Source organism: Campylobacterota bacterium (assembly GCA_040752835.1).
In the GTDB taxonomy this organism is placed as follows: Bacteria; Campylobacterota; Campylobacteria; order Campylobacterales; family Sulfurimonadaceae; genus Sulfuricurvum.
In genome coordinates this window covers 168,239-223,328 of record JBFMGG010000006.1, presented here as the reverse complement: position 1 = coordinate 223,328, position 55,090 = coordinate 168,239, and the positions used below count along the sequence as shown (strand labels likewise).

The 55,090-nt window shown below is 54.4% G+C and carries 62 protein-coding genes and 2 tRNA genes (2 of these 64 cut by a window edge); 28 read left to right on the top strand and 36 right to left on the bottom strand.

Features of this window, described 5'->3' with window-relative positions; all coding sequences use genetic code 11:
• The 6 genes from AB1763_05550 to AB1763_05525 all read right to left on the bottom strand — a co-directional run.
• Positions 1–739, bottom strand: partial view of an ABC transporter ATP-binding protein gene (locus AB1763_05550; protein MEW5832283.1) — the 5' portion only. The gene continues 62 nt to the left of window position 1, outside the view; the window shows 739 of its 801 coding nt (coding positions 1–739); its start codon is at positions 737–739; its stop codon lies off the left edge, out of view.
• On the bottom strand, positions 736–1,527 hold the full coding sequence (gene ntrB, locus AB1763_05545; protein ID MEW5832282.1) for a nitrate ABC transporter permease: 792 nt from the start codon (positions 1,525–1,527) through the stop codon (positions 736–738). The genes AB1763_05550 and ntrB overlap by 4 nt, the downstream gene beginning before the upstream one ends.
• A gap of 26 nt (positions 1,528–1,553) precedes the next feature.
• Positions 1,554–2,900 carry a CmpA/NrtA family ABC transporter substrate-binding protein gene (locus AB1763_05540; GenBank protein MEW5832281.1) on the bottom strand — a complete coding sequence of 449 codons (1,347 nt, stop codon included), beginning with the start codon at positions 2,898–2,900 and terminating at the stop codon, positions 1,554–1,556.
• A 168-nt stretch (positions 2,901–3,068) separates the two neighbouring features.
• Entirely contained in the window at positions 3,069–3,494 is a 426-nt protein-coding gene (locus AB1763_05535; GenBank protein ID MEW5832280.1) for an Rrf2 family transcriptional regulator, read from the bottom strand.
• Positions 3,495–3,504: 10 nt separating this feature from the next.
• The gene (locus AB1763_05530) at positions 3,505–5,142 is read right to left on the bottom strand and encodes a bifunctional protein-serine/threonine kinase/phosphatase (GenBank protein ID MEW5832279.1); all 1,638 of its coding nucleotides are present in this window, start codon (positions 5,140–5,142) and stop codon (positions 3,505–3,507) included.
• A 2-nt stretch (positions 5,143–5,144) separates the two neighbouring features.
• Positions 5,145–6,422 (bottom strand): nitrate/nitrite transporter, encoded by a 1,278-nt coding sequence (locus AB1763_05525; GenBank protein ID MEW5832278.1) that lies wholly within the window; start codon positions 6,420–6,422, stop codon positions 5,145–5,147.
• A 183-nt stretch (positions 6,423–6,605) separates the two neighbouring features.
• On the opposite strand from AB1763_05525, the gene AB1763_05520 reads away from it, so the two are divergent.
• The 5 genes from AB1763_05520 to AB1763_05500 all read left to right on the top strand — a co-directional run bounded on the left by AB1763_05520 (position 6,606) and on the right by AB1763_05500 (position 10,281).
• Positions 6,606–7,133: a YaeQ family protein gene (locus tag AB1763_05520; GenBank protein ID MEW5832277.1), complete on the top strand. Its 528-nt coding sequence runs from the start codon at positions 6,606–6,608 to the stop codon at positions 7,131–7,133.
• 86 nt (positions 7,134–7,219) lie between these two features.
• Positions 7,220–7,942, top strand: a complete 723-nt coding sequence (locus tag AB1763_05515) for an ATP-binding protein (protein MEW5832276.1) — start codon at positions 7,220–7,222, stop codon at positions 7,940–7,942.
• A 31-nt stretch (positions 7,943–7,973) separates the two neighbouring features.
• The gene (locus tag AB1763_05510; protein ID MEW5832275.1) at positions 7,974–8,849 is read left to right on the top strand and encodes a DMT family transporter; all 876 of its coding nucleotides are present in this window, start codon (positions 7,974–7,976) and stop codon (positions 8,847–8,849) included.
• 59 nt (positions 8,850–8,908) lie between these two features.
• Positions 8,909–9,616 (top strand): YebC/PmpR family DNA-binding transcriptional regulator, encoded by a 708-nt coding sequence (locus tag AB1763_05505; protein ID MEW5832274.1) that lies wholly within the window; start codon positions 8,909–8,911, stop codon positions 9,614–9,616.
• A 101-nt stretch (positions 9,617–9,717) separates the two neighbouring features.
• Positions 9,718–10,281 (top strand): hypothetical protein, encoded by a 564-nt coding sequence (locus AB1763_05500; GenBank protein MEW5832273.1) that lies wholly within the window; start codon positions 9,718–9,720, stop codon positions 10,279–10,281.
• 48 nt (positions 10,282–10,329) lie between these two features.
• Here AB1763_05500 and AB1763_05495 read toward each other — a convergent pair whose 3' ends face one another.
• The 3 genes from AB1763_05495 to AB1763_05485 are packed head-to-tail and all read right to left on the bottom strand — an operon-like array spanning position 10,330 to position 12,709.
• On the bottom strand, positions 10,330–10,977 hold the full coding sequence (locus tag AB1763_05495) for a lytic transglycosylase domain-containing protein (protein MEW5832272.1): 648 nt from the start codon (positions 10,975–10,977) through the stop codon (positions 10,330–10,332).
• A 33-nt stretch (positions 10,978–11,010) separates the two neighbouring features.
• Positions 11,011–11,949 (bottom strand): methyltransferase domain-containing protein, encoded by a 939-nt coding sequence (locus tag AB1763_05490; GenBank protein MEW5832271.1) that lies wholly within the window; start codon positions 11,947–11,949, stop codon positions 11,011–11,013.
• Between the two features lie 52 nt (positions 11,950–12,001).
• Positions 12,002–12,709: a pirin family protein gene (locus AB1763_05485; GenBank protein MEW5832270.1), complete on the bottom strand. Its 708-nt coding sequence runs from the start codon at positions 12,707–12,709 to the stop codon at positions 12,002–12,004.
• A gap of 123 nt (positions 12,710–12,832) precedes the next feature.
• Here AB1763_05485 and AB1763_05480 point away from each other — a divergent pair, with 123 nt between their 5' ends.
• Positions 12,833–13,714 (top strand): DMT family transporter, encoded by an 882-nt coding sequence (locus AB1763_05480; protein MEW5832269.1) that lies wholly within the window; start codon positions 12,833–12,835, stop codon positions 13,712–13,714.
• On the opposite strand, the gene AB1763_05475 is transcribed toward AB1763_05480, so the two are convergent.
• From AB1763_05475 to AB1763_05460, 4 genes are all read right to left on the bottom strand, one after another.
• Positions 13,715–14,473, bottom strand: a complete 759-nt coding sequence (locus AB1763_05475; GenBank protein MEW5832268.1) for a TerB family tellurite resistance protein — start codon at positions 14,471–14,473, stop codon at positions 13,715–13,717.
• Positions 14,474–14,590: 117 nt separating this feature from the next.
• Positions 14,591–15,127: a YbhB/YbcL family Raf kinase inhibitor-like protein gene (locus tag AB1763_05470; protein MEW5832267.1), complete on the bottom strand. Its 537-nt coding sequence runs from the start codon at positions 15,125–15,127 to the stop codon at positions 14,591–14,593.
• 28 nt (positions 15,128–15,155) lie between these two features.
• A complete protein-coding gene (locus tag AB1763_05465) occupies positions 15,156–15,623 on the bottom strand; it encodes a methylated-DNA--[protein]-cysteine S-methyltransferase (GenBank protein MEW5832266.1) in 468 nt (155 codons plus the stop codon).
• Positions 15,614–16,300 carry a TIGR01621 family pseudouridine synthase gene (locus tag AB1763_05460; protein ID MEW5832265.1) on the bottom strand — a complete coding sequence of 229 codons (687 nt, stop codon included), beginning with the start codon at positions 16,298–16,300 and terminating at the stop codon, positions 15,614–15,616. Before AB1763_05460 ends, AB1763_05465 begins: the two co-directional genes overlap by 10 nt.
• A gap of 141 nt (positions 16,301–16,441) precedes the next feature.
• Here AB1763_05460 and AB1763_05455 point away from each other — a divergent pair, with 141 nt between their 5' ends.
• A complete protein-coding gene (locus AB1763_05455) occupies positions 16,442–18,739 on the top strand; it encodes a heavy metal translocating P-type ATPase (GenBank protein ID MEW5832264.1) in 2,298 nt (765 codons plus the stop codon).
• Positions 18,740–18,775: 36 nt separating this feature from the next.
• Here AB1763_05455 and AB1763_05450 read toward each other — a convergent pair whose 3' ends face one another.
• A complete protein-coding gene (locus tag AB1763_05450) occupies positions 18,776–19,171 on the bottom strand; it encodes a HepT-like ribonuclease domain-containing protein (GenBank protein ID MEW5832263.1) in 396 nt (131 codons plus the stop codon).
• A complete protein-coding gene (locus tag AB1763_05445) occupies positions 19,164–19,460 on the bottom strand; it encodes a nucleotidyltransferase family protein (protein MEW5832262.1) in 297 nt (98 codons plus the stop codon). The genes AB1763_05450 and AB1763_05445 overlap by 8 nt, the downstream gene beginning before the upstream one ends.
• A gap of 170 nt (positions 19,461–19,630) precedes the next feature.
• Between AB1763_05445 and AB1763_05440 the strand changes: the two genes are divergently transcribed.
• The 3 genes from AB1763_05440 to AB1763_05430 are packed head-to-tail and all read left to right on the top strand — an operon-like array spanning position 19,631 to position 20,787.
• Positions 19,631–19,921, top strand: coding sequence for a type II toxin-antitoxin system RelE/ParE family toxin (locus tag AB1763_05440; protein ID MEW5832261.1), 291 nt, complete (start codon positions 19,631–19,633; stop codon positions 19,919–19,921).
• 2 nt (positions 19,922–19,923) lie between these two features.
• The gene (locus tag AB1763_05435; protein MEW5832260.1) at positions 19,924–20,217 is read left to right on the top strand and encodes an addiction module antidote protein; all 294 of its coding nucleotides are present in this window, start codon (positions 19,924–19,926) and stop codon (positions 20,215–20,217) included.
• Positions 20,218–20,265: 48 nt separating this feature from the next.
• Positions 20,266–20,787 (top strand): hypothetical protein, encoded by a 522-nt coding sequence (locus tag AB1763_05430; GenBank protein ID MEW5832259.1) that lies wholly within the window; start codon positions 20,266–20,268, stop codon positions 20,785–20,787.
• On the opposite strand, the gene AB1763_05425 is transcribed toward AB1763_05430, so the two are convergent.
• From AB1763_05425 to AB1763_05405, 5 genes are read right to left on the bottom strand one after another with little or no spacing between them, the layout of a single operon-like run.
• The gene (locus AB1763_05425) at positions 20,784–21,491 is read right to left on the bottom strand and encodes a 16S rRNA pseudouridine(516) synthase (protein MEW5832258.1); all 708 of its coding nucleotides are present in this window, start codon (positions 21,489–21,491) and stop codon (positions 20,784–20,786) included. The genes AB1763_05430 and AB1763_05425 overlap by 4 nt on opposite strands.
• Entirely contained in the window at positions 21,478–23,310 is a 1,833-nt protein-coding gene (locus AB1763_05420; GenBank protein MEW5832257.1) for an ABC-F family ATP-binding cassette domain-containing protein, read from the bottom strand. The genes AB1763_05425 and AB1763_05420 overlap by 14 nt, the downstream gene beginning before the upstream one ends.
• A complete protein-coding gene (locus AB1763_05415) occupies positions 23,310–24,386 on the bottom strand; it encodes a phosphoesterase (protein MEW5832256.1) in 1,077 nt (358 codons plus the stop codon). Before AB1763_05415 ends, AB1763_05420 begins: the two co-directional genes overlap by 1 nt.
• A gap of 37 nt (positions 24,387–24,423) precedes the next feature.
• Positions 24,424–26,586, bottom strand: a complete 2,163-nt coding sequence (flhA, locus tag AB1763_05410; protein MEW5832255.1) for a flagellar biosynthesis protein FlhA — start codon at positions 26,584–26,586, stop codon at positions 24,424–24,426.
• Between the two features lie 3 nt (positions 26,587–26,589).
• Entirely contained in the window at positions 26,590–26,994 is a 405-nt protein-coding gene (locus tag AB1763_05405; protein MEW5832254.1) for an Rrf2 family transcriptional regulator, read from the bottom strand.
• 157 nt (positions 26,995–27,151) lie between these two features.
• Between AB1763_05405 and rpsO the strand changes: the two genes are divergently transcribed.
• The gene (gene rpsO, locus AB1763_05400; protein MEW5832253.1) at positions 27,152–27,427 is read left to right on the top strand and encodes a 30S ribosomal protein S15; all 276 of its coding nucleotides are present in this window, start codon (positions 27,152–27,154) and stop codon (positions 27,425–27,427) included.
• A gap of 192 nt (positions 27,428–27,619) precedes the next feature.
• Positions 27,620–28,099 (top strand): DUF2059 domain-containing protein, encoded by a 480-nt coding sequence (locus tag AB1763_05395; protein MEW5832252.1) that lies wholly within the window; start codon positions 27,620–27,622, stop codon positions 28,097–28,099.
• 32 nt (positions 28,100–28,131) lie between these two features.
• Here the strand turns inward: AB1763_05395 and AB1763_05390 are convergent, their stop codons facing one another.
• Positions 28,132–28,473, bottom strand: coding sequence for a hypothetical protein (locus AB1763_05390; protein ID MEW5832251.1), 342 nt, complete (start codon positions 28,471–28,473; stop codon positions 28,132–28,134).
• Positions 28,474–28,552: 79 nt separating this feature from the next.
• Positions 28,553–29,272 (bottom strand): 3-deoxy-manno-octulosonate cytidylyltransferase, encoded by a 720-nt coding sequence (kdsB, locus tag AB1763_05385; protein MEW5832250.1) that lies wholly within the window; start codon positions 29,270–29,272, stop codon positions 28,553–28,555.
• Between the two features lie 59 nt (positions 29,273–29,331).
• On the opposite strand from kdsB, the gene AB1763_05380 reads away from it, so the two are divergent.
• The 5 genes from AB1763_05380 (at position 29,332) to AB1763_05360 (ending at position 34,559) form a co-directional block, all read left to right on the top strand.
• Positions 29,332–30,027 carry a methyltransferase gene (locus AB1763_05380; GenBank protein MEW5832249.1) on the top strand — a complete coding sequence of 232 codons (696 nt, stop codon included), beginning with the start codon at positions 29,332–29,334 and terminating at the stop codon, positions 30,025–30,027.
• A complete protein-coding gene (locus AB1763_05375) occupies positions 30,015–30,395 on the top strand; it encodes a YkgJ family cysteine cluster protein (protein MEW5832248.1) in 381 nt (126 codons plus the stop codon). Before AB1763_05380 ends, AB1763_05375 begins: the two co-directional genes overlap by 13 nt.
• A complete protein-coding gene (locus AB1763_05370) occupies positions 30,388–31,653 on the top strand; it encodes a hypothetical protein (GenBank protein MEW5832247.1) in 1,266 nt (421 codons plus the stop codon). Before AB1763_05375 ends, AB1763_05370 begins: the two co-directional genes overlap by 8 nt.
• Positions 31,650–32,435, top strand: coding sequence for an indole-3-glycerol phosphate synthase TrpC (gene trpC / locus AB1763_05365; protein ID MEW5832246.1), 786 nt, complete (start codon positions 31,650–31,652; stop codon positions 32,433–32,435). The genes AB1763_05370 and trpC overlap by 4 nt, the downstream gene beginning before the upstream one ends.
• Before the next feature lie 105 nt (positions 32,436–32,540).
• Positions 32,541–34,559 carry a diguanylate cyclase gene (locus AB1763_05360; protein MEW5832245.1) on the top strand — a complete coding sequence of 673 codons (2,019 nt, stop codon included), beginning with the start codon at positions 32,541–32,543 and terminating at the stop codon, positions 34,557–34,559.
• Between the two features lie 51 nt (positions 34,560–34,610).
• Here the strand turns inward: AB1763_05360 and AB1763_05355 are convergent, their stop codons facing one another.
• The gene (locus tag AB1763_05355) at positions 34,611–35,054 is read right to left on the bottom strand and encodes a GatB/YqeY domain-containing protein (protein ID MEW5832244.1); all 444 of its coding nucleotides are present in this window, start codon (positions 35,052–35,054) and stop codon (positions 34,611–34,613) included.
• Between the two features lie 57 nt (positions 35,055–35,111).
• On the opposite strand from AB1763_05355, the gene flgH reads away from it, so the two are divergent.
• Positions 35,112–35,828, top strand: coding sequence for a flagellar basal body L-ring protein FlgH (gene flgH, locus AB1763_05350; GenBank protein ID MEW5832243.1), 717 nt, complete (start codon positions 35,112–35,114; stop codon positions 35,826–35,828).
• 3 nt (positions 35,829–35,831) lie between these two features.
• On the opposite strand, the gene AB1763_05345 is transcribed toward flgH, so the two are convergent.
• From AB1763_05345 to AB1763_05320, 6 genes are read right to left on the bottom strand one after another with little or no spacing between them, the layout of a single operon-like run.
• On the bottom strand, positions 35,832–37,046 hold the full coding sequence (locus tag AB1763_05345; protein MEW5832242.1) for a peptidoglycan DD-metalloendopeptidase family protein: 1,215 nt from the start codon (positions 37,044–37,046) through the stop codon (positions 35,832–35,834).
• Positions 37,047–37,859: a cell division protein FtsX gene (locus AB1763_05340; GenBank protein MEW5832241.1), complete on the bottom strand. Its 813-nt coding sequence runs from the start codon at positions 37,857–37,859 to the stop codon at positions 37,047–37,049.
• Complete coding sequence (locus AB1763_05335; GenBank protein ID MEW5832240.1) at positions 37,846–38,517, bottom strand: ABC transporter ATP-binding protein; 672 nt, start codon at positions 38,515–38,517, stop codon at positions 37,846–37,848. The genes AB1763_05340 and AB1763_05335 overlap by 14 nt, the downstream gene beginning before the upstream one ends.
• Positions 38,510–39,685 (bottom strand): tRNA (guanosine(46)-N7)-methyltransferase TrmB, encoded by a 1,176-nt coding sequence (gene trmB, locus AB1763_05330; GenBank protein ID MEW5832239.1) that lies wholly within the window; start codon positions 39,683–39,685, stop codon positions 38,510–38,512. The genes AB1763_05335 and trmB overlap by 8 nt, the downstream gene beginning before the upstream one ends.
• Before the next feature lie 5 nt (positions 39,686–39,690).
• The gene (locus AB1763_05325; protein ID MEW5832238.1) at positions 39,691–40,944 is read right to left on the bottom strand and encodes a fibronectin type III domain-containing protein; all 1,254 of its coding nucleotides are present in this window, start codon (positions 40,942–40,944) and stop codon (positions 39,691–39,693) included.
• On the bottom strand, positions 40,889–41,866 hold the full coding sequence (locus AB1763_05320; protein ID MEW5832237.1) for an RluA family pseudouridine synthase: 978 nt from the start codon (positions 41,864–41,866) through the stop codon (positions 40,889–40,891). Before AB1763_05320 ends, AB1763_05325 begins: the two co-directional genes overlap by 56 nt.
• A 77-nt stretch (positions 41,867–41,943) precedes the next feature.
• Between AB1763_05320 and AB1763_05315 the strand changes: the two genes are divergently transcribed.
• The 5 genes from AB1763_05315 to AB1763_05295 all read left to right on the top strand — a co-directional run bounded on the left by AB1763_05315 (position 41,944) and on the right by AB1763_05295 (position 45,898).
• On the top strand, positions 41,944–43,053 hold the full coding sequence (locus AB1763_05315; GenBank protein ID MEW5832236.1) for an FtsW/RodA/SpoVE family cell cycle protein: 1,110 nt from the start codon (positions 41,944–41,946) through the stop codon (positions 43,051–43,053).
• 32 nt (positions 43,054–43,085) lie between these two features.
• Positions 43,086–43,161, top strand: a tRNA-Ile gene (locus AB1763_05310).
• Between the two features lie 244 nt (positions 43,162–43,405).
• A complete protein-coding gene (locus tag AB1763_05305; protein ID MEW5832235.1) occupies positions 43,406–44,035 on the top strand; it encodes a hypothetical protein in 630 nt (209 codons plus the stop codon).
• A gap of 246 nt (positions 44,036–44,281) precedes the next feature.
• The gene (locus tag AB1763_05300; protein MEW5832234.1) at positions 44,282–45,136 is read left to right on the top strand and encodes an aldo/keto reductase; all 855 of its coding nucleotides are present in this window, start codon (positions 44,282–44,284) and stop codon (positions 45,134–45,136) included.
• A 48-nt stretch (positions 45,137–45,184) separates the two neighbouring features.
• Positions 45,185–45,898, top strand: coding sequence for a DUF3108 domain-containing protein (locus tag AB1763_05295; GenBank protein ID MEW5832233.1), 714 nt, complete (start codon positions 45,185–45,187; stop codon positions 45,896–45,898).
• A gap of 2 nt (positions 45,899–45,900) precedes the next feature.
• Here the strand turns inward: AB1763_05295 and AB1763_05290 are convergent, their stop codons facing one another.
• A complete protein-coding gene (locus AB1763_05290; protein MEW5832232.1) occupies positions 45,901–46,473 on the bottom strand; it encodes an NUDIX hydrolase in 573 nt (190 codons plus the stop codon).
• 29 nt (positions 46,474–46,502) lie between these two features.
• Positions 46,503–47,003, bottom strand: a complete 501-nt coding sequence (locus AB1763_05285; protein MEW5832231.1) for a hypothetical protein — start codon at positions 47,001–47,003, stop codon at positions 46,503–46,505.
• A 94-nt stretch (positions 47,004–47,097) separates the two neighbouring features.
• Between AB1763_05285 and AB1763_05280 the strand changes: the two genes are divergently transcribed.
• Together AB1763_05280 and AB1763_05275 are read left to right on the top strand one after the other, a co-directional pair.
• Positions 47,098–47,556: a DsrE family protein gene (locus AB1763_05280; protein ID MEW5832230.1), complete on the top strand. Its 459-nt coding sequence runs from the start codon at positions 47,098–47,100 to the stop codon at positions 47,554–47,556.
• Between the two features lie 45 nt (positions 47,557–47,601).
• Positions 47,602–47,678 (top strand) — tRNA-Gly (locus tag AB1763_05275).
• A 37-nt stretch (positions 47,679–47,715) separates the two neighbouring features.
• Here AB1763_05275 and pcm read toward each other — a convergent pair.
• The gene (pcm, locus tag AB1763_05270) at positions 47,716–48,333 is read right to left on the bottom strand and encodes a protein-L-isoaspartate O-methyltransferase (GenBank protein MEW5832229.1); all 618 of its coding nucleotides are present in this window, start codon (positions 48,331–48,333) and stop codon (positions 47,716–47,718) included.
• A 199-nt stretch (positions 48,334–48,532) separates the two neighbouring features.
• Here pcm and AB1763_05265 point away from each other — a divergent pair, with 199 nt between their 5' ends.
• Positions 48,533–50,158: a methyl-accepting chemotaxis protein gene (locus AB1763_05265; GenBank protein MEW5832228.1), complete on the top strand. Its 1,626-nt coding sequence runs from the start codon at positions 48,533–48,535 to the stop codon at positions 50,156–50,158.
• 126 nt (positions 50,159–50,284) lie between these two features.
• Entirely contained in the window at positions 50,285–51,277 is a 993-nt protein-coding gene (locus AB1763_05260) for an HD domain-containing phosphohydrolase (GenBank protein ID MEW5832227.1), read from the top strand.
• Here AB1763_05260 and AB1763_05255 read toward each other — a convergent pair whose 3' ends face one another.
• From AB1763_05255 to AB1763_05240, 4 genes are read right to left on the bottom strand one after another with little or no spacing between them, the layout of a single operon-like run.
• Positions 51,278–51,712: a YcgN family cysteine cluster protein gene (locus AB1763_05255; protein MEW5832226.1), complete on the bottom strand. Its 435-nt coding sequence runs from the start codon at positions 51,710–51,712 to the stop codon at positions 51,278–51,280.
• A 15-nt stretch (positions 51,713–51,727) separates the two neighbouring features.
• The gene (locus tag AB1763_05250) at positions 51,728–51,982 is read right to left on the bottom strand and encodes an EscU/YscU/HrcU family type III secretion system export apparatus switch protein (protein MEW5832225.1); all 255 of its coding nucleotides are present in this window, start codon (positions 51,980–51,982) and stop codon (positions 51,728–51,730) included.
• The gene (locus AB1763_05245; protein MEW5832224.1) at positions 51,979–53,541 is read right to left on the bottom strand and encodes a flagellar hook-length control protein FliK; all 1,563 of its coding nucleotides are present in this window, start codon (positions 53,539–53,541) and stop codon (positions 51,979–51,981) included. Before AB1763_05245 ends, AB1763_05250 begins: the two co-directional genes overlap by 4 nt.
• 27 nt (positions 53,542–53,568) lie before the next feature.
• The gene (locus AB1763_05240) at positions 53,569–54,441 is read right to left on the bottom strand and encodes a hypothetical protein (protein MEW5832223.1); all 873 of its coding nucleotides are present in this window, start codon (positions 54,439–54,441) and stop codon (positions 53,569–53,571) included.
• A 186-nt stretch (positions 54,442–54,627) separates the two neighbouring features.
• Here AB1763_05240 and AB1763_05235 point away from each other — a divergent pair, with 186 nt between their 5' ends.
• Positions 54,628–55,090, top strand: partial view of a diguanylate cyclase gene (locus AB1763_05235; protein MEW5832222.1) — the 5' portion only. Its footprint extends 1,832 nt past the window's final position; only the first 463 of its 2,295 coding nucleotides appear in the window; the start codon lies at positions 54,628–54,630; the stop codon falls past the right edge of the window.

Below are 55,090 nucleotides of genomic sequence, written 5' to 3'. Positions count from 1 at the left end.
TATATTCCGCATTGTTCTGAAGCTCCAGACGTTTGCGGGGACGGGGAAGATTCACTTCCAGCACTTCTCCGATCGTCGCTTCGGGACCGTTGGTCATCATGATGACCCGATCGGATAGCAACACCGCTTCGTCGACATCGTGGGTGATGATGACGACGGTATTGCCCGTTTGCATCTGGATACGCATGAGATGGTCTTGAAGATTCGCCCGTGTGAGCGAATCCAGAGCCCCGAAAGGCTCATCCATCAGGAGTACTTTGGGTTCAATCGCCAGCGCGCGGGCGATCCCGACACGCTGTTTCATCCCGCCGCTGATCTCGCCGGGATATTTGTCTTTTGCATGGGTGAGGTTGACCATGTCGACGTATTTGGTGACATGTTCACGCAGTTCCTGCGGGCTCAGGTCATCGCCGAGTACTTTTTTGACCGCCATTTCGATGTTCTGATAGACGGTGAGCCATGGCAGAAGCGAATGGTTCTGAAACACCACGGCACGTTCCGGTCCGGGGGCTTTAATATGCTGACCCTCCAGAAGGATCGTTCCGTTGGTGATCGAATCAAGACCCGCGATGAGATTCAGAATCGTCGATTTGCCGCATCCGGAGTGCCCGATGATGCTGATGATCTCGTTTTCGCGGATATCGATTTGTACATTGCGCAGTGCGACATACTCTTTTCCTCCCCCCAGAGGGAAGATTTTATCGACGTTGTCGATTTTCAAAAATGGTTTTGCACTCATTGTATTCCCCGTTTGCGATAATCAAAGAAATTGGCGATCAGCCCCATGATCGAATCGAGTATCAGACCGACGATACCGACGATCGCGATCCCGATGATGATCGAGTGGTAGTTCAGATTGTTGTATTCATCCCAAATCCAGAAACCGATACCGATTCCCCCCGTGAGCATTTCCGCCGCGACGATGACCAGCCATGCGATGCCTAGTGAGAGGCGCATCCCCGTAAAGATAAACGGTACGGCGACGGGGAGAATGATCTGAAATACTTTCTCGAGCGGCGAAAACTGCAGGACACGCGCGACGTTTAGGTAATCCAGGCTGACGCTTCTGACCCCCAGAGCCGTATTGATGATGATCGGCCAGATCGAGGTGATAAAAATCGTACTGATCGCTGTGAGGTTAATGTCCTTAAAGACGAACAGCAGTAGCGGAAGCCAGGCCAGCGGGGAAACCGGTTTTAATATTTGAATATACGGGTTCAATGCAATAAAGGCGTTTTCGCTCATCCCGATCAAAAGACCCAGAGGGACTCCGATGAGAATCGCCAAGGCAAATCCGCCAAATACCCGCTCGAGCGAGTTGAGAACCTGCCATCCGATCCCTTTGTCATCTTCGTTGTTGACATAGAACGGGTCGGCGAATACCTCTTTGGCGACATCATAGGTATCGCTCGGGGTCGGGAACTGATCGACCTGGCTGGCCAATGCCGACCATCCGGCGATGATGACCGCCAGTAGAATGAGCGGAAGAACGATCCGCTTCATCAGCTCAATTGCTTTGGAATTCATGGTTTATCCCTTGTGAGTGCTATTTTTTATTTGACATATTTCGGGCTGGCACATCCCGCCGGCCCATAAGGGCAAACGTAGGTCGGCTGAGCCGTTTTGACTTTCCAGTTGTTTGCTTTCATCATTGCGGCTTTGGTCACTTTGGCATGGTTGACTTTGTTGTCATAGATATAATCCACCGCACGGTTGGGATCGAAGATTTTCCCGTCAACGAATTTGTTGAACGGATCTTTCCCATCGATTTTCCATGGGGATGGCGGGAGACTGTATCCGACTGATTTTGCCGCTTTGGCAAAGAGATCGGGACGATAGACCGCTTCGACCGTCTTTTTCATATCGATAGGCTTGGTGATCTGCCCCCATCGGACCATTTGAGTCAGGAACCACATGCCGTGGCTGTAGTACGGGTATGCCGCATAGTAGTTGGCGAAGACGTTGAACATCGGATTCGGTTCGGTCGGTTTGCCTTTAAGATACTGAAAGGTTCCGGTCATGGAGTTGTCGATGACATCTTTCGGAGCGTTGACATACTCTTTTTTTGAGAGGATTGCAGAGGCTTCTTTGCGGTTGTTCCATGAGGCATCGAGCCATTTTTGCGCTTCGATGATCGCTCTCATGACAGCTTGGGTCGTTTCTGGATTTTTATCCGCAAATGCTTTGGTCGACATCAGAACTTTTTCGGGATTATTGTTCCAGATATCGTAGTTGGTGACGAGGGATGAACCCAGGTTTGCCATAACGGCACGCTCGTTCCATGGTTCACCGACACAATAACCGTCAATGTTGCCGGCTTGGAGGTTGGCAACCATTTGCGGCGGCGGAACGACTTTCAGAGTTGTATCGGCATCGGGATCGATTCCGTTGGCTGACATCCAGTAACGGATCTCATAGTTGTGGGTAGAGACCGGAAATACCATACCGAACTCGAGCGGCTTGTATTTTGCCCCCTCGGCGGCCCGTTTCGCATCGATCAGTTTTTTGAGTGATGCCGAGCTGACCGGGCGTTTGACGGTATCCAGGCCGTATTTCTCCATTTCATCGATCACTTTGTTGCCAAACGTGATCGCATTGCCGTTATAGTCCAAAGAGAGGAGGGCATACATCGGCGTATTTCCGCTGATCCCGACGGATGCCGCCAGCGGCATGCCTGCAAGCGCATGAGAGTAATCGTACTCACCGCTGATCACTTTTTGCTGGATACCGGCCCATCCGCCGCCTTCTTTGACGACGTCTACATTAAGGCCCTGTTTGGCAAAAAAACCTTTTTCTTTGGCGATGACGATCGGTGCACAGTCAGTGAGAGCGATGAAGCCGATTTTAACCTCTTTTTTCTCCGGAGCAGCGATAGCCATCACCGCAGCCATTGACAACATTAATGCACTTTTCCCTAAAACATTCAAGGTATTCATGAGACACTCCATATTAAGACTATTTTGTCTGAAATAATTGTAGAGTAAAAAGTCCGAAATAGAAACAATAAAATGATTAAAAAATAATCAATTTATTGTATGTTTAAATGTTTTGGAAAAACAGTAGGAGAGTTATATCCGTTTGACTTTTCGCAGCAGTACGTCGTCGGTGATTTCCGAGAGGCGCATCGCACTGTACATTTCCAGCATCTCCTGGCGCCAAACGTCCCATTGGGCATGAAGCGCGCACGGCTTTTCGGCTTCGCACTCTCCGATCCCCAGTACACAGTTATCAAAAAAGACGGTACCGTCCACCGCTTCGATAATGGAGATGAGGGTGATATCGGAAGCTTCTTTGGCGAGGGTTACCCCCCCAGCGGCTCCGCGTTGTGAGATCAAAATCCCCGCATGAACCAGCTTTTGAAGTGATTTTGCCAAAAAATGAAACGGCAAATCCAATGCTTCACTGATCACTTGAATACGATGAAATTCCCCTTTTTCTTTCGTAGAGAGCCATACGGCGGCACGGATCGTATCTTGGCAGGCGGAAGAGAGCATTGAAAACCTTTTATTTGGTGACGTAGAGATAAAAGGTGATAATCTCTAACATTAACAGAATTATAAATCCGATTTTATAAAAAGTCACCGGAGAACGCTCGATAAGCGGTGTGGAGGAACTGAAATAGGGTTTGACTTTTTGGGGATCTTTCAGATCGTAGAACAGTTCGGAATAATGGCGATAGCGCTGATCGGGTGAGATAGCGATAGAGCGCATAATCACCGAATCGAGCCACAACGGGATATTGCTGTTGAGCTTGGAGGGGCGTTTTGGAGTTTTAAATGTAGGATTCTGGAAAGGTTCGATCTCTCCGTAAGGAAAATGTGCCGTAAGCGCCCAATAGAGGGTGACTCCGATCGAGAAAATTTCGCTTGATTCGTTGATAACACTGCCGCTGAAGCGTTCCGGCGCGATGTAGGTGGGGGTTCCCGCACGGGAGTTCTGCGAAAAAATCTCGACGACGGAACCGAAATCGACCATTTTATAGTGGACTCCCGCTTCGCCGTCTCGTTGATAGACGAGGATATTATCGGGCTTGATATCGCCGTGTACGAGACCCAAATGGAGGAGATGGGCTTCGGCGCGGTGGAGAAATTTTCCCAGTTCGATTGCGTTATCGACCGAAAGGGTACGATTTTTGAGATACTCTTTGAGATTTATCCCCTCCACCCGTTCCATCAGATAATAGCGCATACTTCGATGTTCCGGCACCCATGCATGAGGGAACGCTTTGTGGCTGATCTGTTTGGCGTACCACGCTTCGCGGACAAAGGCATCGAGGGAGTCTTCATCATCGTTGAGGGGGAATTTCATCACATACATTTCCGAGTCTTTGAGCACTTTCCAAATACGGCGATGTTCCATCATCGGTGATATGAGGGTATAACCGTCGATGATTTGCCCTTCATCAAGCGTTTTAGGGATCGGCAAAGGGGAGTTTTTCATAGCGTGGAGAGGATCGAGGCTCTCGATACGAAAAAGTTGCAACGCCATGTCATCCCGATTTTTCGGTTCGCTGGTTTGGGCGGCATTGTGGATGATGGTGCTGGCTCCCAGCCCCTTTTGGATCAGATCTCTAAAATCGGATTCTTCCAGAAGAGTGTAAACGCCGTCACTGCACAGCACCAGCGTATCCCCCGCCTCGATCGTTGTCGTTCGGATAGCCGGATCGATGTTTTCGCTCAGACCGCAGGCAGAGGTGAGGACATGGGAGAGGTATTCCTCATCCATGGTGTGATCATCGCTTAGCTGGATAAACTCACCGTTCTTTTTGAGGAGATAGATGCGCGAGTCACCCAGATTGAGGGTATAGAGATTTTCCCCCTCGATAATGGCGAGGCAGAGTGTCGTGAGGAGCTCGATTTTTCCGTATTGGGTCATCGATTCTTTGAACAGGAGGCTGTTGATGTGGCGGGTAAAAACCTCCATCGTTTTGGGGATATCCCACGCACGGGGACGGTTTTTGAACTGATCGAGGAAAAATTTGACGCATTGCCTCGCAGCGGTTCCCCCGCGTGCGGCACTTCCGACCCCGTCGCACAATACGCTCACCATCAGCGTATTATCGATGATGCCGTATCCGCAGGCATCATCGCCTGTGGTGGCGTCTTTGGGGAGGATGAATTCGGAAGCGTGAAGTTTCAACATGGTTAGATTCTTGCTCCTGACACCGCGCCCCATGTGGTGCGCCATCGTGTTTTCACCAGACTGATTCCGCTAATAGCCACCATGGTCATCACCGCAAAGATGATAAATCCGGCGGTATAGCCCTCATACGCTCCCTGTGACCATCCGAACGTTTTGATGAGCGCCGTTCCGCCCAAACCGCCTGCCATCCCGATCAGACCCGTCATGACACCGATGTCTTTGCCGAAACGCTGAGGGACGAGCTGGAACACGGAACCGTTCGCCATCCCCAGATTCGCCATGATGAGAAACATCACCACAATCGCTGCCCAAAACGGCAGGCTGACAAAAGCACTGACGAACGCCAATACGATGATACTACCGTAAAACACATAAAGCGATTTAACCCCCCCCATTTTATCGGCAACGGCACCGCCCACCGGACGAAGCAACGCACCGGCAAAGATACAGAGCGCTCCGAAATAGCCGGCGATCACTTTGACGTTCCCCTCGTCCATCACATTCAGACCGAATGCGCTCATCTCCGGTTCATAGGTATTCATCAGATAGACTTTCATGTAGTTGGCGAAGCCGATAAATCCTCCGAAACTGACGGCATAAAAGAGGTTGAACCACCACGTATCGCGATCGCGCATGAGTTTCAGATAGTCCCCCAATTTTTTCGGGTTGGCTTTATACACCGATGAGGGAGCGTCTTTGGCCATGAACACATAGGCGATGAGGACGATGAACGATAGTACTCCGCCGACGAGAAAGACTGACGGCCACCCCCAGATTTCGGCGATTTTCGGAGCGAACAAAAAGTCGATGACGACACCGATGTTGCCCGCACCCGCGATCCCCAGAACCGTTCCCTGCAGACGGGGAGGGTACCATTGTCCCGCTTGGGGGAGGGCAACGGCGAATGACGCACCTGCGAATCCCAGACCCAAAGCGACGAACAACAACTCATCATAACTGATTGTTTCGGCATTCAAATACCCATAAAAGAGGGTAGCGATAACGATCATCTGTGATACCAACGCGGTTTTTTTGGGTCCGAATTTATCGACGAAAATTCCTAGCACTAGTCGTAAAATCGCCCCCGCCAGTACCGGAACGGCGAGGAGTGTCGCCGTCTGGTCGTCGTTCATGGCAAAACCGCGAGAGGTGAGTGATTCGTTGATCTCGGTGGCCAATGGCCCCAACATCGTCCACATCATGAAACTAAAGTCGAAATAGAGAAAGGCGGCGAGCAGCGTCGGCCAGTGTCCTTCCTTTTTAAAATCAGCGAATTTCATCGAAAGCTCCTTTTCGGATTTTTAAGTCTTAAAAGTATAGAGATTGTTTTTGATAATAAAATCAGTTTTATGATTAATATTTAAACAGTTTGTCGCAATTATACGAATCGATCACATTTTTCCGTGAAGCGAGGTCTTCTAAGCCCCGTTATGCCATAGTTCCGTTTTATCCAAGGAGTACCTATGGCCGCCGGTTCGACCATCTGCAAAGTCCAGCTCAACATCGCCGATATGGACCGCAACTACTACGAAACGCACGATCTCACGATTGCGCAGCACCCTTCCGAGACCGACGAACGGCTGATGATGCGTCTCGTCGCTTTCGCCTTCAACGCAACCGAGCGTCTGGTAATCACCAAGGGGATCGGGGGGGAAGACGAACCCGATTTGTGGGAGAAGGATTACGGCGGGGACATACAACTGTGGATCGATCTGGGGCAGGTGGACGAGAAGCGGCTGCGCAAAGCGTGCGGACGGAGCGAGAAGGTCATCGTCTACACCTATAACGCCAAGGCCGCGAGTGCGTGGTGGCGTCAAAACGGGAGTACGTTCGCGCGGTTCAGGAATCTGCAAATCATCCATCTCGACGCCGGGGAGATCGAAAAACTCTACGGCCGCTCGATGCGTCTTTCCGCTACGGTCAGCGACGGCGAAATGAGTCTTCATTCGGATGCGGGGGATGTTACGATAACGCAAGAGCGGTGGCAATAGGCGCAGCCGTGCCTCCCCGATTCGGGCCATTTATCTTTATTTGGCTATACTCGCTTTTATAATTATTTCATCCACCGGATACGACCATGAAACGAAAAATCGGAAAATTTAAAAACTCGATTGCCAACCTTGAACTGCACGACCGCGTCTTGCGTGAAAACACGCTGATCCTGGCTGAACCGGGTTCGGGGAAAACCCATCTGGCCAACAAAATCCGCGAATTCGTCATCGACAACGGTATCCCGACCCTTTACCTCGACTTTTCCGATCCGGAAATCGACCAGATCGAAGAGCGTTTCAAACACGGCAGTGAATTCCACTACATGCGCTTTGACGAAAGCGATGCGTTTGATGCCGCCGTCGATGCCGCGATCGGTGAACGCAAAAACATCTACATGGCCGTCAACCCCTCGTATTTTGCCAGCAAGCGCGACATCAAGAGTAAGCTCTCACGGATGATGCAAAAACGCGAGCTTCTCGACAACTATTACTATTTCATGCAGGATATCGCCAACGTCGAAGGGTTCCACGCGAAATTCGAAGATTTTATTTTCTACATCTTCGATCTGGTAAACCTCAAAAAATTCGGCCTCACTTTCCTCGCGCAGCCCAGCGAGATTTTCGAAAATCCCCGTATCAAACTCCTCTTTTCGTTCCTCTTTATCGGACGCTGTTCGAACGCCTATTATTACAATACGACCGTCCTTCGGAACATGAAACCCCATACGTTCCTCTACCAGCACCGCGTCGACAACCGCTCGCTCCTGTTCAACAATATCCAAAGCGATATCGTCCACATCGACCTCTAACCCGCTTTTGCGCGGTTAGGACACCCTTTTTATGAACGCTCCCCTCCCTTTTTTGATGATCCTCGCGATGATGCTCTGGGGCGGCGGCTGGCCGGCGCTCAAAATCCTTTCGCAGAGCGTGTCGTGGGAAGTGGCCACTTTTTGGCGTTTCGCTCTGATGGCTGCGGCTTTCGTGCCGATTTTGTGGTGGCGCCGGAAGCCCTTGCGCCTGAGTGCCCAGGCACTGGGGTGGGCATCGCTCAGCGCGTTGCTCAATGCCCTTTTCATGGCGTTGTCTTTTTACGGCGTCTATGTCGGCAGCGCGGGGGCAGGGGGCGTCGTCATCACGACGCTCAGTCCCGTGCTGACGGTTCTGATCGCCGTAGCCGTACTGGGAATGAAACCGACCCGCCGCCACATCGCTGGCCTGGTCATCGGTTTGATCGGCGGAGCGGTCATGGTGCAGGTGTGGGAGGGCGAAGTGCTGCTGCATGGAGGGAACCTCGTCTTCGTCGGGTGCGCTGCGGTGTGGGCGGTCCTCACCCTTGCCGCGCAGCGTTCCCACCTCCATCTCGATCCGATCCATTATACGTTTTTACTGGGGCTGATCGCGACGGCAGGGATGTTTTTCGTCGCTTATCCTCACGGCATCGGCTCGGTTTTCGAGCAGGATGCACGGTTCTGGGGAGCGTTGATCTATCTCTCCGTACTGGGACAGACGGTCGCATCCACGATCTATTTTGTCGCTTCGGGCAAGATGGGTTCGGGGAGGGCGAGTTCGTATATGTTTCTCGTTCCCGTCTGCGCGCTGGCGAGCAGTTATCTTCTCCTGGATGAAATTCCCTCGACGTCGCTGCTGATCGGCGGAGCGATCAGCATGGCGGCGGTCTATCTGATCAATTTTTCAGCCCGGAGGCGGTTGTCATAATCGGCTAAAACGGCTATAATTCGACCAATTTTTACAGATCACACAGAGGAGCATACCGCATGGGAAGAGCGTTTGAATACCGCAAAGCGGCCAAAATGAAACGCTGGGGAAATATGTCGAGAGTTTTCCCGAAACTGGGCAAAATCATTACGATGGCGGCCAAAGAGGGGGGTGCCGATCCCGAAATGAATCCCAAGCTTCGTACGGCGATCTTGACGGCGAAAGCGCAGAATATGCCCAAAGACAACATCGAAGCGGCGATCAAACGGGCGTTCGGTAAAGACGCGGCCAACATTATCGAGGTGAACATCGAGGGGAAAGGGCCGCACGGCGTTCTCATCTTCGTCGAATGCGCGACCGATAACAACACCCGTACCGTCGGAAACATCCGCAGCTACTTTTCTAAAGCCAAAGGGGAGATGCTCAACAACGGCGCGCTGGAGTTCATGTTCAGCCGCAAAGCGGTGTTCAGCTTCCCCAAACCCGAGATGGACCTTGAAGAGCTGGAAATGGCGCTGATCGATGCGGGGCTTGAAGAGCTTGAAGAGGATGAAGGCGAAGTGAGCGTAACGGGTGATTACACCGCGTTCGGAACCCTTTCGGCGGCACTCGAAGAGCTCGATATCGCCCCTTCCAAAGCGGCATTGGAACGTATTCCAAACACGACGGTGGAATTCACCGACGAACAGATGGTCGATATCGAAAAGCTGATCGACCGTATCGAAGAGGACGACGACGTCCAGGCCGTTTACACGAACATCGGCTAAGCGCTTCTCTCCCCGTACGGGGATTTCCCATCACATATCTATCACATTTTATCCGAACTGCGCTATACTTGTCTCTTCCAATCGACTATACAGGAGTGAGAATGAGACTGACAACTTTGGCCAAAACTGCCCTCGCGGCATCCCTTCTGATCGGCGCGCATGCGTCGGCAGGGGAATTTAAAGCCCTTCCGATTCTTGATGCGGGTTTTTGCCCGAATATCCAGGTAGGCGTGAGCGCGGGGTACATGAATCTTAAAAACGTTTCGGCCGCAGGTCAGACGGCAGGGATCGAAATCTCTCTGGATTGCCCCGTCTTTACCCTTCCCTGGGACAACCTCCGTCAGCAGATCATGCTGAACCGCTTTAACAGCGACGGGTTGTCGATGACCAACCTCGAGTTCAACCCCTATTACCTGATTACACTCCGCAACGGTGTCGAGTGGGGATTCGGTCCGGGATTCGGCGTGATTTTCTCGGATATGGACAAAAGCGATACGGTTTTTACCCTTCAGGCCGGGACGGGGCTCAAATACAACATCAGCCGCGAAATCTATACGGGGGCGGATATCCGCTACCAGTGGACGCAGAAAGCCGAGCTTACGAACACCTATAAAGAAGACCTCGACAACTACCGCGCGCAGGTCAAAATCGGCTACCGCTTCTAATCTTTCCTCTCTACCGTCTCCTCTCTTTCGAGAGAGGCGGCATCGCGTTTATTCTTTTTCTTCTTTTGCCGCGGCGATCCGTGCCTGCAGCAGCAGCGTTTTGGCAAAATGGGCTTTGGTCCCCGAGGGGAAGTGGGGATCTTTGAGCAGTACGGAAAGCTTTTTGCTCCCGTTACGGCGGATCAGCTGTTGCAGTTTTCCCTCGCCCATTCCGTAGGCGAAATCGGCCAGATACCAGCTTCCGAACTGACGTTTGAGGCTTTTGATGTAGCGTATCGCGGCTTCGGTCGAGCGTTGCGCGTTGAGACGTTCATCGTTCCCTTTCTGGACGTTCAGGCCGAAATTGCGGGCGCTCTGGCGGGTGAACTGCCACAATCCGGCGGTTCCGTATCCGCGTGCGTCGGGATCGAATTTCGATTCGCAGTAGGGGATCAGCGAGAAAAAGGGGGGAATGCCCGCTTCGGCAAACGCTTCTTCAATTGCGCGGTGTTCGGCGGCAGTAGTACGGTGGCGGCGGTGGAGAATCGAAACGGAAGGGGAATACCGCTCCAGCAGAAGAGCGAGGGTTTTCGAATCGGAAAGCCGCTCCTCACTTCCCAGTGCCGCGAGCGACGCGTCGATTTTGTCGGCGGGTATCGCTGCCGCTCCCAACGGTAGCAGTACGACAAGCGATAATAAAAATAAATAACGTATCATGGATTTATTGTAGCATATTCGCCGTTTACACGGTTAATGCGCCGTTTGGATACGCGTGGCGGTGAGAAACAGGTAGTCTCTTCCGGTTACGGTGACGCGGAACTTTTTTTGTTGCAGGTATTTTTTGCAGTAATGGATGTCCTTGATGACGAGCGAGAGTTCCGAATAGGGGTAATTGGGGGCCTTCGCGCCATAAATCATCTCTCCGTCCATCCACCGGCAATTGGGAAAGCCAAGTATCATCGCCCCCTGCGGGGTCAGATACTCCTGCACCAGTTGCATAAAGAGCGGCTTGAAATCGATGCCGGGGCTTTGGAGGGTACCGATCGAGACGATGAGGTCGAATCGTCCCACCGCAAGCGTCTCCAGATGGTTGATGTCGTGGACGTAAAACGCCGCATTTCCTTCATCAAACCGCTGTCGGGCGAGGGCGATCGCGCTTTCGGAATGGTCGACTCCGACAAGTTCGATTTCCCGGTAGATCTCATCCGGGAGGATGCGTCGGATCAGATCGAACTCGTCCCCCGTGTTGATCCCCAGGTTCAGAATCCGTTTTTTCTCTCCCGTCCTGACGCTGTGCAGGGCGCGCAGGTACGCGAAGAGGAATGCCGGTTCTTCGTTTTTCCGGATACGGGAAAATTCGGATGCGGTGCCGTATTTTTCCTCTTTTTCACACGAGTGGTGGAACGAATCACTTCGGTCGATTTTCTCCAACGTCAGCCGGACGGTATGTTCGGTGATTTTTTCGGGGGTCAGCAGACGGCAGAAGAGAAGCTCGGCCAGATCGTTCCAGGCTTTGTAGGAACGGTAGAGATACTCCGTCTCTCCGATCGTGACGCTTTCCCCCGCGTAGTACCCCCGTGCAACGTCGGGGTTGAGGACCTCAAACGAGAACGTATCGGTTTGCTCAAGCGATTTTTGGGCCCACGCGAGAATCGCGCTCATGGGTTCGGTCGTAAACGATCGCAGCATACTTCTCTCCTTGCCAAACGCTGCCGCGATTGTATCATAACGCATCTCGACGTCAGTGCATGGACACGTCAAACAGTAAAACTTTGGCCGGGCTCAGTGCCCTCAGAATGTACTCCTCTTCGTCGGTGATTTGTATTTCGTCTCTGGCTTCGAGAACATGGCCGGCGATCGTGACACTTCCTTCGATGACGAGAAGCAATCGTCCGTGGCCGGGTTGGACTTTTGGGACGGCGATGTCCCGGTTCGCATCGAGCCCGGTCGAATAGATCGCGGCATTCTGGCGTATTCGAATAGAATTTTCCTTTCCGTCGCCGGAGACGAGTACCGCCCAGCGGTTGGATTGGTCGATGTCGCTGAAATCGCGGTTGTCGTACAGAGGCGCCCCCCCTTTTCGGGAGGGATGGATCCAGATTTGAAAGAGGTGAGCATCGGCTTGGGGTGTTGCATATTCCGAATGAAATACACCCGATCCCGCACTCATGTACTGGATCTGTCCCGCCTCGATTACCCCCCGATTTCCTTCCGAATCACGGTGCTCGAGAGCGCCCCTGGTCACGATGGAGACGATCTCCATGTTTTTGTGGGGGTGCATCGGAAATCCCATCCCCGCTTCGATAACGTCGTCGTTGATGACACGCAACGCTCCGAATCCCATTCGATTCGGGTTATGATACTCGGCAAACGAAAAGCTGAACCGGCTGTGCAACCATCCGTGTTCGGCAATGCCGCGTTCGCGTGAACGGTGAATGATCTGTGACATTTTTTTCTCCTTTAACTGCGCTATATGCTAACTTAATACGAATGGGTAACAATGTCAAGGGCTACCGTTTAGCGGTTCGTCCGATTCATTCCCTTCAAAGCCAAAACACAGCACAATCACGCCATGAAACATCACCCCCAAGCCCTCTATTTCACCGGAATGATCGTCGCCATGCTGCTGTGGGGTGTGGCGTGGACGGCGGGAAAGGTCGCTGCGCTGCATTCCAATGCCGAAGTGGCGGCGTTCTGGCGCTATGCCGTTTCGTTCGCATCGATCGTTCCCCTGATATGGATCATGAGATCGCCTCTGCGGTCGGATCGGAGGGGGGTAATCTACATGATCGTCGCGGGGTTGCTGACGTCGGTGTTCAACTACTTTTTCTTTGCGGGGCTGCTGCACGGTCAGGCGGGATACGGCGGGACGCTGGTGACCTCGACGTCGCCGATCATCACCTACGCTCTCTCGATTGCATTGCTGGGGCTTGGGGTGTCGGCCAAAGAGATTTTGGCACTCGCCCTGGGATCGGTAGGTGCTTTGGTTCTCCTCAAAGTCCCGACTCAGGGATGGGCATTTTTGGAACTTGAAAACATCTATTTCGCGGCGGCGGCAGTTGTATGGGCACTGGTGACGATCGTATCGCAAAAAGCTTCCAGGCACGTCACCCCGATGCTCTACACGACGGTGGTGTTCGGCGTCGCGATGAGCACGAACCTTTTGTTCGCAATGCCGCATGAACCGTTTGCGTTTTCAAAATACGACATGACGTTCTGGTGGACGATCCTCTTTATCGGCATTTTCCCCGGAACGCTCAGCACCGCTTTGTTTTTTGCTTCGGCGGGGAAGGTGGGAGCGCACCGAACGGGGGTGTTCATGTTTATCGTTCCCATCGGGGCGATTGTATCCAGTATGATCGTATACGGTGAGACGATAGAACTTTCGACGATCATCGGATGTGCGCTGGCGTTTGCGGCGGTCGTGGTATTCAACGCCCGACGAAAGGGCTGATTACATCCCCCGTGTTTTTTTGATCATCTCATAGGCGGCGTTGATCTCTTGAACTTTTTCGGTCGCTTCTTTGAGGTAATCATCCGATGCCCCTTGAGATTTGATAAGATCGGGGTGGTATTCACGTACGAGTGCCCGGTACGCTTTTTTTACTTCGTCATTGCCGGCTTGGGCACTGATCCCCAATAGCGTATAGGCTTGATCGACGGAACTCTCTTTGATGCTATGGCGATGAAATGAACCGAACCGCTCCATCATCGATGCGATGTCCGCTTCACTAAAGCCCATATAGTATCCGATACGGCGTACCATCTCCTCTTCGCTTTGACTCAGCGTACCGTCGATGTAGGTGAGATTGACCAAAAACTCCATCATCTTCTGGCGTTTGTGGGGGTCATTCCGCAGTACGTCATAAAGAGCCTGTGCGACCCGGTCGAGGTTATGAGGAGCATCTTTCTCTTCGTTGAATATCTCTTTGAGAAGCGCTTTGGTCTTTACGGGATCGGGGAAGAGGGAGCTGATGTCGTTGAACATATTGCCGATGAGTTCAGCTTCGAGCCCATCGACTTTGCCGTCCGCTTTGGCAACTTTGGCGCACAATGCGGTAAAGAGCCCCAGTTCGCTGTAGGCTAATGATTCTTTGGTGAGTTTAAATCCCGCAAATTGGCTGCGCGAATAGGTGTGCGTTTCGATTTTGACGTTGCGGGTGAGGAGATAGATGATGAGCGCGACGGCAATAACAATCAAAATTTGGGTCATAGCATAAACCTTTGTCAAATAATCATCGAAAGTGTATCGTGTGATGGATAATAGTGAGTGTCTGGATGGTATAAATCAGGCTGATTCCCAACGAGGACGTTGGGAACGAGAAACCGTTCAGCGCCCGTAGTACGACACGAGGGTCGATTTGGCGATCGTGTGCATCGTCAGCATGTACCCCACGAGGGCGGGGGAGGCTTTTTCGTCCAGATCCAGATGATCGACGTTCAGCGCATGGACCGTGAAAAAATAGCGGTGGGGACGGTCACCGATGGGCGGGCAGGCGCCGCCGAAACCCGTTTTCCCGAAATCGGTGATGCTCTGCACGGCGGAGAGGGGCTGTTTTTTGGCCGTGTTGCCAAAGTCGGCAGGAAGGGAGGTCACCGAAGCGGAGATGTTGAAGACGACCCAGTGCCACCATCCGCTCCCCGTCGGGGCGTCGGGATCGTAAACGGTCACCGCAAAGCTCTTGGTCCCCTTGGGGGCGTCGCTCCAGTGGAGTTCGGGGGAGATGTTCGAGCCGGTGCATCCGAAGCCAGAATAGACCTGTTTCATCGTGAGCTGACCGGCAAGATCGTGGCTGCGAAGGGTGAATTCCCCCGCATCGAGGGATGCCGCGAGCAGCAAGCCGGCGAAAAGGGTGGAGAGGCGCATGGGTGCTCCTTGTAGGGTTTGGCGTATTTTACCGTGATTTTTGCCGTTGCTCCAGCGCAAGGAGAAACGCTTTTTTCTCCACCCCGCCCGTATATCCGCCGAGCCCGCCCCCGGTGGCGATGACGCGGTGGCAGGGGATGAGGATGCTGATCGGGTTGCGGCCGTTGGCGTTTGCCACGGCGCGGACGGCTCTGGGATTGCCGAAGCGCTCGGCTTCCTGCGCGTAGGAGAGGGTTTCCCCATAGGGGATGGTTGACAAGGTCTCCCAGACCGCTTTCTGGAACAGGGTTCCCTGTGGAGCGAGGGGGAGGGTAAACTCCTTCCGCTTCCCTTCGAAATACTCTCTCAGCTCTTGTTCGAGGCGCAGCAGCAGGGGATGATCGGAATTTGGCATAACTGCCGCCTCGCTGGTGAAATCGAGGGAGACGATCGCCTGCGTGTCGGCTCGGGCCAGCATCATTCCCAGCGGCGTGTCGATCGATCGGCTCAGAAGCATGTCCACGGTTCGCTCCAATTTTCTAATTGCGCTGTCATCGCCGTACTTGTGAACCGTTCCCCCTCCTCGGGCGGAAGGACCAATGCAAACGATTCCCCGCCGAAGCCAAACCGCAGCGCATAGGCGTGCAGATAGCCCCGATCCTCTTTGCGCGCTTCATCGGCCTGCGCATAGCGCTCGTCTCCCGCAATCGGGCTTCCGATCGCTTTGAGGGCGACGCGGATCTGGTGGGTCTTTCCGGTGTGGGGTTTGATGAGAAACGCCCGCTCGTTGGGACGAAGTGATGCACTGACGAACTGGGTGATCGCGGGGTTCTCCATCGTCGATAGGAGCTTGTAGTCCCCGCGCCGCGCCTTGGTCATGTCCCCCTTGATCCACCCCTGTTTTTTTTTCGGTTTGCGCAGGCTGATGGCGAGATAGTATTTCTCGACTTCACGGTTTTCGAACATGCGGGTGAACTCCGCCGCCGCTTCGGGGGTTTTGGCAAGGATCAGCAGCCCTGAGGTCATCTTGTCGAGGCGGTGGACGCTGTAGAGAGGCTGTCCGAGCTGTTCGGAGAGCTGTACGACGAATCCGGCCTCCTCTTCGGAGTGGAAATTGGCTCCCGCAGGCTTGAGTGCGACGACGAAACGGTCGTGATCTTGGACAATGCGGATGGCATGACGATGCGTTTCCAAACGGGTTTTCGCTCCGAAAATGGTATCTCTAATTGTACCGACATTAACATACGGTTCGTATAGCGTCGCGCAAAAGTGCTACAATAGTAAGAGCGAGAGGCGTATGTTATAAGTTTTCCGAATTGGTTCAAGGGGGAAAAGATGCCAAAAGACATCGTCTGCGGGATGGAAGTTTCTGATTCCACCCCCTATCAAGCCGAAGCGGACGGAGCGCATTACTATTTTTGCTCCGAATCATGCCGCATGAAATTCACCGAGTATCCCGAAAACTATCTGCACAGTTCTCCACACCCCACCGCCTGTCCCGATAACAGCTGCACGATCGACCGTGCGATCTATACCTGCCCCATGCATCCCGAAATCGAGCAGGAAGGGCCCGGAACGTGTCCCAAATGCGGCATGGCACTCGAACCCAAAGAAGCGAGCCTCGCGGAGGGGAACGACGAGACAGACGATCTGACGCGCCGTCTGTGGGTGAGCGCTGCGCTGGCGTGCGTGGTGTTCATCAGCGCGATGGGATCGGAGATGTGGCCCGAAGTGTTCGTGACTATCATCGATCCGAAACTCCGCCAGTGGGGTGAACTGATTCTCTCGGCGCTCGTCGTATGGTGGGGCGGGTGGAGTTTCTTTACCCGTGCTCTCGCGTCGCTCCGCACCCGCAATTTCAACATGTTCACCCTCATCGCTATGGGGATCGGTACGGCATGGATTTACAGCGCCGTAGCGGTGATCTTTCCCGGCATCTTTCCCCCGCACATGACGATGCATGGGGTGGTACCCGTCTATTTCGAAGCCGCGGCGGTGATCACGGCGCTGGTGCTGCTGGGGCAGCTGCTCGAAGCGCGCGCCCGCAGCCGCACCAACGAGGCGATCCGGCTGCTGCTCGCTCTGGCACCGACGACGGCCCGGATCGTCCGTCCTGACGGGAGCGAAGAGGAGATCGATCTGCGGATGGTGCAGCGTGGAGACCGTCTGCGCGTCCGCCCCGGCGAGAAGATACCCGTGGACGGTATCGTGGAGGAGGGGGAGAGCTACGTCGACGAGTCGATGGTGAGCGGCGAGCCGATCCCCGTTTCCAAAAAAGCAGGAGAGCGAGTGATCGGCGCGACCCTCAACGGCAACGGCAGTTTCATCCTGCGGGCCGAAAAGGTCGGAGCCGACACGCTCCTCTCCCAGATCGTCGCGATGGTGTCGCAGGCGCAGCGTTCCCGCGCCCCGATCCAGAACGTGGCCGATGCCGTGGCGGGGTATTTCGTCCCCGCCGTCGTCGTCACCGCGCTCGCGGCGTTCGTCGTCTGGTATCTGTGGGGGCCGGAACCCTCGCTCGCGTACGCGGTGATCAATGCGGTGGCGGTCCTCATCATCGCGTGCCCCTGCGCGCTGGGGCTGGCGACGCCCATATCGATCATGGTGGGGACCGGGAAGGGGGCTACCCACGGCGTGCTGATCAAAAACGCCGAAGCCCTCGAGATGATGGAAAAGGTCGATACCCTCGTCATCGACAAAACGGGGACCCTCACCGAGGGGAAGCCGCAGCTGATGACCCTCATCGTCCGGGAAGGGCTGGACAAGCAAGACGTTTTGCGTCTGGCGGCCTCGCTGGAGCGCTCCAGCGAACACCCCCTCGCCGAAGCGGTGGTGCGGGGGGCGCAGGCACGGGGGATGGAACTCACAGCGCCCGAGCGTTTCGAATCGGTTACGGGGGAGGGGGTCGTCGGGAGCGTGCAGGGGCGCAGCGTGGCAGTTGGGAACCTCAGGCTGCTGGAACGGCTGGGGATCGATCCGCTGGATTGGGCCGCAGCGGCGGATCGCCTGCGGCAGGAGGGGCAGAGCGTGATGTTTGTCGCGATGGATGCGCAGGCCGCGGGGCTGGTCGGCGTCGCCGATCCGATCAAGGAGAACACCCCCGAAGCGATCGCGGCGTTGTACGCCGAGGGAATACGGATCGTGATGCTCAGCGGGGACAGCCGCATCACGGCCGAAGCGGTCGCCGCAAGATTGCAGATCGAGAGGGTGGAAGCCGAAGTGCTTCCGCAGGACAAGGCGCGTATTATCGCAGAGCTTCAGCGCGAGGGGCGCATCGTCGCGATGGCCGGAGACGGGATCAACGACGCCCCCGCCCTCGCGCAGGCCCATGTGGGGATCGCGATGGGAACGGGGACCGACGTCGCGATGGAGAGTGCGGGAATCACGCTCGTGCGGGGCGACCTTCGCGGCATCGTCCGCGCCCGCCGCCTCAGCCGCGCCACGATGCGTAACATCCGCCAAAACCTCTTTTTCGCCTTCGTCTACAACACCGCGGGGATACCGATCGCGGCGGGGGTCCTCTATCCCTATTTCGGGCTGCTCCTTTCCCCCATGATCGCGGCGGCCGCGATGAGTTTCAGCTCGGTGTCGGTGATTGCGAATGCGCTGAGGTTGAGGGGAGAAAAGTTGTAAAAAGGTTAATATGCGGAGATTTTTTCAAACATATCTTCAAAAAATACTTTTCTGCGATGAAAACAACTCCCGCTGAATTATATGATCTATATGTGATTTGAGTTCATCGAGTTCACCGCTTCGAATCGTATTAAAAACGATTTCGGCATCGATATTGAGATAATGGTGAGAAATCATCTCACGCATTTTGATTATTTCGCTCCAATAAGAAGAATCTTTTTCGTTATTCAAAAGATCGGAATACCTTTTGTCTAAATTTTTGATGGCTTCGCCGATTGCCTGCATACGCATCAAGATGGAGTCGAGTTTTTCTTGTCCCTCTTCGGTGTCTAAAAGATCATCGATAGATTGAACCGATTTCATCCTCTTTTTGACGACTTGTATGCTCTCAATTACAAATTCAAGAAGCTCTTTAGCGTCTTTTTTATCCATAGACTACTTCGCTCTCGATGGAATGTTTTAGTCCCGGACGCATTCGATTGTGAGCCGTGATGAGATCGACTTTCTTGTTTAAGTCGCGCTCAATCTGATTCCATAACCCCGCAACGGCAGAAAGGGTTTTTTTGGTAGTGTGAACGTACAGATCGATATCGCTATCATCGGTTGCTTCATCTCTCGCATAGCTTCCGAATAAACCGATGCGCTCTACGCCGTACTTGATTTGAAATTCCTGGATATGTGTTGCAAGGTAGTTGAGAATGGTTTGTTTGGTACAGTGCATCCTAAACTCCTTTTTTATGATACTAAATTATATCCCGCATCGCTGTTTTTGTCAAAACAGGAGCTTGATCGTATAGGATTTAAAAGTGTATGATGAATCGTTATTACCGCTACTTCAAAAAAATTATTTGACCTATTGACACCATGTATCTAAATGGATACAATTTGTCCATGTATACCATTCAGCAAACCCATAGATTTTCGCAATGGCTCATCAAACTCAAAGATATGCGTGCCCGCATCGCAATCGCCCGACGTTTGGAACGTGCTCAAATCGGGAATCTTGGGGATGTGAAAAGCGTTGGTGAAAGTGTATTTGAAATGCGTGTCGATATGGGACCGGGTTATCGGCTTTATTACACGATGCGCGGGAATGAATTGATTATTTTGCTTGTTGGCGGTGATAAATCGACTCAGCAACGCGATATTGAAAAAGCCATAGAGATGGCAAAGGAGATATAACGATGGAAACACAATTGACTCCATTTGATATGACACAGTATTTAGACAGCGAAGAGGCGATTGCCGAATACCTCACGCAAGTCCTCGAAGAGGGTGATACCGATGAACTGATCCGTGCTATCGGTCATATCGCCAAAGCTCGCGGTATGAGTCAAATCGCACAAGAGAGCGGATTAGGACGAGAGAGCCTCTATAAAACATTTGCCCCCGGGTCAAAACCCCGTTTTGATACGATTGCCAAAGTGGTAAAATCGTTGGGATTGCATATTCAGATTACGCCGCTTAAAGCTTCATAGTACTCCAACGAGGAGAACGTGAATAAGAAATAAATAGAAGGAATTAGTATGGATTGGTTAACTTTTTTTGCAGCAATAATAGTAAGTTTCATCTTGAATAAATTTTTGCCTGCGTACTTTTCGGAAAAGGGTAAAAATGCTGCAACAAAAGAAGATATTGAAGAAATAACAAAAAAAGTTGAAAATGTAAAAGCATCTTTATCTAAAGAAGAAAAAATTCTTGAAAAAAGAAGATTGATTTATGAACAAATTGTAAGTTCACTGCGAATTTTTATTTCTGGGCATGGCGTTTCAGATGAACAAAAAGTGAAATTTTATGAAGCCTACTCATCAGCATGGTTATGGGCACCAGATCAAGTGCTTGAAAATTTAAATATATTTTTAGAATATCAAATTCAAAATACTTCATCTCCTGGAACAATACCACAAGACATACAAAAAAAATTATATGCTAATGTGATTCTTGCAATGAGAAAAGATGTTGGCTTTATTGACACGGAAATTCAAGCAGAAAAATATATTTTTGCAACACTAGAAAAAAGAATTAACGAATCTAAATTAAATAATTAAAATAGTGCATTTTGGGGGTCAAGAAGTTGATATTCCCCTACCTCTAAATCCCCTAGCGTCAAATCCCCGAACGTCGAACGGTGCAGAGCGGTGACATGATTCCCTACCGCCGCGAACATACGCCGTACCTGATGGTATCGCCCCTCGACGATTTCGAGCCTCACATGGGTCGGATCAATCACTTCGAGTTGTGCGGGTAGGCACGGGGTCTTTTCACCGTTAAGCATCAGCGTCCCCGAAGCGAAAATCTCTGCTTCATCTCCTCGCAGCGGTCGATCCAATGCCGCTTCGTATATCTTTGACACTTTGTGTTTCGGTGAAGTGAGGCGGTGGAGCAGTGCGCCATCATCGGTGAGCAACAATAATCCGCTTGTCTCTTTGTCCAGCCGTCCGACGGTGGAGATTTTTGGATCGCGTCTGCGCCACCGCTCTGGGAGGAGATCGTAAACGAGGCGTCCTTCTCCGTCGTCGTGAGAGCATACATACCCCAGCGGTTTATGCATCAAGATAACGATACCCTGCGGCGGATCGAGAGGCTCGCCCTCGAAGAGGATATCTTCATGAGCAACTTTGGTATCGCTTTTGAGATAGAGGTTATCGGTGTGGGTGATAATCTCCTCACGGAGGAGGGATGCAACCTCTTTGCGGCTGCAATACCCCAGTGAGCTTAGGAGTTTGTCGAGGCGGGTTTTAGAGCTCGGCAAGTTTCGCCTCGTATTCGGCTTCGATACGGGTGATCTCTTCATGAGCGATTTCGAGTTTCTCGAAGAGCTCTTCGATTTTTTTCTCATCGTCGCCGACTTGTTTGGAGAGGTCGAGGAGCTTGGAGGTTTCCCCCTGGTTGGAATAGGTGGTGAGGAGTTCATGGGAGGCTTTGAGTTTCTCTTCGAGCTGCATGATTGCATTTTCGCACTTCTCGGCCTCTTTTTTCAGCGGGCTGAGGAGGCGGGAGCGCTCCTGCACGAGGGCGGCGCGCTGCTGCTTGGACTCTTTTTTGTTCGTGTTCGGGGTCGCTTTGGCCGGTTTGGGGGCATCGGAAATCTCTTCGTCCCATCCGATTTTTTCCAAAAACTCATCATACGTTCCATCAAAAAACTCTGCGTTTCCTTCGCGGAAAATGATGAGGGCGTCGGCGAGGGCGCGGAGCATCATCTCCGAGTGGGTGACGAGGACGACGGAGCCTTCGAATTTTCGGATCGCGTCGGTGAGGGCGTCGATCGAGTACATGTCGAGGTGGTTGGTCGGCTCATCGAGGAAGAGGAGGTTGGCGGGGGTGGCGATGATTTTACCGAGCATGACGCGGCTGCGCTCCCCGCCGGAGAGGACGGAGATTTTTTTATCGGCGTCGTCGCCGCTGAACATCATCGTCCCGCAGATCGAGCGGATGCGGACGTTGTTCATGCTCCCATCGGCGCTTTGGATCTCTTCGGAGACCGTTCGGTTTTTATCGAGGCGGTCGATGTTCGTCTGGCCGAAATGGGCGATGGCGGTGGAGGGGTGGAAGGTGATCTCGCCGCTGGGGGTGAGGAGTCCCGCGAGGCAGTTGAGCAGCGTTGATTTCCCCTTGCCGTTTTTCCCGATGATCGCGAGCCGTTTTCCTTTTTCGAGGGCGAACGAGAGGTCGCGGAAGAGGGGTTCGTTTTCGGTGTAGCCGAACGAGAGGTTTTTGGCCTGCATGACGAGTTTGGCGGGGGTGGGGGCGTAGCTGAAGCTGAACGCGAGGCTCTTCTCTCCCTCCGGATCCTCCATGATCCCCATTTTGTCGAGCTCTTTTTGTTTCGACTGTGCCTGCGTGGCGGTCGAAGCGCGGGCTTTGTTGCGGGCGACGAAGTCTTCGAGCTCGGCGCGCTTTTTGTCGTGGTTGGCTTTGGTCTTGAGGTAGAGTTCGTCTTCCTGATCCATCAAGTCGTAGTATTTGCGGGTACCACCCCGGACGATGCTGATGTTTCGGCGGCGCAGTCCCATCGTGTGGGTCGTGACGGAGTCCATGAAATCGCGGTCGTGGGTGATGAGGATCACTTCCCCCTCAAAACTGCGGATAAAGGATGCCAGCCAGCGTAATGAGACGATGTCGAGGTAGTTGGTCGGTTCGTCCAGCAGCAGCAGGTTCGGTTCGGTGACGAGGAGCTTGACGAGGTTGAGGCGGATCTGGTATCCCCCCGAGAAACTGAGCGGGTCTTTGTCCAGATCTTCCTGCGTAAACCCAAGTCCGAAGAGGATTTTTTCGACGCGATAGACTTCGTGTGCGATCTCGGGACTCAGCGCCGACGCGCACTCCTCACGTACCGTTTTGTGGGTGAAATGCAGGTGCTGCCGGAGTGCCCCGATGCGGTAATTTTTAGGGATGATTACTTCACCGCTGTCATACGGCTCTTCGCCGAGGATGATTTTAAACAGCGTCGATTTTCCCGTCCCGTTACGCCCGACGAAACCGACTTTGTCTCCGGCGTTGAGGCGGAGCGAGAGGTTGTCGAAAAGGACGCGCTCTCCGTAGCTTTTGGTAAGGCTGTTGATTTGGATCATTATTCTTCGGTTTTATGGGGGAGTTTTCCGGGCATCGCCTCTTTGTGGGCGAGCATGTCTTCCATTTGGAGCTTCACTTTGTCGTAGCGGAACTGTTCCTTGAACCCCTGAATACGTCCGCCCGCCGCGTTGGGGTGTCCGCCGCCGCCGACCCATTCGCCCGCCATCGCGGCGACGTCGACACGGTTGTGGCCACGCAGGCTCATTGTACCGCGTGTCCCGACGTCGACGATAAAATCGTAATCGGGATATTCGGTCAAAAAGCCGTTCCCGATGATCGACGTATTCCCGAGGCCGTAGCTCAAAAATCCGCGCCACCCTTTGTAATAGATCGTCATGACGGAACGCTTGGTCCCCAGCAACGCCACGATGTATTTGGTCGAGAGGTTGTCGAGGGTGTTGTCGACGCCGTCTTTGAAAAACTCTTTTTTCATTTTGTGGAGCGCTTCGTCCAGGACGATGGGGGCGTTTGGCAACTCGCGCATCAGCGCGGCCTGTTCCAGGAGGGCGAGTTTGTAGACGCGGTCTTCGGCGGCGAACATGACGCGGCTCAGTTCACGCGCTTCGGAGATGAGGCGCATGCACACCTTGCCGTATTCGAAATCGGCCTCTTCGTTCTGTTTCCACAGATCGACGGCGTTGACGACGCTGACGAAAGCTTCGAGCCAGCCGCCACGCTCGAGGCCGTAGTGTTCGCACGCGTAGTCGTAGGTGATTTTCGTGGCGCACCGCTCGGTGTCGAGAAAATACCACGGGTACTGCGCCGCCGTCTCTTTTCCGCTGCCGTGATGATCGAGGAGGGTAATTGTCACGTTCCAACCGTTGTCGTTGAGGCGGTTTACCTCATTATTGAGCCATTTGGCTTCTTCGGGATAGAGGTTGAGGTCGGTGATCAGGATCGTCGCTTCCTGCTTGTTTTTTTTGAGGCTTTCGATGATCTCTTCGAGGCGGTCCATCACCTCCGCGCCGTAGTTGGCGTTGTAGCTGATCATCGTGTGCGGTGTCTGTGCCATCACGAGCTGGCAGCTGTAGCCGTCCAGATCGATGTGGGAAAGGTGGTGAAAAGTTTTAGTCATTCAATGGGTTCCTTGCTGTAAGTCTGTGTCGGTGCCGTCATTCCATCGAAATGGAACCGAGGACTTCGAATTTCGCGTTCGAGTCGATTTCGGCGTGGGAGAGGGTGATGATGTCGAGGCTGAACCGCTCGTAAATCTCGGCTAGCGGACGGCGGAGCTTGGGATCGACGATGATGATGATCGGCGAGATCCCTTTTTGGAGCAGTTCGGTCGCCTTGGCGCTCGTGGCCTGGATGAGGTTGTTGATCTCGCCCACGTTGAGGAGCAGCTGGCGCACGCCGTCGCGTTCGGTCGTTTTTTCGAGCATTTTCTGCTCGCTCATCGTATCGAAGGTGAGCAACCGGATGATGCCGTCCGACCCCGCGTACTGCTGGGTGATGATCCGCGAGAGTTTGGAGCGGACGTGTTCGGTGATGATTTCGACGTTTTTCGTGTACTCGCAGACGTCGGCAATCGTTTCGAGGATCGTGATCATGTCTTTCAGCGGTACACGCTCATGCAACAGCGCTTTGAAAACCCGCTGGATAAGGCCGATGTTCGCCACTTTGAGAAGATCGTCGATGACGACCGGGTAGTCGTTTTTGATCTTGTCGATGAGCGCCTGGGTCTCCTGGCGGGTGAGGAGCTCTTCGGCGTATTTTTTGATCAGTTCGCTCATGTGGGTCGAAATGACCGTTGCGGGATCGACGACGGTATAGCCGTTGATGATCGCGTCTTCTTTGAGCTCGGGAGCGATCCACAGGGCGTCGAGACCGAAGGCGGGCTCTTTGGTCGGTTCCCCTTTGATCTCCCCTACGGCCATCCCGCTGTCCATCGCGAGAAACCGGTCGGGCTGGATGATGCCGTCGCCGATGTTGACCCCTTTGAGGAGGATCTCGTACTGGTTGGGTTTGAGGTGGAGGTTGTCGCGGATCCGGACCTGCGGCATCAAAAAGCCGAAATCCGAGGCGATTTTCCGCCGCATCGAGCGGATCCGCTCGAGCAGGTCCCCTCCCTGCGCACTGTCGGCGAGGCGGATGAGCTGGTAGCCCAGGGTGAGCTCGAGCATCTCGATTTTGAGGATGTCTTCGAGGGCCGCCTCCTCTTCTTTGGCGATCTCTTCGTTGGTCTTTTTGCGCGGTGCTGTGGGAGCTCCCTCTTCATCGGCGGCGGCACCCGGTTTTTTGGCCGGAGCGGTGGTGAGGACGAGTTCCCCTTTTTCGTATTTGTGCAGCGCATAGCCCAACGCGGCAAAGATGATCCCGACAAAACCGAGCGAGAGGGTCGGAAGCCCCGGAACGGCGGCGAACACCAGCATGATGAATCCGACGATGATCATGACGCGGGCATTCCCCATGAGCTGCTTGATGCTGCCTTCGGCGAAATTCCCCTCGTCGTTCGAAGCACGGGTGATCATGATACCCGTCGCGGTCGAGATGATCAGCGCGGGGACCTGCGACACCAGACCGTCACCGATGGTGAGGAGGGTATAGGTTTCGGCGCTGGAGGCGACGTCGAGATCGAACTGGAAAATTCCGATCAGGAAGCCGCCGATGATGTTGATGAGGGTGATGATGATCCCCGCGACCGCATCCCCTTTGATAAACTTGCTCGAACCGTCCATCGCCCCGTAAAAGTTGGCATCCTGCAAGATCTCGGCACGGCGGCGTTTGGCTTCGGCTTCGTCGATCAGGCCGCTGTTGAGGTCGGCGTCGATCGCCATCTGTTTACCGGGCATCGCATCGAGGGTGAAGCGGGCTGCGACTTCGGCGACGCGCCCCGAACCTTTGGTGATGACCATAAAGTTGATCAGTACGAGGATACAGAAGATAATGATCCCGATGACGTAGTTCCCGCCGACGACGAAATTACCGAAACTGGTGATGATGTCACTGACCGCTTCGGGACCCTCGTGACCGTGGCTGAGGATCATCCGCGTCGTCGCGATGTTCAGGGCGAGGCGAAAGAGGGTGATGATCAGCAACAGGGTCGGAAAAGTCGTCAGATCAGTCGGTTTGGGGATGTAGAGCGAGATCAGCAAAATCAGTACCGACATCGCGATGACGACGGCGAGCAGCAGGTCGAGAACCCCGCTGGGGAGCGGGACGATGATGATCGCCAGGATCGCCATGACGAAAAAGACGACGGAAAGGTCGCGTGAGGCAAAGAGGGTCGAGAGGACGCTTTTGACGTCGGGAGTCTTGTTTTTCGCTTTTGCCAAGGATTACTCTTCCAGGATCGCTTCGAGGGTCAGGGTCCCCAGGAAGCCGTCGACTTTGTTTTGGAGGCGGTTGAGGAACGGCCACAGCGAACAGGTGGTTGCCTTGTTCGAAGGGCAGTCGTCGGCGGAAGGGGAACAGCTGAACACGGCGGGGCTTTTCCCCTCGGCCGCTTCCATGACTTCAAGAACGGTGATGTCGGCGCACGCACGGGCGAGTTCGAATCCCCCGTTGACCCCTTTGTAGGAGTTGAGAATCCCTTTGCGGGCGAGTGATTGGAGGATCTTGGCCAGAAAACTTTTCGAAATGTCCAGCTCCCGCGAGAGGGTGTCGGCGTCGAGCGCCCGTTGCGCTTTGGCCAGCACGATGAGCGAAAGAAGGGCATATTCACTGGCACGGGTCATCAGCATCCGGGAAGTTCCTCCGCATCTATTTGAGGGGTATTATAGCCAAAAATTATTAGAGGATGTTTTTGCCGCAAAAAGGGGAAAAATCAGGTATAATTCCGACCCTGCTTGTAAGGAAACGTCCATTACAGGTAATATTTATACCCATCAGGAGGCTATTATGGCTTTGGATACGGCGAAAAAAGCGCAGATTATCACTCAGTTCCAGAAAAAAGAAGGCGACACGGGTTCGAGCGAAGTACAAATCGCTTTGTTGACGACTCGCATCAACAACTTGACAGAGCACCTTAAAACATTCAAAAAAGACCACTCTTCACGTCTTGGTCTTTTGAAACTTGTCGGTCAGCGCCGCCGTTTGATGCGTTACCTCAAACGCACAAACAAAGAGAGCTACAACAAAGTTATCGCAGAACTCGGTATCCGCGACAATATCTAAATTGATATTTTCTCCCGATTTTTCGGGGGAACTCTTTTTTTAACTACTTTCCTTTTAACGTTTCCATATCCGATACCTTCAGGCGTTCATCTCCGATCGTGTAAAGCACTTTTTTCGTCCTTGAAATTTAACAATAAATCCCATTTCCCATTCAGGTATAATTTTCTCACACTGAATTGACAAAGGAAAAAAATGCGATTGGTTGTTATGTTTGCCATCATGGTCTCTCTTTCGATTTCAATTTTTGCGGATGACGTTAATCCTGAAAAACGTGCTGAGATCAAGAAATTGCTTACGACGGCGAAAGTTCTCGAATCTTCGTCTAAAATCATCGATTTGTTGGGGCATCAAATGATTAAAGATACTCAGGCTAAAGGTGTGAAGATGACACCGAATTTGGCAATGGGGATGCTGGAAGATATCAAAGCGGTCTATACCGAAAGGTTTCCCGAATTTGAAGAAATGATAGTCGTAATGTATTCCAACCATTTTGAGCTGGAAGACATCAAAGAGATCAATCGGTTTTATGATACGCCCTCGGGAAAAAAGCTGATTGATAAAATGCCCGTTTTGGCTGTTGACGCCATGAAAATCAGTGCACAGTGGGCCATGATGCTGAAACCCGATTTGGAAAAGAAGATCAAAGAACGGTTTGAAACGGCCTCTAAATGATTTGACATTCCCGCCACAATGGGGGAAGCGAATTATACGTCGTGGTGGTAGTGTTCGAGCACCCGTTTGTACTCTTCGTAAACCTGTGCGGGGGTTTCGTGTCCGCGGTACATCCGTAGAATCTGGCGAATAAATTCGATGGGGTATTCGATCGTCAGCCCCGCATTGCGGGCGTAGATCTTGGCCAGCGTTTCGTACATCCCCTCGTAGATCTCGGGTGCTTCGGCTTTGAGCCGTTCGAGATTCTCCTGCGCGCGGATCAGTTTCGTGTCGTTGAATTCGCCGCGTTCGTTGATCGTTTTACGTACTTCGACGTATTCTTTGAGATTTTTTCGGTTGAGGACGTAGTCGGTGAAGATTTCGATGAGAGACATGGCAGCTCCTTGAAAAATATCGGTGCAACCATTGTACGCCCCATCCGTAGCAAAAACGTAGCAGTGCTAAAACGGATTCTTATAATCCGAAAATCTTTTTCGCCCGTTCCAGATCCTCTACCGTATCGATCCCGAACCCGGTGCTCTCTACCTTGACCATCGAGATTTTCTTGCCGTGGTAGAGGGCGCGGAGCTGTTCGAGTTTTTCGATGTCCTCGAGCGGCGCTTCGCCGAGGGCGCAGAAATCGTGCAGGCTCTTTTTCGTAAACCCGTAAATCCCGATGTGGCCGAAGTAGGAGGCTTCGCCGCTGCGGTTGAAAGGGATCGGGCTGCGGGAGAAATAGATCGCGTTGTGGTGAACGTCGGTGATCACTTTGACGAGGTTGGGGTCCTGCGCGGTTTCGGTGTTGATGGCGTTGTAGCAGCTGGCCATCACGAAGGGCTCGCCTGCGGCTTTTAGGGCATTGAGCCGTTCGTAGAGCCGTTCGAGCACTTCGGTTTCGATAAACGGCTCGTCGGCCTGGACGTTGATGATAAGCTCCTCGTTCGGGATGTCGAGGATCTGGGCGCATTCGTTGATGCGGTCGGTACCGCTTTTGTGGGTCGTCGAAGTGAGGCGGGCTTCGATGCCGTGCGCCGCACAGAGTTCGAGGATTTTCTCGTCGTCGCACGCGACGACGACGCGGTCGATATGCTCAACGCGTTTGGCGGTGCGGACGACCATCGGCAAACCTCCGATGTCGGCGAGCACTTTTTCGGGGAATCGGGTGGAAGCGAGACGGGCGGGGATGATAATCATGACGGTCAGCCTGTATAAAAGGTATAATTTCGCCATAATAATACATCAGCGAGGCTCTAATGCTCCTTTATCAGCCCGACGAAGGGTATTGCTACAACAGCGATTCGATTCTGCTGTACGGGTTCATTTCCCGGTTCGCTCCCAAAGGGCGGATGCTCGATGTCGGGGCGGGTTGCGGGATCGTCGGGCTGCTCAGCGCGCGCGATTTTCCCCGGATCGAACTCGAAGCGGTCGAAAAACAGGAGATTTACGCCCAATTCGCACGCCGAAACGCGCAGATCAACGGTATCGGCTACACGCTGCACGAGGGGGATTTTCTCGAACACGGCCCGCACGGCAGTTACGACTGGATCGTCTCGAACCCGCCGTTTTATCATGAAGGGGTGTCGCGCAGTCTCCATCCGATGCTCCATCAGGCCCGCTACAACGTTCATCTCCCCATCGAGCCGTTTATCGCGAAAATCTCGAAATTGCTCAAATCGCACGGCGAGGCGGCGATCTGTTACGACGCGCGTCAGTTTGTTCAGCTGTGCAGTGCGTGCGAGAGTTCAGGATTAAGAGTCGTTGATGTACAATTCGTCCATTCCAAAAGCGATCGCCCCAGTACACTGGTGATGTTCCATCTGAAAAAAAACAGCCGGTCGCTTCTGAACGTGCTGCCTCCCCTGATTACGTTCGAGGGAGAGGAATATTCTCCTGCGGTGCAGGCAATTTACGATAAAGCAAAGGCGCACAGTATCAAATGTCCGATTTAATGACCCGCGAAGGTTTCTGTTACGCGTTCGACCCTTCCGCCTGCGCTTCGTGCGGGGGGAACTGCTGCACGGGAGAGAGCGGCAATATTTTCGTCTCGGTGACCGAGATCGCCGCGATCGCTGCGCTGCTGGAGATGGAAGAAGGGGAGTTCCGCCGTACCTACCTGCGTAAAGAGGGGTATCGCTATTCGCTCAAAGAGGTCAAGGTGAACGGCTCGTTCGACTGCGTGTTTTTCAGCCGTTCACGAAACGGGTGTAGCATATACGAAGCCAGACCGCTGCAGTGCCGGACGTTTCCGTTCTGGGATTATTTCCGCCACCGCATCGACGAGCTCAAAGCCGAATGCCCGGGGATCATCCATGACTAAAACGCTTCTCGCCCTTTTGCTGGGGGCCGCGCTCGCCCATTCGGCTGCCGTGCCCAAGCCCGCGATCCAGATCAACACGTTTGAAGACACCTTCGCCCTCTACGCCCTCGATGCGCAGGTACGGCACAAATACCACCGTGCGTCGGCTTTTTTCGCCGAACTCCACAAAAAGACCTCAAAGTCCGAGTACCTCTATCAGTCGCTCAAGATGCTCGAACACGCCAACGACACCAAATCACTGGCGAAAATGACCTCCGAAGCCCTGGCCAAATCCCCGAACGACGAAATCCTCAAACGGTTCGAAGTGATCGCGCTCCTCAAAGGGGGCGATTTCGCCCAGGCTTCGCAAAAAGCGTTTCTCCTGACCCAGAACAGTCCCAAAGCCCCAGATCATCTGCTGTATGCCGAGGCACGGCTGAAACTCGCCGATTACGAAGGGGCGCTTGGGGCGTTGAAAAAAGCGTACGCGATGGGATTTGACCACAATACCGCCGAGAGGATCGCCCTGATCGAATACGCCCATCTGGGGCGCAAAACCGAAGCGGTACAATTTCTCAAAGAGCACATCGGAACGCAGGGCAGCAGCGTCGTGATCGGCAAGCGTCTGGCAAGCTTTTATGCCGACGGCGGAGCGCTGGCCGATGCCGCGGCGATGTACGAGCAGACCTACGATGGGTTCGGCGACACCGCGTCCGCCGAAGAGGCGCTGAAAATCCACCTCTTTTTGAAAGATTACGCCAAAATGACGGCGTTACTCGAAAAATCGCATCTGAACGACTCGATGCTGCTGGACCTCTACGTACAGGCCAGAGCGTTCGACAAGGCCTCCGTCCTGGCGATGACCCTCTACGAAGAGCAGGACAATCCGCTCTACCTAGCCCAGAGCGCGGTCTACCGCTACGAGGGGTCCGCCGACCGCAACGATCCGGTACTCGTCGCCGACGTCGTCGCCAAACTCAAAAAAGCGGCCGACGATATCGAAGAGCCGCTGTATCTCAATTACCTCGGCTACCTGATGATCGACCACGACGTCAATGTCAGCGAAGGGATGGGATACGTCCGCCGCGCCCTCGAAAAACAGCCCGATTCGCCGTTTTACATCGATTCGCTGGCGTGGGGCCACTACAAACGGGGCGAATGCGCCGAAGCGCTCCGGTTGATCAAACAGGTCGAATCGATGATCGGCACCGACGAGCAGGAGGTGCGCGACCACCTCAAAGCGATTGAAGCGTGTAAACCCAAGGAGAAAACGAAATGATTTTAGATGACATCATCCGAAAAACCAAAGAGGACCTCAAGGAACGTGAGGCCGCTTTCAGCATGGAGTGGCTGGGGAGATCGCTCGCGTTCAACGCCCGCGCACCCCGCGACGTCCGCGCCTTTCTCACCTCGACCCCCGAGGAACCCTACCGGATCATCTCGGAAGTGAAAAAGGCCAGCCCGTCCAAAGGGGTGATCCGTGAAGATTTCGATCCCCTCGCGATTGCGCAGGCGTATGAGCGCGGCGGGGCGAATGCCATTTCGGTTCTGACCGAACCCCACTTTTTTCAGGGCAGCCTCGACTATCTCGCCGAGATCCGCCGCTACGTCAGCATTCCGCTGCTGCGCAAAGATTTCATCGTTTCGAAATACCAGCTGCTCGAAGCGCTCGTCTACGGTGCCGACTTCGTGTTGCTGATCGCCGCGGCGCTCTCCAAAAGCGAGCTCAAAGAGCTGCTGGCCTATACCCGCCATCTGGGGATGGAAGCGCTCGTCGAGATCCACGACAAAGCCGAACTGACCAAGGCGATCTATGCGGGGGCCGACATCATCGGGATCAACCACCGCAACCTTCAGACGTTCGAGATGAACATGAACCTCTCCTACGATCTCATCCCGTTGATCCCCAACGGCAAAATCATCGTCGCCGAAAGCGGCATCTACGAACACGGACAGCTCGAAGATCTGAACAAAGCGGGGGTGGACGCTTTCCTCGTCGGCGAATCCCTGATGCGCCAGGACGACGTCGAAACGGCGTTGCGAACCCTCAAAAACGGCTGATCCGGCCCCCGCATCGCGACAATATAAAAAGAAAAAATTATATTGTTGATTTAAGTATCCTGCCGATATAATAAGAAAAACCCATAAAATCGGTAGGAAGCAGCAGTGACGAAACGGTATACGACCTATAAACGGCTGATCGCAAAGACGGTCATACTTTCACTTTTGGCGAGTCTGGCGGTAGCGTTCGTATACGGTATTTTCATCAAGCAGCGGGCAATTGACGACCTCGCCCGGGTCGATGCCCGCAAAACGAGCCGGATGGCGTTCGAAGCGCTCTATTCGGCGATGGAAAAAGGGTGGAGCAAAGAGGAACTCGACGCGATCATCGTCCGCCTCAACGACGTCGAACCCGACATGCGGATCAACGCCTACCGAAGCCCGATCGTCGCCGAGCTGTTCGGAGACCGAGAACACGACAAACAGGCCAGGGAGCACGATCCGATGGTCATGAAGGCGATGAAAGGCGAAGAGATCCTTACCGGCGACGACGAGATCCGCTACCTCTACCCCATCGTCGTCAAGCAAGAGTGCCTCAGCTGCCATAGCAACGCCAAAATCGGGGACATCAACGGTGTCATCGACGTCCGTTTCCCGGTCGCCAACCTCAAAATCTCCCTGACGACGATGGTCAATTCGTTCATCATCTTTTTCGTTATTTTCACGGTCCTGATTTTCGCCATCCTCTATTTCCGCCTCAATTCGCTGCTGGTTCAGCCCCTGAAGCAGTTTATCGGGATGATTCAGGACATCATCCACCAAAACGACATGGGCAAACGGGTAACCCTCAAAACGAAAATCCTCGAGGTGAAAAATATCGAGAGCTACGTCAACAAAATGCTCGATTCGATCCAGGACTATTACGAAAAGCTTCAGCACCTCTCGGACCGCGACTACCTCACGGGGCTTTACAACCGCCGCAAATTCGAAGAGTTCCTCTCCTACGAGATTAAACGTTCCGACCGCCACCGCCACAAATTTTCGGTATTGATGATCGATCTGGACAACTTCAAATACATCAACGATACTTACGGGCACGCGGCGGGGGACGTCGTCCTCAAAGAGGTGACCGAAATTCTGGGGAGCAATCTCCGCAATGCCGACATTCTCGCCCGGATCGGGGGGGACGAGTTTGCCGTCATCCTCCCCGAAACACCGTACGAGAAGGGGTACGTCGTCGTCGAAAAACTCCGCTCGAGCCTGGAGAATTCGCCCATTTCACTGATGTACGACCAGATCAAGCTGACGGCGAGTTTCGGGGTCGCCGAGTACCCAGAGCAGGGGGAAAACATCGAAGCGCTGCTGACGGGGTCGGATCTGGCGATGTACAAGGCCAAACGGGCGGGGAAAAACACGATCGCCCGCGCCGACCAGACCGATCAGGAGATGGCGGCCGAGATTCAGAAAAAAGGGGAATTCCTCCGCCGCGCGATCGACGAAGGGCGGGTCGAGCCGTACGTTCAGCCCATCTACAACGTCAAGACGAACAAACTCTTCGGGTACGAAGTGCTCGCCCGCATCCGCGACGGCGAACGGGTGATGGCGGCGGGACAGTTCATCGAAGTGGCCGAAAGCCTCGGGATGGCGTGCAAAATCGATAATATTGTCCTCAGCAAAGGGCTTGCGGCGCGGGAAGAGAAAAAGCTGTGGGACATCGAGTTTTTCTTTAACCTTTCGACCAACAGCCTCTTTCACGGCAATTACATCGAACAGATCAAAAGCCATTACGGCAACGATCCCAAAAAGAAAAAGCACGGCGTGACCATCGAGATTCTCGAACGGGAAGCGATCCACAACGTCAAAGGGCTTATCGAGATCATCGAAGGGATGAAAAACGAGGGGATCAATTTCGCCCTGGACGACTTCGGATCGGGATTCTCGTCATTCGTCTATCTTAAATATTTCGATGCCGAGTACGTCAAAATCGACGGCGAATTCGTCAAGAACATCACGGTCAACGAGAAAGACCGCATTTTCGTCAAGCACATCAACCAGATCGCGCAGGAGTTCGGCAAGAAAACGATCGCCGAATACGTCGAGGACGAAGAGACCCTCGAGGTGCTCCGCGAGATCGGGGTCGACTACGCGCAGGGGTATTACTACGGCTATCCCAAGCCGATCTAAACGCTCGAGGAAGAGGGCGGGGAGTCTGTGTGACTCCCGGCAAAGAAGGGGTTATGTGAGGATTTTTTTGGCACACTCGTTGATGCGTTTGCCGTCGGCCTGGGCGCCCAGGGTTTTGGAAGCGGCTCCCATCACCTTGCCGATCTCTTTCATCGAAGCGGCCCCCACTTCGGCGATGATGGAACGCAGTGCGGTTTCCAGCTCCTCGTCGGAGAGCTGTTTGGGGAGATAGGTTTCGAAAATTGCCGCTTCGGCAGCCTCTTTTTCGTAAAGGTCCTCGCGCCCCGCTTCGCGGTACTGGCTCATCGCTTCGTTGCGCTGTTTGACCTGTTTTTGGATGATTTTGATGACGTCGTCGTCGCTGAGTTCTTTGCGTTCGTCGACTTCGATCTGCTTGAGCGCGCTGGACAGGAGACGCAGCGCGTCGCGGCGCGCGTTGTCTTTTTCTTTCATGGCGGTTTTGATATCGTTGTTAATCTGCTCTTTGAGGCTCATGGATTTCCTTGGAACTCTTTTTGCTTAATTATAGCCAAATTAGACCGGGATACCTGAATGCGCGCACCACTTTACCTCTCCATCCTCTCTGCCGCAGTGCTGCTCGGCGGCTGTACCGCACGCCTTACCGATCCGGAGATGGACTTTCAGCCTCCCAAATACGTCGAAGAGATGCCCTCGCGCGAAGAAGAGAGTGCGTTCGCCTCGCGCGGAAGCCTGTTCGGGCAGGGGGACAGTCCGCTCTTTTCGGACCACAAGGCGATGCACGTCAACGACATCGTGACCGTGGTCATCTCCGAAACGGTCAAAAGCTCCAACACCGCCAGCAAGGCGCTCACCGAAGCCGATACGCTCGGTCTCAACGGCGGCCTATTCACCTCTACGGGGCAGAATTCGGCGGTCAATTCGGCGGTCAACAAGCTCAACGGGCTCGCCAACATCGGTTTCAGCGCGGGATCGAATTCCGATTACGCCGGTTCGGGAACGGCGACGAAAGACGCGTCGTTTACGACCACCGTGTCAGCGCGGATCGTGAAAGTGATGGCCAACGGCAACTATTTCATCACCGGCCGCCGCGAAATCATGGTGGACAGCGAAAAACAGATCATGCAACTCAGCGGCGTGATCCGTCCCTACGACATCGACCAGAACAACCAGATCAATTCGGCGAAAATCTCGGATGCGAAAATCATGTACGTCAACCAGGGCGATATCGACCGTTCGGTCAATCAGGGATGGGGGAGCAAGCTCGTCCACGCCGTCTGGCCGTTTTAAAATTTATCGTATCACTTCGAGCGGGTTGATGTGGGCGTTACGCTGGGTTACCTGAAACATCAGCTCGCGGGCGACTCGGCCGATGACCGCTCCCTGCCGGAGGCGTTTACCTACTTCGACGGTGGGGGCGATTTTGTCCAGGTGCGCATAGATCGTATGTAAGCCGTTGTCGTGTTCGATAATGACGACGTTGTCGAGCATCGCGGTGGGTTTGGCGAGGATCACCTTGCCGTTGAAAACCGCTTTGACTTTTGCGTCGCTCTCGGTCGGGCGCAGCGAGACCGATTCGTTAAAGATTTTGATCCCGTAGATCGGATCGGTGTAGGGGCCGAAGCGTTTCGTGACCACGTAGCCATCGAGCGGAGCGATCGTCCGTTCCCCCGAATAGGAAGAGACGTTCGAGGGGCGATATTCGGCGACCGCCTGTTTGACGTCGGCCGGGACCGGCTTGGAACCCGGTTTTTGGAGAGGCTGCTTGGCGGCGACTTTTTTGGGCCGTAGCGATTCGCGCTTGATGATGTTGAGGCTCGCGAGGGTATTTTGGAGCGAGCGCTGCTGTTTGAGGATCCGGTTGAGCGATTTGACGTAGTCTTGTTTCTCTTTTTCGAGGAGGGCGATCGCTTTTTCGGTCTCTTTTTTCGTCTCCAGAACGGTGTTTTTCTGGCGGTCGATCACCGCGATGGACTGTTTGAGTACGGTCGTCTGCGACGAGAGCCCCGCGATCCGCTCGGCGTTCATCGCAAAGAGGGTGTTGAGCTCCTTGATTTCGGCATTGATCTGTTTGAGGTGGAGTTTGAGCGCCTCTTCGGTGATGATCGCATCGGCTTCTTTGGCCCGGTCGTCGTTGATGAGCAGCGAGATCGAGGTGTTGCGCGCCAGGGCGAACACGAGCCGCTGTTCGATCTCGTTTTGGGTTTTGATCAGCATGTTCTGCTGGGCTTCGAGCTGACGCAGGGTCATTTTGTTGGTGTTGTAGATCGTCTCTTTGGACTTGAGCTCTTCGACGAGGGTATTGAGATGCTGCTGCTGGACGGTGACGACCTGCTTTTGCTTGATGATCTTCTGCGCCGTTTCGTTGAGCTTGGCGTTGAGCGTCGAATAGGTCTGTTTCGTCTGGCTCAGTTTTTTGGAGGTATTGTGGATCTTGTCGTCGATTGCGGCGGCATCGAGCGAAGCGTACAACAGTGACGAAGCGAGGAGAGAGGCGAAGAACTTCATCTATTCCTCTTCGTCGTGCCCGATGACGATCGTCAGGGTCAGTACGATCGAGACGCCCAGCGCGATGGCGAGCGAGCGGACGGCGTCGTTGACGAAATCGAACAGCTGGATGCTGATGCCGACGGTGCGCAGCAGCTGGTCCATCCAGCCGTACTGGTCGATGACGAAAAACGCCAGACACATGATGATCGTCGCGATAATCGCATCGACGATGGCCAGGCGGAACAACACCGCCGAACGGAGCCACACCGGGGCGCCGAAGAGGGCCATGATGCTCATCCGCTCCGCGTGCTGGAACTGCCACAGGCGCATCTCTTTGAGGATCAGCAGCGACGTGACGGCGGCGATTGCGATCGAGAAGATCTGCACGACGTCTTTAAAGAGGAGCATCAGTTTGTAGACCGTATCGTGGGTCTGTGCGTACCCCTCGACCCGCTCGATCGCCGAATGCTTCTGGAACCGTTTCTGGAGCGTTTCGATCTCGTAGGGGGTCGGAAAGCGTCCCAGGTAGATGCGGTAGAACTTCGGCAGGGTCACCTTGAGCAGTTCGAGGTTTTTCTTGCTCATCTCCCCTTTGAGACGCTCGAGCACCTGGTCGGTCGCGATCGGCTCGCTCCGCTCGACGAGTTTATCGAGAGCTTTGAATTCCGCTTCGCTGAGGCTTTTGTTCGCGACGACAATGATCGAATAGTCCTGTTTCAGGCGGTCTTCGTACGCGGCGATGGTGCGGTCGACGGCAACGTATATCTGGACCGAGAACAAAACGGTAAAGAGGGCGACGATGAGGGAAATATGGTTTTTAAGCGATTTCATGGATAGTCCCCATATCGATATGGAAATGTTTGTACGGCACCGTTATGGACGAAGGGATGTTGTGGGTGACGACGACGATCGTGGTTTTGAGCTGAGTGTTCGCCCCCTCCAGCAGATTCCAGATCACCTGCGAGGAGTATTCGTCCAGATTCCCCGTCGGTTCGTCGGCGAGGATGAGGATCGGGTTGTGGGCCAGCGCACGCGCCATCGCGACGCGCTGCTGCTCTCCCCCGGAGAGTTCGGGGGGGTATTTGCCCGCCTGATGGATCAGTTTGACGTGCCCCAGCAGCTTTTGGACCTGCGCGCCGCTGACGTCTTTGGTGTAGCCCGAGATGATGAGCGGGAGCATGACGTTCTTTTCGATCGTCCACTCTTTGATCAGTTTGTAATCCTGAAAAACAATCCCGATGTGGCGGCGCAGAAAGTTGAGCTTCGAGGTACTGATGCGGTTCATTTTCACCCCGCCGACGACGAGTTGCCCGGCACGGGGTTCGATGGCGCCGTAGAGCGATTTGAGTAGTGTCGATTTTCCGCTTCCGCTCGCCCCGGTGATGAAGACGAAACTTCCCGCATCGATGCTGAAAGTTGCTTTGGAGATGATGGTTTCGAAGTCTTTGTAGGAGAGGGAAAGGTTTTCGGCGATGATCACTTTATCCATGGAGCAACTCGTTTAGTAAGGTATGGGCGGCGAGATTCGCGCGCGATCGGACCGGCAGCGAGGGGTAATAGCGCGTCCGCCCCGGTTCGACGATGACGTAACAGCTTTCGGGGCGGTCGAAACTCCCCATCGCCAGACGCAGCATCACCGCATCGGGTTCGATCGAGAAAGTCCGCTCGACGTGCAGGAATCCCCAGTCGCGTTTGAACGTTTCGCTTCCGATCCGGCCCGGTACCTCTTTGGGGTTTTGGGTCGAACCGAACGAAAAATCGCCGATCGCTTCGGCTTCGGGGCTCTCGGTTTCACAGGTGAAAATGACGTCGTAAATGTTTTTTTCCAGGCGCTTCCAGCGGTCTTCGTATTTGCTGCTGATGGCGATGTCGCGGTTTTTGTAAACCTCGAAGCGGCTTTGGCCGGGGGAACTGAACGTTTCGAGCGCGTAGCGGTAGTACTCTTCGCTGTCGGTGCGCAGTTCCAGCGTTCCCCCGATTTTGAGGGCGCGGATCGATTCGTTCAGAAACGCTTCGGAGATGACGCGTCGATGGGGTTTTTTGTCCCAGGGGACTGGAAAATGGACGTAGATGCGGCCGACGACGTTGGAGGGGACGAACTCCAGAAACAGCCGCGCGTCGTAGTCGAGCACCATGACGTTGGAGAGGTTGCGGATCGAGACCTGCTTGAGCGCCTGCTCGATCGAGGGTTTGTGGATCTCCAGCCCGATGAAGAGGACGTCGGGATGCGTTTGGGCCTGATGGAGAAGGTGGCGTGCCGACCCGAAGCCCACTTCGATCCGTACTTCGCGCTCCGTCGGGAAATTGTCGGCGAAAAACGTGATCGTCTTGAGGGCGTCGTGGGTTTTGAGATGGGTGTTTTCGGGTGCGTTGTCGACATTCGAATCGAGGATGTTGAGCCCCGCGCACTCGGCATAGGCCAGCAGCGCGTGTTTGACGATGAAATTCGGGGAAGGACGGGTGATCTTGTCGCACTTGAGAAGCTCTTTGGCCTCGGTTTTTTTGTGGACGAGGAAAAACTCCCTCCCTTTGTAGCGGGTCGCGATGAGCGATTCGTCCCCCCGTCCGGCGTTGCGGGCGATAAAGTCGAATTCCACGTCGCCGCAGCGGGCGGGGAAGGGGGGTGTCGTAAACGATTCGAGATGCAGATGCGGCATAGGCGTTATTTAACCTCGTGGACGAGTTCGATCGCTTCGGTCGGAACCGAGCGGATACCGTTCGAATCGACCCCGATGATCTCGTAGAGATAATGGGTGTTGGGTTTGATGTCCGCGTCGCGGAACGACGTCGCCGTGATGTTGTTGATGTCGACGCTCTCGCGGCTGATCCAGCTTGTTTTCGTCGTTTTTACGATCGTGTAGTTGACGGTGCGCGGATCGCCGCTTTTCCATTGCAGTTCGACCGCTCCGCCGACCACTTTGCCCTCGTAGGCGATCGGAGTCTGGGGTTTGGAAAGGGTCGATCCCTGCACGGCGACCGAGGTCAGAGGGCTTTCCAGCCCGTCTTTGTCCACCGCCGTGATTTTGTAAAAATAGAATTTCCCGTCTTCGTTGATCGTGTCGGTAAAATTGGTCGATTCGAGTTTGACGTGGTATGCAAACGATCCGCTCGGCGACGTCGCACGGTAGATGTTGTAGTGGGCCAGGTCGGTGATCGGACTTTTTTCCCATGCGAGGGTGATCGCACGCGGCAGGTTGTTGGTCGCGGTGACGTTTTTGATCTCCGGAGGGAGGGGTTTGGTGATCACTTTGGTCGTTTCGCTGGGTTCGGTGACGAGTTTGTCGTAGGTGACCGCCTTGATGCGGTAGTGGTAGACCTGGCCGTCTTTGAGATCGCGGTCGATGTACTCGGCGTTGAGACGCCCGCTGATCGTGGCGATCTTGTTCCATTTCTGGTCGTTGGCTTCCTGACGCTCGATCTCGTAGCCGTTGATTTTTCCGTTGGGGTGCGGACGCCACAGCAGTTTGGCGCTGCGGGGCATGTTGCCGACCGACTGGAAAAAACTCACCGGCGCGATCATCGGGAGGGTTTCGATTACCATCGTTTCGCTGCCGACCGACTCGCTGCCCGCCGAAGTAAAAGTGGCGAAACGGTACTGGTAGTGGCTGCTGGGTTTGAGGTCGCTGTCGACGAAATGGGTCGCGTAGCGGCTGTCCACCGTCGCGATGCGGTGCAGGTTGGGATCTTCCCCGCCGGGGGTGTCACGGTAGACGTAGTAGCCTACGACCCGCATGTCTTCGATCGGTTTCCATTCGAAAGCGGCGGAGGTGATGTCGGCGATGTAGCCGTTCATCGACGGAACCGGCAGGGTCGAGTCGATGGTGACCGTTTTCTGGGGGGCGGGCTGGGGTGCGCAGCCGCTAAAGAGACTCAGTGCTAAAGCAACGCTCAATGGTATTCGGATCGATGAGTGCATGCAGTTCCTTCGCGTCAAAATGTTTGTGTAGGTATTCTTCCATCACGGGGTCGGGCGCAGCGGTAAACGTGACCCTTTTCCCGGTGCTCGGATGGGTGAAATACAGGTTGTAGGCATGAAGCAAGATACGTTCCATCCTCGCGCTTTTGGGGTGGCTTCCGTAGAGATGGTCGCCGATGATGTGACGGCTGATCGACTCGAGGTGGACGCGGATCTGGTGGGTCCGTCCGGTGTAGAGTTTGCAGGCGATCAGCTCTTCGGTACCGTCGTGGCTGGGGAGGAGTTTGCGAAACTCGGTTTTGGCGTTTTTGCCGTGTTCGGTGATCGCCATTTTAAGACGGTTGTGGCTGCTGCGCCCGATGGGGCGGTCAATGAGGGTCACTTCGTCTTTGAGGGGAGGGGTGATCACCGCGAGGTAGAAGCGCCCCATGCTCTTGTCCTGCAACTGTGCCGAAAGGGCTTCGTGCGCGCGGTTGTTTTTGGCGACGACCATCACGCCGCTGGTCCCACGGTCGAGCCGGTGGACGATCCCGTGGCGCTCCTCGCCGCTGAGCGTCGAGAGGCTAACCCCCTTGTGCTTGAGCCAGTCGACGAGGGTGGGTTCCTTGACGCTGGGGGCGGGATGGACGGTGAGGGCGCTGGGTTTGTTGATGACGAGGACGTCGTCGTCTTCGTAAAGTACTTCGACGTCGAAATCGATCGGCTGGGGCGGGGTCGATTTGGCTTCGGGGAAGACGACGCGGACGTTCTGTCCCCCGCGCAGCTTCAGCCCTGCTTTGGAGGTCGCTTTGCCGTCCACGCTGATCGCGTCCTGCTCGATCAGCTGGACGATCTGGTTGCGCGTCTGCTCCAGTTTGTGAGAGAGAAAAACATCCAGACGGACGCTCTCTTGGTCAACGGTAAAAAGTTCGTGCTCTCTCATTGAAATCCTAGAGGGTAAAGTGTGATGGGTTCTAAACGTCCGCTGTGCTACAATTAGCAAAAAAAACAAGGACTGTAGTGCTTAATATTGACCGGCGAATTTTAGCACACTTTGATTTCATTACGATTATTTTGCTGATTCCCCTCATTTTGACTTCAGGTTGGCTCATTTTTGAAATCCATCCCGTACTGGGACAAAAACAGATGGTCTACACCTCCGTGGGGATCGGCGTGTTTATCGCGGTGTTCTTGCTGCCGGTCCGCCGGATGCTCTGGATGATCCCGATCATGTACTGGACGGGGATTTTGCTGCTGCTGGCCGTCGAGTTCGTGGGCCATTCGCGTCTGGGGGCCAAACGGTGGATCGAAATCCCCTTCGTCCATTTCACCCTCCAGCCCTCCGAGCTCATCAAACCCGCGTTCGTCCTCATGCTGGCGTACCTGATCAGCCGCAACCCTCCGCCGCGCGACGGTTACGGCCTCAAAGATTTCGCCAAGCTCTCTTTTTACATCCTGCTGCCGTTTTTCCTCATCGCCAAGGAACCGGACCTGGGGACGGCGACCGTCCTGGCGCTGCTCGGGTTCGGGGTACTCTTCATCGTCGGCGTCAAATGGAAAATTTGGGTCGGTCTGGGGATCGCGTTCGTCGTCTCCCTGCCGCTCATCTACACCCAGCTCCACGATTACCAGAAACAGCGTCTGCACGATTTCGTCGGGGAAAAACCGAGTTACCAGGTCGAGCAGTCGATCATCGCCGTCGGTTCGGGGGGCTTTTTCGGTAAGGACAAAGAAGACGCTACGCAAGCACAGATGAAATTCCTCCCCATCGCGTCGAGCGACTTTATTTTCGCCTACGTCGTCGAGCGGTTCGGATTTTTCGGGGCGTTTTTGCTCATCTCGCTCTACGCCGCGCTGATCATCCACCTGCTGCTCATCGCCGCCTGGGCCGAGGATTATTACATCAAGGTCGTGGCGGGGGGATTGTCGCTCTTTTTCTTCATCTACATGAGCGTCAACATCGCGATGACGATCGGGTTTGCCCCCGTGGTGGGGGTGCCGCTGCCGATGTTCAGCTACGGGGGGAGCAGTTTTGTCAACTTCATGGTGATGTTCGCGATCCTCGAAAACCTCCTCGCCTACCGTTTCCGCTATCTCTACACCGACACCGGCAAAAAAAGCTTTGTCTAAAGTAGGAGCGACTATAATGCGCTCCTCCGAATGGGTCTTTAGCTCAGTGGTTAGAGCCACCCGCTCATAACGGGTTGGTCGTAGGTTCAAGTCCTACAAGACCCACCATCTGCATTTGATTTCCAAAAATATTTACTCATGCTTATGTTAAAATCTGATTCATCGTCGAGTTTCAATAAAAAATGCGGTTGAATATGCCAGCCAACTGAATGATGTACTGCATTAGCCTGATTAATGGTAAACAAGTGGCGAGATATTATGTATGATCTCTCTCTTTGGATGCAGACAGAGCAGATCATTGGAAATTAAAAAGCTTGATAACTGATTTTTGGACATAGATGGAAGATGATTTATGGAAGGAATAAAATCATTGAATTTAGATAAAGTTATCATAGAGTTCATAAACTCAAATTTTTCTTCTATTGCAGCAAATGGGATTGTTTCTATAGCGATTTCGACAATAGTTTTATATTTTTTTATTCTTTTTCAATCCAACAAAGTTAAAAAATATAAGATTGAACATTTTAATAATTTGAAACGTTATATTGATTCGATAACGCCTTTAATTCATAATAATCCTAAAGCTTATTTAATCGAAGAAGGCTTTTTTTGCTATTCAGGGAAAAGACTTAATGTACATGAAATAGCTTTTTTATTGTCATTAGAAAATAATGCTTTAACTTTTATTGAACAATATTCAAAAGTAAAAATGTATCTTGAAATTAAAAATTCTAGGCTTTCTTTTAAAAATTTTTACCGTAATGGGATTTTTAGAAGAATAATGAAGGCTTTAAATTATTTTGGCTATCTATTATTTTTTGGATTCGCTATGTTTTTAATTTCAGTGTTATTTGAAGAAAGATTCGAATTAATAAGTACTGAAGTCATTGTTATGATGTTTAGTTCTGCTTTATTGGGGTTGTTGATGTTATTCAAAGCGATAGCTATTGGAACAGCTGAAAAACTATTTGATTCATATTGATTATGGTTCTGGCTGAATCAGGGGGGAGGATGAGGTTACTCGTCCTCTTCTTCGGCCCTGCGCAGGGCAAATTTGAGGACGACGAACAAAACCCCGGCGGCGGCGAACAAAATCCAGAACGTTTCCATGACATCCTCCTCTTTCGCAACATTATAACACGCTGACGGAGACGGCGGCAGCCCTCAGGGCAAAGAGGAGTTTGAGGAACGGCGGATTATACTCTCTCATTCCGAGCGAGGAGAGGCGATGACCCCTTATGTAATGACCAGCGAAAACGTCCGTATGCCCGCACTGATTTACGGGACGGCGTGGAAAGAACAGCGTACCGCCGACCTGACCGAAATGGCCCTGAGGGCGGGATTTCGGGGGATCGACACGGCTTGTCAGCCCAAACACTATAACGAAGCGGGGGTCGGCGAGGCGATCGGTCGGATGCGAGCGCAGGGGGTCGATCGCTCCGAACTGTTCGTGCAGACCAAATTCACCCCTCTCGCAGGCCACGATCCCGCCCGGGTCCCCTACGATCCGGCCGCGCCGATTGAAGAGCAGGTGGCGCAGTCGTTTGCCGTCTCACAGGCCAATCTGGGGACCCCTTACGTCGATTCGCTGGTGCTCCATTCGCCGCTGCACCCCTATCCGATGCTGCTGCGCGCGTGGCGGGCGATGGAAAAGCTCTACCGCGCCGGCGTCGCCCGTCAGCTGGGGATCAGCAACTGTTACGATCCGCAGCTGCTGATCCGGCTTTATGCGGATGCCGATGTCAAACCCGCGGTGGTGCAGAACCGTTTTTACGCCCAGAACGGCTACGACCGTGAACTGCGCTCATGGTGCCGCCAGCGGGGGATCGTCTACCAGAGTTTCTGGAGTCTCACCGCCAACCCCCACCTGCTGGAGAGCCGCGAGTTTTTTGCCCTGACGCAGAAATACGACAAAACCGAGGCGCAGATCCTGTACCGGTTTCTCAACCACTGCGGCATCGTTCCGCTGATCGGCTCGACCTCTCCCGAGCACCTGCGCGAGGATCTGGAGATTTTCGATTTCGAGCTCTCTGTGGGAGAGGTCGCGGTGCTGGAGCGGCTGCTTGAGAGCGAGAGCGCTTGACAAACCCCGCGCGATTTGGGGATACTTTACGGTGAAAAAGGAAGTGCCGTGAAACTACCGATCCTCGTTTTGCTGTTGTGCGCGCAGCTGGCCTGTGCCAAAGTGCTCAGCGCCACGTACGAGGTCTCTTATGGGGTGTTCGACACGCTGGGGGTGGCGGATGCCCGTTTCGAGACGCGCGAGGACGGAACCTACACGATCCGCATCGAAGCGCGCACGAGCGGGATTGCCAAAGTCCTCTCCAACAACCGCGTCGAAATCTACGAAAGCCACGGGATACTCAAAGACGGCAGGCTCATCCCCCACAAATACGCCAAGACGCGGCGCACCGATTCGAAAAAATCGATCAAAATCTACACCTTCGACCACGAGGCCAAAACGGTCTGGCGCGAGACGATCGAGCGGGACGAATGGGATCGGGTCAAAAACGACTATTACGCCTCCGAAGACATCCTGAGCCTCTTTTTCAACTTCAAACATTACCTGCAGTCCAGGCAAAACCGTTCTTTGCAGGCGGTGGGGGGAAACAAAAAAGACGGTCGGATCGACGTCGTGTTCCCCGAAAAAGAGGAGCTCTCACGGATGCGGGGGAAGCTCGAAACTTCGGGCGGGGAGTTTTTGAAAGTGGTGCTTAACGACCGCATCTTCGCCAGTGAAAAAGGGGAGCTGCTGATCAACCTGGGCAGCGACGGGCTGTGCGAAAAAGCGGTCCTCGAAGACGTCCTCTTTTTCGGGGACATCGTCGGCAGACGGGTGCGGTAGGCTCAGATATCGATTCCGAGCACTTCGCGCAGCAGCACGTCGAGGTCTTCGCGCGTCGCTCCGGCGAACGCGTTTTCGACGAATTTATTGATCCCTTTCCCATCGTGCGAGACGACGGGGACGATTTTGATCCCCGTAATCTCGGACATGAAGTGCGATTCGTCCCCCTCTTCGTAGGCGTGCAGGAGGATCGAGCGCGAAAAGTTGTTGAGGATGTGGTAGTAGATGTGGAGAAATTCGGCTTCGAGCACCCGCAGGCCGTAGAGGTGGGTGACGAGGCGGGTTTCGTGGCTGACGATCGGGTGGACCTGATCGGGTTTGACCGTGATGCCGATCTCTTCTTTGATCTCGCGCACGAGCGCGTCGATGAGGCTTTCCCCTTCGTTGACCGTTCCGCCGGGGAACCCCATCCGTCCGTCCCAGCGGTCGATCATGATGAACGCGGGGCATTTGAGATGCCGGATGTCGTCGTTAAAGTATTTCCACGGGGAGATTTCGTCGACGTAGATGGCGAGGAAGACGGCGTTTTTTTTCGACGGGTCGGTCTGGCCGAAAGGGACTCTCTGGATGGTCATCGTAGCGCTTTTTTTAGCGCAATTATACCCTAAACGCTCCAGCGGTGCAGGGGAATGTAGAGCGATCCTTCGGGGCGGAGGCGGCTGGCGTAGAGGACGATTTCGCGCTGCAATCGGCCCGATGGGGGCGATCCGGCACACTCGCGCTCAAAGGCTTCGCGATCGCTGAAACGTTTGACCCGCATGAGGGTGACGTGGGGTGCCAGATGTGCGGGGGGGAGCTCCAGACGCGGTGCGAGGCGCTCATAGAGCATCTGCAGCGAGGGGTTGCGGGTCGTCGCGACGAATACGCGTGCCGAGGGGAAATAATCCCATCCCTCCAGCGCGGAAACCTCGAACGTGCGGTCGATGGAATCGACGGCGTCGATCACCCGTTCGGGGGAGAACCGCCCGGCGAAAAAAGCGATCGTGGCGTGCAGCCCCGCTTCGTCCCGCCAGCGTCCCTCGAGCAGTCCCGAAAAACGGTCGCGAATCCCCGCATAATCGTCGAGGAGGACGGGGACGGCAAGAAAAAGGCGTGGAGCGTTCATGGGATAATTGTACCGCATCGGAACGTTTTTACGTTATTTTTACACTTTGCGGGCATGATACACTCGAATAATTCCATCATCGGGGGAGCGGGAGATGCGTAAAGCACTGTTGATCCTGCTGTGCGCGGTCTCTTTGGCGTACGGCGGAACCAAGAAGTTCGTGGTCGATCTGACGACGGGGGAGACGCCGACGCTGATGACGCGGTTTTTCGGCGGAGTTCCGGGAACGGCCGATCATTTTGTCGCTCAGGGGGATCGGGTCGAAATCGCCGTCGTCATCCACGGCGAAGCGTACAAATATTTTGTCCGGAATCTCGAAAACACCCAGTACGGGGTCGATGAAAAGCTTGCTGCCGATCAGGAATCGATCCTGCAGCGGCTTGAAGCGATGCGCAAAAAATACAACATCACGTTCGAAGTGTGCCAGAGCGGGATGCACCGCAAAGGGATCCTCACGGAGGACCTCTATCCGTTCGTTCGTCCGATCCCCTCGGCGATGATCGGACTGGTCAAATGGCAAAACGAGGGGTATTCGTACATCCCGGTGCACTGATAAATCATGGCTTAAGCCAATACGGGTTATACTTTCGACCGTGATGCGGGAGTAGCTCAGTTGGCTAGAGCGTCAGCCTTCCAAGCTGAATGTCGCGAGTTCGAGTCTCGTTTCCCGCTCCACCTCTTCTTTCTTTCAGAACTTCAGACAATCCCTTTTTCAAACGATGACCAGCGGCACAAACCGGAATCCCGGCACTTCGTACGCGTCCACTTTCCCCTCTTCGAGTTTCGTGATCCGCCAGACGCTGTCGCGCACCGGCATGACGAGTATGCCACCGATTTTGAGCTGTTCGAGGAGTTCGCGGGGCATTTTCGGGGCGCAGGCCGAGACGAGAATGCGGTCGTAGAGCTCTCCGGGTTTTCCCAGCACCGATGCTCTCGCAGGCTCGATGGAGGCGTTTTTGACACCGGCTTTGCGGAGGTTTTCGCGTCCGTAGGCCACAAGACGCTCCAGCCTCTCGACCCCCTCGACGAATCCCGTTTCTCCCACGGCGCACGCGAGCAGCGCCGTCGTCCATCCCGATCCCGACCCGATGTCGAGGACCCTGTCTCCGGGACGGGGATCGAGGAGCTCGAGCATAATCGCGACCGTGGTGGGTTGTGAAATGGTCTGCCCCTCGCCGATCTGGAGGGGATAATCGCCATAGGCGCTGCCGCAGAGCATTTCGGGGACGAAACGGATCCGGTCGCAGTGTAAAAAAGCGTCGATCAGGCGGGGGGAGCCGAGCGAGCCGTTGGCGATCAGATGCTCCACGAGGAAACGGTTGCCCTCCATCGCTGTCCCTTTCGAAAAAATAGATGACGTCCATGATAACCAATTTGTGAGATTTATGTGAAAAAAATTGCCGTTTCGGATCGGAATTCGGCCGTTTTGCTACGTTTGTGCTATGGTCGGATCGTATAATTCCCGCTTATACCAGCCGTCTGATTCGAAAGGCGGCTTCTTACACTATTTCTTGCAAGAGGTTGATTTTATGGACCGTTTTACGATTAAAACCAAGCTGACTCTCGTCTCGTGGTTCGTCTCCCTCGCTTTTATCGCCGTGGCGGTGCAGTCGCTGCTTTCGACGAAAGAGGAGCTGATGAACGCGAAAAAAACGATGCTGACGACCCAGATCGATACCGTCAGCTCTTTGTTCGCCTATTACGACGGCGAGGCCAAAGCGGGGCGGATGAGCCTCGAAGAAGCGCAGGCCGCCGCTAAAGAGCACGTCAAAAACCTCCGTTACCGTGGGGAAGAGTATTTTTTCATCCTCGATACCGAGGTTCGGGGGGTGATGCACCCGATCAAGCCGAAACTGGACAATACCGATCTCTCCGACATCAAAGACCCGGAGGGAAAAGCGCTGTTCGTCGAATTCGCCGAGACGGCCAAAAACGATAAAGAGGGGTATGTTTCCTACCTCTGGCCCAAGCCTGGCAGCGAAGAGCCCCAGCCGAAACTGACGTTCGTTCGTTTGTACGAGCCGTGGGGATGGATCGCGGGGAGCGGCGTCTACATCGATGACGTTAATGCCGAGTTTCGTGAACTTGCGGTGCAAAAAGGCTCGGCGGTCGCGGTGCTGATCGCACTGATCGTCGCAGGGCTTTTGGCGATCCAGCGTTCGGTGGGCGGGAAACTCTCGACAATGGAAGCGATGGCGAGCGAACTGGCCGGCGGGGACGGCGATCTGACGAAACGGCTCGATATCAAGGGCAACGACGAACCCGCCCGTACCGCGGCATCGATCAACGCGTTCATCGCCGCGGCGCAGACTACGGTTCAAAGCGCGAAACGGGCCGCCGAGGAGAACGCGTCGGTCGCGACCGAGCTGTCGCAGACATCGCTGGCGATCGGCCGACGGATGGAGGACGAATCGGTGCAGATCGATGCGATCCATCAAAGCGCCGAACAGGTGATCGCCCATCTGGTACGTTCCAAACAAGAGAACGAAGAGACCTCCGCCGAAGTCGAAGACGCCAGCCGGATGCTCGGGGAGTCGCAGCGCGAACTCTCGACGATGATCGAGATGGTCCGCGACAGCGTCGAAGTCGAAGCCGAATTCGCCCGCAAGCTCCATGAACTCACCGGCAACGCCCGCCAGATCCGTGAAGTTCTTTCGGTGATCGGCGAGATCGCCGATCAGACGAACCTTCTCGCACTCAACGCCGCAATCGAGGCGGCGCGCGCCGGAGAGCACGGACGCGGGTTTGCCGTCGTCGCCGACGAGGTGCGCAAACTGGCCGAACGGACGCAGGGGAGCCTGACGCAGACCGATGCGACGGTGAGCATGATCGTCTCGTCGATCGAGGAAGCGTCGGTACAGATGGGACAAAACGCCAAAAAAATCGAGCAGGTCGGGGAAAAATCCCAGACGGTCGGTGAGAAAATCGCGCAGACGGCCGAAGTGGTCCGCCATACGACCCGGGCGATTTCGAAACTGGTCGAAGAATCCGACGCCAGCACGAAAGAGGTGCAGGGGATTGCTCAAAGGCTTTCGGCGATTACCGAACTCGCCCGCGGTAATACCCGCAGCGTCGAGGAGATCGCGACCACGGCCGAACATCTCCACGGCATCGCCGAAACGTTGAACAACAACCTCGGACGGTTCCGCGCTTAGAGTTTGTCGGGATTTTGACGTTTAAATGTTATCTAAAAGCCCGATCCGCGAGGATGGACGCTATAATATTCCATTACAAAAGATCCGGCCGTAGAAAACGTGTGCCGATTCGCAAAAGGGGAATGGGTGAACAGCGGAATGAAAATCGTCATCGTCGATGACGAATCGGTGAACCTGATGCTGCTCGAAGTGATCGTCCGTCAGGAGGGATACGACCCCCGCATTTTCGACAACCCTTTCGATGCCCTCGAATACCTGGAGGGGAACGAAGCCGATTTGCTGATGACCGATTTCAACATGCCCGGACTCGATGGGATCGGCCTGCTTGAAAAGGCCAAAGAGCTCCAGCCCAAAATCAAAAGCATCATGATCACCGGAAACGAGGAAGAGTCGGTGCGCGAACAGGCGTTTGCCAAAGGGGTGAACGATTTTCTGAACAAGCCCTATTCGCAGACCGAAGTCAAACTCCGGATCAAAAACATCCACATCCTCCGGATCGAGGAGCGTTCGCGCGAAGCGCTCCGGGAACGCGAACACGAAGCGCTCCGCATCCTCTCCCGAACCGCCGAATACAAAGACCCCGAAACCGGGTCGCACATTGCCCGCGTGGCCCATTACTCGAAAATGCTCGCACGCCTCTGCGGGCTGGACGAGGAGGAACAGGAGCTGATCTTTTACGCCGCACCGCTGCACGACATCGGGAAAGTGGGGATCGAGGACGCGGTACTGCTCAAACCCGGCAAACTCGACGAAGCGGAGTTCGAACGGATGAAAGCCCACAGCGACGTCGGATACGAAATCCTCGCCGATGCCCAAAACCCCTATCTCGCGGCGGGAGCGGTTATCGCCCGCTCGCACCATGAAAAATACAACGGGACGGGATACCCTTACGGTTTGAAAGGCGAAGAGATACCGCTCTATGGCCGGATCGTCGCGATTGCCGACGTGTTCGACGCGCTCACCTCGATCCGTCCCTACAAAAAAGCGTGGAGCTTCGAAGAGGCGATGGCGCTGATCGTCCGCGAAAAGGGGGAACATTTCGACCCCGTGCTGGTCGACCTGTTCGTCCAAAGCGAAGCCGAGATCCGCGAAATCTTCGTCCGTTTCGGGGCGGAGTGATCAGTCGATAATATACTCTTCGAGGTCGATCTCCTCGGTTTCGAGGATCGCTTCCAGGGTCAGGACGCCGTGCTGTCTGGCCCCTTCGTTTGAGCCGCTGATGAGGGGATGCCATTGCGGCAGGCTTTTGCCGTGATGGCGGAGGCGGTAGGCACAGGTTTCGGGGAGCCAGTCGAACTCGGCGGTCCGCTCTACGGTGAGTTGGGTACATCCCTCGACCCGCTCAAAGCGGTTCGCATAGTCGCCGCAGCATCCGCCTGCGAGATCGTAACACCGGCAGACGACGCGCGTCGTGAGGACCGGATCGTCCTCTTCTTCGCCCTGGAGGCGATGCAGGCAACAGAGTCCGCACCCGTCGCAGAGGGCTTCCCACTCTTCAAAATTCAGTTCATCCAGCCGTTTGGTTTCCCAAAATCGTTCGTGTGTCGTTTTCATGGCGCAAGTGTAGCATTATTTGGGTTTATTGGTAAGCGCGTAGATGAATCGGAAGACCTCGGCGACCGCGACGTACAGTTTTTCGGGGATCTCCCGGTCGATTTCGACTTTGCTGAGCAGTTCGACGAGGTCTTCGTCACGGCGGATGGGGAGGTTGTGGAGTTCGGCGACTTTGATGATGTTCTCCGCACTGCTTCCTTTGCCCGAAGCGACGACGCGCGGCGCCCTCTCTTTTTCGCGGTCGTACCGCAGTGCCACCGCTTTTTTCATACCGTCACCTCGAACCCGTGGTCGGTGAGGGTGCCGTGATCGTCGTATCCCCCCGTTTGGAGGGATTCTTTCATGTCGGCGATCCGTATCCGTCTGGGGGTGAGTCCCGCGTCGATCAGGAGGCTTCTTAGCTCCGCTACGTTGTCGGTAAGCAGCGTTTTGAACTCGGGGTTTTGCGTATGCGCCTGGATTTCGATCTGGGTTTCGTCGTAAAGGGCCATCATGAGGTTGAGCTCGCCGTACTCTTTGAGCCGGAGGTTGATTTCGCAGTAGAACTTTTTCCCTTCGCTTTTTTTGAACCCGAGCGACCCCTCTTCGAGCATCTCCCATGCAAAGGGAAAATAGACCGATGTCGAATTGCCCAGCCCCGAGAGGAGCTGGTGGTAGTCGATCTGGGTGAGGAGCCGGTCGACGTGCTCGCGCAGTTCGGCGGCTTTGGGATCGGGGGAGGCCTGAAGCTCCTCGGAGAGGGTGAGGAGCCGGGCTTTGAGGTCGCTGCCCAGCGATTTTTCGAGGAGGGTATCGAGATTCAGCGCTTCGGGATCGGTAAATTCGGCGATTTGGGCCAGCAGGGCGGGAAGCTCTTCGGAGAGGGAAACATCGGCCGATGCGAGGAGGGTTTCGAACGTTTCGGCCAGGCGCTCGATGCCGTTTTGGAGGGTAGCTTCGGCGGCGGAGGGGGAACGGAGCACCCTCAAAAGAGATTCGATCGAATCGAGCAGCGTATCCGAAGCGGGATCGGAACTGCGCAGCAGCAGGGTATAGAGCTCACCGAGCGCGGTTTTGACCTCTTGCGCGGCCTGCGGGGAGGGCGGGGTCGGAAGCGGTTCGAGCGACGCGGCGATAGAGACGAGTCTGTCGACCAGTGCGGCGGTCTCCCTGGCGTAGAGGAGGTCGTTTTTGGCCAGCGACCCGCGCAACCCCTCGACAAATCCCCTGAGCGCTTCGGAGAAGGCCGCGGCCGCTTTGGGAGAGGGTGAAAAATTTGCCTCAGCGGCGTTTTTGGGATCGGGTGCGGTCTGCGCCAACACGGGGTTTTTCAGCAGTTCACCGAGGACGCGCGCATGCTCTTTTATCGGTGGACGGTTGCTTTGGACGAGGAGGGTTTCCAATGCTTCGAGCGTTTGTTTCAGGAGGGGGAGGGTCTCAAGGGCGCGGGCGATTTTGGATTCCATGAATACGCCGCTTTGGAGGAGCTGGGTCTGGAGCGCCGGCGCGCTGATGGCGGAAGCCTGTTTGACAAACGGGGTGAGGATTTCGGTTTTGGCGGCCAGTTCCGGCGAACTTTTGAGCTCCTTGATCAAGCCGCCGAGGTTGTCCGAAAAATTGCCCATCTGTTTGAAAGCCGGGGCGTTTTTGAGGATGTCCAGCAACATCTGGTCCGATTTGGCCGAGGTTGTTTTGTCCTGAAACAGCGACGTGAGGAGCGACCGGACGTCCTTGCCCTCTTTAAGCGTCGAGAGTTGTTCGGGGGTGGCGTTTTTGAGCGCCTCGGCGAGCGCCTTGTTGGTGTTGGGAAGGATGATGCTGACGCGGCCGTCGGTTTTAAGCTGTATCATGGCGTTAATGATACCACAGAAGCGCCTCTAACCGTTTTCGTTCTGCTTGCGCTCGGAGAGGCGGTTGTAGATCCCCGTTCCCACGATCAGCATCGTGACCCCCGTGATGAGATAAAAAGCGTTGATGATCTTGCTGTAATCGTCCAGGACGATTTTAAAGACCGCCATCAGCGATTCGATCGAGAGGGCGATAATGATGGAGGTGAGGAACTTGCTCAGTACCTTGGTCTGAAGGTTGCTGCCGTAATCGATCTTTTTGAACAGCACTTCGTTTTCGATGAGCGTTTTGGCGAGGTCATAGATCGCCAGACCGATCGTGATCGAGATGATCGAAGTGAAGATTTCGTGCATCACCTCTTCGGAAGAGTGGGGGGCAAAGAGCATCCGCACGAAAATCATCGCGCCGTAAAAAATCAGGAACACCGCGACGCTGCCGAGCAGTATCCCCCCGCTTCCCATCACCGCCTTGTTGATCTTCTCGAAGGCGCTGTTGTGTTCGATCAGCCGGAGCGATTCGAGAAGACGGAGCATGTCGAAGTCGGCGACGACGTAGCGCCCCTCTTCGAGTTTGACCGCGGTGAGGGTCGGGCGCCCGTTGGTGGGGTGGAGGTAGGGATTGCTGATGTGGATCGATTCCCTGTCGAAACTGACCCATTGGAAATAAAACGATTTGTCGGCCCCTTCGCGCTCGGTATCGACGTAGTGCCGGCCGTAGCTTGGGGTAGACTGGACAAATGCGGTGTTGACGGCATAGACCACTTCGGCCGATTTTTCGGTTTCGAACAGCCGCCGGAGGTCTTTGGCCTCGGTAGAACGGGGCGAAAAATGGGCGAGCGTATGGCGCAGGTAAAACTGGATGCTGTTTTTATGCTCATTGTAAATGGCGATAATCCGTTTCATGGCGTCTCCTTTCCCCGGGGTATCTTTGAGTAGTTGTATCACCGGTGGGATTAAGAGCGGTATAGAAAACGGCGATAGTGAAAAAAATTAATTTTTAGGCGTTTTTTTCTCCGATTTAAGCAACATTTATCGTATAATCGGAAAAAGTCTTGATGATAGACGCAGATGACGATGACAAGGGATTGGGTGAGATTATTTTTTTTCTTTTTGATAGTGGCGGTTCCCCTGTTTTCGCAGGCTCCTCTCGAAAAAGTTTCGGTGCAGATGTCGTGGAAGTTTCAGTTCGAATACGCCGGATTCATCGCGGCCAAGGAAAAAGGGTTTTACAAGGATGCGGGGCTCGACGTCGAGTTGCGCGAATACCGTGAAGGGGTCGATACCGTCGCGGACGTCCTGAGCCGCAAGGCGACGTACGGGCTGTACAATACCAGCATCGTCATCGAGGGAGGGCGTCTGAAGCCTATCGTGCTGCTGGGGACATACTACCAGCATTCCCCGCTCATCTTCGTCGCCCGAAAAGGGATCACGAACCCGTCGCAGATGGTGGGGAAAACGATCATGGGGACAAAAGACGAGTTCAAATACAGCACCCTTGGGCTGATGCTCGGACATTTCGGGGTCACCGGGAAAAACGCCCGTTTCGTCGACC

Bases quoted from the DNA above. Each gene is read 5' to 3' on its own strand.
- AB1763_05390 (MEW5832251.1), bottom strand. From the start codon at position 28,473: ATGTCTCTCATCGAAATCTTCACCGACTACGTCCTCAACCGAAAAAAT.
- AB1763_05415 (MEW5832256.1), bottom strand. From the start codon at position 24,386: ATGACTAAAACTTTTCACCACCTTTCCCACATCGATCTGGACGGCTAC.
- AB1763_05470 (MEW5832267.1), bottom strand. From the start codon at position 15,127: ATGCGCCTCTCCACCCTTTTCGCCGGCTTGCTGCTCGCGGCATCCCTC.
- trpC (MEW5832246.1), top strand. From the start codon at position 31,650: ATGATTTTAGATGACATCATCCGAAAAACCAAAGAGGACCTCAAGGAA.
- AB1763_05280 (MEW5832230.1), top strand. From the start codon at position 47,098: ATGCGTAAAGCACTGTTGATCCTGCTGTGCGCGGTCTCTTTGGCGTAC.
- AB1763_05305 (MEW5832235.1), top strand. From the start codon at position 43,406: ATGGAAGGAATAAAATCATTGAATTTAGATAAAGTTATCATAGAGTTC.
- AB1763_05520 (MEW5832277.1), top strand. From the start codon at position 6,606: ATGGCCGCCGGTTCGACCATCTGCAAAGTCCAGCTCAACATCGCCGAT.
- AB1763_05430 (MEW5832259.1), top strand. From the start codon at position 20,266: ATGGATTGGTTAACTTTTTTTGCAGCAATAATAGTAAGTTTCATCTTG.
- AB1763_05395 (MEW5832252.1), top strand. From the start codon at position 27,620: ATGCGATTGGTTGTTATGTTTGCCATCATGGTCTCTCTTTCGATTTCA.
- AB1763_05525 (MEW5832278.1), bottom strand. From the start codon at position 6,422: ATGAAATTCGCTGATTTTAAAAAGGAAGGACACTGGCCGACGCTGCTC.
- AB1763_05320 (MEW5832237.1), bottom strand. From the start codon at position 41,866: ATGAGAGAGCACGAACTTTTTACCGTTGACCAAGAGAGCGTCCGTCTG.
- AB1763_05285 (MEW5832231.1), bottom strand. From the start codon at position 47,003: ATGAACGCTCCACGCCTTTTTCTTGCCGTCCCCGTCCTCCTCGACGAT.
- AB1763_05440 (MEW5832261.1), top strand. From the start codon at position 19,631: ATGTATACCATTCAGCAAACCCATAGATTTTCGCAATGGCTCATCAAA.
- kdsB (MEW5832250.1), bottom strand. From the start codon at position 29,272: ATGATTATCATCCCCGCCCGTCTCGCTTCCACCCGATTCCCCGAAAAA.
- AB1763_05405 (MEW5832254.1), bottom strand. From the start codon at position 26,994: ATGCTGATGACCCGTGCCAGTGAATATGCCCTTCTTTCGCTCATCGTG.
- AB1763_05375 (MEW5832248.1), top strand. From the start codon at position 30,015: ATGTCCGATTTAATGACCCGCGAAGGTTTCTGTTACGCGTTCGACCCT.
- AB1763_05450 (MEW5832263.1), bottom strand. From the start codon at position 19,171: ATGGATAAAAAAGACGCTAAAGAGCTTCTTGAATTTGTAATTGAGAGC.
- AB1763_05510 (MEW5832275.1), top strand. From the start codon at position 7,974: ATGAACGCTCCCCTCCCTTTTTTGATGATCCTCGCGATGATGCTCTGG.
- AB1763_05495 (MEW5832272.1), bottom strand. From the start codon at position 10,977: ATGATACGTTATTTATTTTTATTATCGCTTGTCGTACTGCTACCGTTG.
- rpsO (MEW5832253.1), top strand. From the start codon at position 27,152: ATGGCTTTGGATACGGCGAAAAAAGCGCAGATTATCACTCAGTTCCAG.
- AB1763_05465 (MEW5832266.1), bottom strand. From the start codon at position 15,623: ATGCTTCTGAGCCGATCGATCGACACGCCGCTGGGAATGATGCTGGCC.
- ntrB (MEW5832282.1), bottom strand. From the start codon at position 1,527: ATGAATTCCAAAGCAATTGAGCTGATGAAGCGGATCGTTCTTCCGCTC.
- AB1763_05485 (MEW5832270.1), bottom strand. From the start codon at position 12,709: ATGTCACAGATCATTCACCGTTCACGCGAACGCGGCATTGCCGAACAC.
- AB1763_05300 (MEW5832234.1), top strand. From the start codon at position 44,282: ATGACCCCTTATGTAATGACCAGCGAAAACGTCCGTATGCCCGCACTG.
- flgH (MEW5832243.1), top strand. From the start codon at position 35,112: ATGCGCGCACCACTTTACCTCTCCATCCTCTCTGCCGCAGTGCTGCTC.
- AB1763_05240 (MEW5832223.1), bottom strand. From the start codon at position 54,441: ATGAAACGGATTATCGCCATTTACAATGAGCATAAAAACAGCATCCAG.
- AB1763_05530 (MEW5832279.1), bottom strand. From the start codon at position 5,142: ATGTTGAAACTTCACGCTTCCGAATTCATCCTCCCCAAAGACGCCACC.
- AB1763_05325 (MEW5832238.1), bottom strand. From the start codon at position 40,944: ATGCACTCATCGATCCGAATACCATTGAGCGTTGCTTTAGCACTGAGT.
- AB1763_05435 (MEW5832260.1), top strand. From the start codon at position 19,924: ATGGAAACACAATTGACTCCATTTGATATGACACAGTATTTAGACAGC.
- pcm (MEW5832229.1), bottom strand. From the start codon at position 48,333: ATGGAGGGCAACCGTTTCCTCGTGGAGCATCTGATCGCCAACGGCTCG.
- AB1763_05335 (MEW5832240.1), bottom strand. From the start codon at position 38,517: ATGGATAAAGTGATCATCGCCGAAAACCTTTCCCTCTCCTACAAAGAC.
- AB1763_05490 (MEW5832271.1), bottom strand. From the start codon at position 11,949: ATGCTGCGATCGTTTACGACCGAACCCATGAGCGCGATTCTCGCGTGG.
- AB1763_05250 (MEW5832225.1), bottom strand. From the start codon at position 51,982: ATGAAAAAAGCGGTGGCACTGCGGTACGACCGCGAAAAAGAGAGGGCG.
- AB1763_05480 (MEW5832269.1), top strand. From the start codon at position 12,833: ATGAAACATCACCCCCAAGCCCTCTATTTCACCGGAATGATCGTCGCC.
- AB1763_05380 (MEW5832249.1), top strand. From the start codon at position 29,332: ATGCTCCTTTATCAGCCCGACGAAGGGTATTGCTACAACAGCGATTCG.
- AB1763_05355 (MEW5832244.1), bottom strand. From the start codon at position 35,054: ATGAGCCTCAAAGAGCAGATTAACAACGATATCAAAACCGCCATGAAA.
- AB1763_05445 (MEW5832262.1), bottom strand. From the start codon at position 19,460: ATGCACTGTACCAAACAAACCATTCTCAACTACCTTGCAACACATATC.
- AB1763_05475 (MEW5832268.1), bottom strand. From the start codon at position 14,473: ATGACCCAAATTTTGATTGTTATTGCCGTCGCGCTCATCATCTATCTC.
- AB1763_05370 (MEW5832247.1), top strand. From the start codon at position 30,388: ATGACTAAAACGCTTCTCGCCCTTTTGCTGGGGGCCGCGCTCGCCCAT.
- AB1763_05345 (MEW5832242.1), bottom strand. From the start codon at position 37,046: ATGAAGTTCTTCGCCTCTCTCCTCGCTTCGTCACTGTTGTACGCTTCG.
- AB1763_05420 (MEW5832257.1), bottom strand. From the start codon at position 23,310: ATGATCCAAATCAACAGCCTTACCAAAAGCTACGGAGAGCGCGTCCTT.
- trmB (MEW5832239.1), bottom strand. From the start codon at position 39,685: ATGCCGCATCTGCATCTCGAATCGTTTACGACACCCCCCTTCCCCGCC.
- AB1763_05340 (MEW5832241.1), bottom strand. From the start codon at position 37,859: ATGAAATCGCTTAAAAACCATATTTCCCTCATCGTCGCCCTCTTTACC.
- AB1763_05245 (MEW5832224.1), bottom strand. From the start codon at position 53,541: ATGATACAGCTTAAAACCGACGGCCGCGTCAGCATCATCCTTCCCAAC.
- AB1763_05540 (MEW5832281.1), bottom strand. From the start codon at position 2,900: ATGTTGTCAATGGCTGCGGTGATGGCTATCGCTGCTCCGGAGAAAAAA.
- AB1763_05290 (MEW5832232.1), bottom strand. From the start codon at position 46,473: ATGACCATCCAGAGAGTCCCTTTCGGCCAGACCGACCCGTCGAAAAAA.
- AB1763_05535 (MEW5832280.1), bottom strand. From the start codon at position 3,494: ATGCTCTCTTCCGCCTGCCAAGATACGATCCGTGCCGCCGTATGGCTC.
- AB1763_05515 (MEW5832276.1), top strand. From the start codon at position 7,220: ATGAAACGAAAAATCGGAAAATTTAAAAACTCGATTGCCAACCTTGAA.
- AB1763_05505 (MEW5832274.1), top strand. From the start codon at position 8,909: ATGGGAAGAGCGTTTGAATACCGCAAAGCGGCCAAAATGAAACGCTGG.
- AB1763_05255 (MEW5832226.1), bottom strand. From the start codon at position 51,712: ATGAAAACGACACACGAACGATTTTGGGAAACCAAACGGCTGGATGAA.
- AB1763_05500 (MEW5832273.1), top strand. From the start codon at position 9,718: ATGAGACTGACAACTTTGGCCAAAACTGCCCTCGCGGCATCCCTTCTG.
- AB1763_05265 (MEW5832228.1), top strand. From the start codon at position 48,533: ATGGACCGTTTTACGATTAAAACCAAGCTGACTCTCGTCTCGTGGTTC.
- AB1763_05455 (MEW5832264.1), top strand. From the start codon at position 16,442: ATGCCAAAAGACATCGTCTGCGGGATGGAAGTTTCTGATTCCACCCCC.